The following is a 57,671-nucleotide window of genomic DNA, read 5'->3' on the forward strand; positions in this document are numbered from 1 at the left end:
GGGCATTCTCCACGAGCGTCCGCTCCACCGCAGTTGTCTCCCCTTCTGTTCCTGAGCGGCTGCTCGTGGTCCCAGTAACCGGTCCTTAATCCTCTCACTCACCCAACGAAATCTTCGACACTTTAAGCGTCCCCCTCCTCACTTCTCTTTCTTTCGTCAGAGCAAAGATTACCGGCGTAACGAGAAGCACGTGGGCTGCAGACGTAAGGAGCCCCCCCAGCAAAGGCGCTGCGATCGGCTTCATGACGTCCGCGCCGGTTCCGGTCGCCCACATCACGGGCACGAGGCCGAGAAGCGTGGTCGCAACGGTCATTAGCTTCGGCCTCAGCCTCAAGACGGAACCTTCTCTAATCGCGTCATATAGCTCCGGTATGCCGATTTGTTCCGATCCCGCCGGCCTCTGGCGTAGCCTTCGTTCCAGTGCCTCATGCAAATACACCGTCATCACCACGCCGGTTTCCACCGCGACACCGAAAAGAGCGATGAAACCCACCCACACTGCGACGGACCAGTTGTATCCGAGAAGTTTCATGAACACTACACCACCCGTGAGCGCAAACGGCACTGACAGCATCACGATGGCGGCCTCTGATGCCGAGTGATAGACGAAGTAAAGCAGGATGAATATCATCACTAAGACCAGCGGCATCATTATGAGAAGACTTCTCTTCGCGCGTATCTGGTTTTCCCACTGCCCAGACCATTCGATGTAGTAGCCCGGGGGCAGTTTGAGTTTCTTGTCCAACGCTGCCTTCGCCTCCTCGACAAAGCTGCCCATGTCTCTACCCCTCACGTTGAGAAAAACGATCGACCGGGGAAGACTGTGTTCCGTGGCTATCATGGCCGGGCCTGGCCGCTCCATCACTCTCGCAACTTGTTCGAGCGGAATCTGAGCTCCGCTCGGGGTCATGACGAGAATCCGCTTCAGCTTCTCGGGTGAATCGCGGAACTCGCGCGCGTACCGCACGCGGACCGGAAAGCGTTCTTTCCCTTCCACGGTCGTAGTCACATTCATTCCGCCGGAAGCCATTTCAATGACGTCGGTGACGTCCTGTACCCTCAGGCCGTAGCGGGCGATGGCTTCTCTATCAACGTCTATGTCGATGTAGTTTCCTCCCAGATTTCGCTCGGCGAAGAGATCGGCCGCGCCGCGGACGTTGCGGAGAATCTCTTCCGACGTGACGGCGAGATGCTCGAGCATTCCGAGGTCTTCGCCGTAGATTTTCACACCCAGATCGGTTCGCACACCCGTGGCAAGCATGTTTATTCTATTGATGATTGGCTGCGTCCAGCCGTTGGTCACGCCGGGTATTTGGAGCTTTCTGTCAAGCTCCGCAATTATGTCCTCTCTCGTCATCCCCTTCCGCCACTGAGACTTGGGCTTGAGCAAGATAATTGTCTCGATCATGGAAACCGGAGCGGGATCGGTCGCCGTCTCGGCCCTGCCTACCTTTCCGAGGACGAGTTTCACCTCGGGGAGACTCTTTATGATCTTGTCCTGGACCTGAACGATGCGCTTCACCTCGGTTATGGAAGCGTTCGGCAGTGTCGTCGGCATGAAAAGAAGCGAGCCCTCATCCAGTGCGGGCATGAATTCCCGGCCGATGCTCATAGCCAGAAGGCCGGTACCGACAAGAATCAGCGCGCTGGCCACGAGTACCGCTCGCTTGTGGTTGAGCGCGAAATTGAGAAGAGGTCTGTACGCTCGTATCAAGAAAGTCGAAATCGGATTCTGTGATTCGGGGCGAAGCTTCCCTCTGAGGAAGAACGTCGCGAGAACGGGAACGATGGTTATGGCGAGTATTGCGCCCGCGGCCATTGCGCCCGTCTTTGTCATCGCAAGCGGGAAGAAGAGCTTTCCTTCCTGACCCGTCAAGAGAAACACGGGCAAGAAGGAAAGAACAATTATCAGGACCGAGAAGAAGATGGGCCTGCCGACCGTCTTACAGGCTCTGTAGACCGTCTCGACTATGTTTTTCCTGTCTTCGTCCGTTCCCTCGGAAAGGTGACGGTACGCGTTTTCCACGACCACGATTCCGGCGTCCACAAGCGCCCCTATCGCGATTGCAATTCCGCCGAGACTCATTATGTTCGACGTCACTCGGAAGTGATACATGATGATGAACGAAATGAGGACGGCCAGAGGAAGAGTCAGGATGACCACGAGAGAGCTTCTAAAGTGAAGAAGGAAGAGAAAGATCACAATGCTGACGATGAGCATTTCTTCCTTGAGTGCCTTCTCCAGCGTGTGGACGGCGGCCTTTATGAGGTCAGACCTGTCGTACGCCATCTTGACTTCGACGCCCGGCGGAAGCCCACGCGAGAGCTCTTTGATCTTTTCTTTCACCCTGCCTATCACGGCCTTGGCGTTCTCGCCGTAGCGCATCACGATTATGCCGCCGACGACTTCGCCTTCACCGTTCTTGTCCAGAAGCCCGCGCCTGATTTCTCCGCCCATCTGGAGATTGGCAACGTCCTTGAGGTAGACGGGGATGCCCGTTTCCGAGGCTCTGATGACTACGTTTTCCAGGTCCCCCCTGGTCTTGACGTAACCGAGGCCTCTTATCAGGTATTCCATGGAGCCGCGCTCGATCAGACCGCCCCCGACGTCTACGTTAGAACGTTTGACCGCTTCCATTACGTCCATCGTGGAAACGTTGAGCGAAGCCATCCTCGTGGGGTCGAGTTCGATTTGGTATTGCTTCACGAATCCGCCGATTGATGCGACTTCCGCAACTCCGGGCACGGTGTTGAGCGCATATCGGAGGTACCAATCCTGAACGGCGCGCAGCTCTCCGAGATCGTAGCCACGACCCTCGACCGTGTACCAGTACACGTGACCCACGCCCGTGCCGTCCGGGCCGAGCACAACCTTTGCATCCGAAGGAAGACCGCTCACGGTTGCGAGTTTTTCGAGAACGCGAGAACGGGCCCAATAGACATCAACGTCGTCTTTGAAGATGATGTAGATCATCGAAAGACCAAACATGGTCTGCGATCTCACCGCCTTCACGTGCGGCAACCCCTGGAACGTCGTAGTGAGCGGATATGTGATCTGGTCTTGCACGATCTGAGGGGCGCGGCCCATCCAGTCCACCATGACGATGACCTGGTTGTCCGACAGGTCGGGTATCGCGTCCACTGGAGTCCTGGACAATGCCCACACGCCCCACACCGCCACCAAAAGGAAAAAGACGATGACGATGAGACGGTTGTCGAGGCTATATCTGATGATCTTCTCTACCATTGACGTTCTCTACCCTTAGCTCTCTCTACCGGTTAGCGCTCGCGTGGCCGGCATGCGCCGCTTGCCCGACGGATTTTATCTTCGCGTCTGAATCAATGAGGTAGCCGCCGGAGACGACCACCATCTCACCGGGATTAATGCCGGAGTAGATGGGCACTCGCCCCCCCTCTGCAGCTCCGGCAATGACGTTACGCGCCGCGAAACGGCCTGGCGCCACTTCCACGTAAACAACCTGACTTTCACCCAGATGAAGCACGGCGTCTTCGGGAAGAAGCACTACTTGTTTCTCCTGGCTTTGAACCAACCGCACTTCGACGTACATCTCCGGCCTCAACTTCATGGCTGGATTTGGAATTGTCATCCTGAAAGGAAGGCTCCGCGTCGCCGTGTCAAGAACGGGGGAAATCCAACTTATCGTCCCCACGAGTTTCTCGCCTGGATAAGCGGGAGTGGTCGCCTCAACGTCGTCGCCCAGATGGAGTCGTCCGATGTCTGTCTCATACGCGACCCCCTCAACCCATACGCTGGAAAGATCCACGACATCGTAGGCGTCCATCCCGGGCATCATCCACTGGCCCTGTTTTGCCATCTTCTCTACGACAACACCGGATATGGGACTCGTTACGGTTACGAGATCCGAAGGAACGGTTCCAAGTTTGATGCCGTCTATTTGACTCTCGGAGAGACCAAGGGACTTGAGTTTTGACTTGGCCGCGCCCACCAGCACGTCTCGATCTTGACCCAGAGATTCGTGGGCGAGCAGCAGTTCTCTCTTCGCAGCGCCGATGTCGGGGCTATAGTATTCAAAAAGAGGTTCCCCCTTTCGCACCCTCTCTCCGGTTGTTGAGACGTAGAGCTTCTCAACCCTTCCCATGGCCTTGAGCGCCACCCTCACGTCGTTACCTTCAACGGCAACAACGCGGCCAGGCAGCGCGAGCACGTTCTTGTGGTCACCAATCTCAGCAGGAGCCACTGCCACGTTTGCCATGATTTCCTGCGAAGGGCTCAACGAAACCGTGCCGGCAAGACTGTCCGCAGAACCGTTCGCCCCCGTCTCGCCGGCACCACCCGGTATCTCTGAGCGATCTTCTCCATGACCTGCCGCCATTGAGCGGTCCTCGCCCTGGCTGGGCTCAACGGTTCTCTTCACGAGCTTCATGCCGCAGATCGGACAATCGCCTGGATGATCCTGGACTACCTGCGGATGCATGGGGCACACGTAGAGTTCTTGCGATTTGGCGTCTGAAGTCCGCATGCTGGCAAGGGCGAACCAAAAGCAGATTGCCACGATCGCAACCACTGCTATCCCCATGATTACCTGAGTCTTTCTTGAGAAGCGTCTCATGTTTTTCTCACTCCTTGTGGAAGAACCCTTCAAGGAAAAACCTTTCCAATCGCGCCCTCGATCTCCGCCTTCTTCATGAGATAGTCCGCCGCCTCCATTGCCGCCTCCATGCGGAGCATTGACACGGACATGCGAACGTTATTTAGATTCATCCAGGGCAATCTGCCCGCCCGGTAATCAATAATCGCCGCTCTGTACGCCATCCTCGCGGGAACGAGAAGAGAATCTCTGGTGATCTTGAATTGTTGCGCCAGAGACTGCGCCTCCAGATACATTTGTTGAAGATCGGAAAGGAGCTCGATTCTTTCGTTCGCCAGGTTTGCTTTCGTTCTTTCGAGATGAGCCGTTCGCTCCGCAATCTGAGCGTTTTGATTTCCACCTGCCCACAAAGGAATCGGAAAACTGAGTTCAATCGAAACCCTGCCTTCCCTGTTCATCCATCCGAAAGTCCCAGGCTCACCCGGCACCTCATCGAGCATTCGGCCGCCAAAGCCATAGCGCGCGCCGACCGTAATGTCTGGGAAATAGGCAAGCCTTGCCTGTTTGCGTTCGAGATAGGCAACGATAGAGTCGGCCCTCATGGCTTTGAGTGTCGGTCCGTTTTGAGCCTGGGCGATCAGGCCATCGACTTCGGGCAGTGAACCCAGGTCAGAGGGAAGCTCGGGGTCCGCGAGGCCCTGAGCAGTAGTTCTTCCAATTGCCTGTGCGAGTTCGACTCTCGTCTGGTCGATCTGGCTCTGGAGAGACACCAGCTCGCGAGCCGATCTGGTCCGCTCTACCCTGGCCTGCACAAAATTGGCCTGGCTTTCCATGCCAGACGATAGTGCAATCCCTGTTGCCGTGAGTGCCTCATCGGCAAGGGCCAGTGTCTCTTCCAGAGCCTCTTTTTCTTGAAGCAAGCCGGCAAGCCTGAAATAGGCCATCGCCACCATCGTCCTTGTTCTCCAACGAGCCGCGTCGAGATTCTCGCGTGCTCCCTCCACTTCCTGCCGTGCCGCCTTTTTTCCGAGGGAGAACTTTCCGGGCCACGGGAGCGTTTGCATCAAGCCGACTTGCTTCTCAGTCATCGGATTTTTGTTGAGATCGAAGCTCGGTGCTGCGTCCATCACACCCAGCACAACCATCGGATTCATCCACGAGGATGCCATCCTTTCTCGCGCTCGAGCTTCCTTCACCATTGCTTCTTCCCCCAGGACTTCGGGGTGACCAGCGAGCGCCTCTGATATGTATGCAGAAAGAAGGCTGTCGCCGGGCCACGCGTAGGGTTCCTGGCGAGCCTCGGACTCAACGAGTCCTGAAGCTACAGGACTTAACGTCATCCCTGACAACGCGTTCCCCGATAACGCCATCCCTAGTAACGCCATTAGAAAGAATCCTAGTGTCACTGACTTCTTCATCTCACCAGAAAGGTGTTAACAACTTTCGTGCCAAACATTAGAGGTCCGTAATGCGTTGTCTATCAAAAGGTTACGGAACGAACGGGGTCGGCGGGTCAGTCTGACTGTACAATAGTACACAATCGCGTACAATGGTGTGTACTATTGTACAATACCGAGACAACTGGAGAATTTGCCTTGAAATTCCAATAGACAAGTGTACAATATTACGCATGGATCTCAGTGCGACGCCCAGATTCTCATCCAACTCATCGTCCGGCTCGTCTTCCAAGATAGTGATTCTCGCTGCCATAGTCTCGCTTACGCTCGCCGTCCACTATGGTTGGCTCGGCGGGCACACGCACGCCGGCCACAGTCCATTGCTGAAGGCCATACACGGCAGGTTGTGTTACATACCGATTGTCATTTCCGCAATCTGGTTCGGGCTTCGCGGCGGAATAACGTGCGCTCTCGTCATATCAACGGCAGTAATTCCCTACATTGTCCGCACGGCAACTCCTATGGGGGAACTCTCCGGCGAGCTGATCGAGATCGTCTTCTATTTTGCGATCGGCTCTCTCTCCGGAGCGCTCGTAGAACGCGAGAGGCTTCAGCGCAAGAGGATGCAGGTGGCCCAAGCCAGGCTTGAGCAATCGCAGAGGCTGTCGATGATGGGCCAGATGGCTGCGGGAGTGGCACACGAGATCAAGAACCCGCTTGCGTCAATCAAGGGCGCGGCGGGCATCCTCGCTGAGGGATTGGCGCCCGACTCTCCAAGACAGGAGTTCGCCGAAATAATAGGCAGGGAGGTGGGAAGGCTTAACGGCACCGTGCAGAATTTCCTCGATTTCGCACGGCCGCAGCCGTGTCAATTCTCTTTGGAGAGGCTGGGCGACATTCTTGCATCCACTCTGAGACAGATGGAACCTCAGATTGCCTCGGCGTCACTTACGCTCCAGTCAAACATTCCAAGCTTCGACGATCGTGTTTGGGCCGACCCGCAGAAGTTACGCCAGGTGTTCATCAACCTGATTCTTAACGCGATTGCTGCTACACCGCCAGGCGGCAAGATCATTGTTGAGCTTGGACAGACGACGAAAAATCGCGAGAGGTTTTGGGAAATACGGTTTTCTGACACGGGAAGCGGCATTGCGCCAGACAATATGGACAGAATCTTTGAGCCGTTTTTTACGCAGAAGACTACGGGGAGCGGTCTTGGGCTCGCCATAGTCAGGTCAATTATCGAAGAGCACAAAGGTCGAGTCGAAGCCGTGAGCGACCTCGGCCGGGGGGCGACGTTTACGATCCTGTTGCCTCTGCCGGCGGGATAGATACGGCGTAGTGTTGAGAGCGGGGACCGGCGTTTACGTTCGCGGAGGGAGATCAAGTGTCCTTCAGAATACTCGTAGCTGATGATGACGCGAGTCTGCGTCGCGTCATAGAATTCCGATTGCGACAGGAGGGCTACGAAATCGAAGCCGTGCCGGACGGAGCTCGGGCTCTGGAGCTTCTGAGGAACGAGCGTTTCGATTTGCTTCTCTCAGACATGAAGATGCCGGGACTCGACGGTCTTGAGCTCTTGACGCGGGCGTTGGAATTGGATCGAGGAATCAAGGTCATCCTGATAACGGCCTACGCGACCGTGCAGCAGGCCGTAGAGGCAGTGAAACTGGGCGCGTTCGATTACATCACGAAGCCATTCGAACAAGAAGAGCTCAGCTTGACCATCCAGAAGGCGCTCCGATTCAAACGTCTCGAGACTGAAAACCTCGAACTGAGAAGCCGCCTCGACGGCGTAGATTACTCCAAGGGAATCATTGGCGCTTCCGTTGCCATCAAGGAAGTACTGAATTTGGTGAGCAAGGTTGCTCCGACGGACGCCACCGTCCTCATAACGGGCGAGTCCGGCACCGGAAAGGAGCTGATTGCCAGAGCGATACACAAGACGAGCGCGAGGAGTACGAGTGAGTTTGTTCCCGTGAATTGCGCCGCGATTCCAAAGGAGCTCGTCGAGTCTGAGCTCTTTGGCCACGTCAGGGGGGCCTTTTCCGGCGCGATCAGGGACAAGAGGGGCAAGTTCCAGATCGCCGACGGCGGAACTGTCTTCCTTGATGAGATAGGCGAGCTCGGGCTGGGACTTCAGGCCAAGATACTCAGGGCATTGCAGGAACGGGTAATAGAGCCGGTCGGTTCGGAGAAGGCGGTCGCAGTGGACGTGCGCATAGTCGCAGCTACAAACACAAATCTCGAGCGAAAAGTCGCAGACGGAACATTCAGAGAGGATCTTTTCTACAGGCTCAACGTAATTCCGATATTCATCCCTCCTCTTCGTGAGAGGAAGGAGGACATACCGCTCTTTCTGAGGCACTTTGTTGAGAAGCTTGCCCCGGGGCAGAACATTCAATCCTCACCTGAACTTGTCGAGAGGCTCGCTGGCTACGATTGGCCCGGCAACGTACGAGAGCTCGAGAATCTTGTGGAGCGAATGATTGTAATGCGGCGTTCGCAGCTTCTGGACGAGAACGATTTACCCGACGATTTCGGAAGAACGATGCTCAGAAGAGACTCACCCCAGTTGCAGGAGCCCGTCTCATTGCACGAGGCCGAGAAAGAAGTCATACTCCGGGCGCTTCAGAGAAGCCGGTGGAACAAGTCCGAAACGGCGAGAATTCTGAAGGTTCCCAGGCACGTGCTTCTCTACAGAATGAAGACACACGGAATAGTGCGAAAACCGGACGCGAGCGAATAGCCCCTGCTCGGTGCGCGCCAGAGCCTCGGATACTTCTGCCGCCTTCCGCCTCGCCTCAAGGTTCAGACTCGTATTCCCTGAACTCCTGCCCCGCCAGCCAGTTTGCCAAGTCGGACGCGAAGGTCCAGTTGCCTCTGTTCAGCAAGTGCTGGCTCGAGAGAATATGAAGATCTGCCAGGGCCATCGCGTTTCGGGACAGAATTGCCGCTACTGGCGGCACGGCCGCTCCTTTCTTGTAATCGTACTTGCCCGGCTTAGCCAGATTTTCGCCCGACCTCACACCCATCCCTCCTTCCAGGCCCCACGCAGAGTCTGAAGCGAGAAGTATGGGCCTGGCGTTCTCGGCTTCGACGATTCCACACTTGAAGGCGTAGCACTTCTCGTTCCCGAGATTCAGGATGGGGAACGTGGGATGTCTGCCGGCGGTTCTGGATGGAATGGGTTCATAAATCACAAAGGGAAGGAACGTGATGCCGAATGCTCTCGCCAGGGCCGCAATGGGAGCCTCCCTGTCGGGGAATTGCCCCTCTCTAAACCACTCGCCCACTTCGTTATGTACACCGATGCTCGATGTAGGATCGCCAATGAGGAGCCATCTCAGTCTCTGGTTCTTGAGCTCCCCCGCATAGAGAAGAGGATCGTTCCTGAGCGGATTTACCACGACAACCGCATAGAGGCTCGAAACGTCGACGACCCCCTCTTCAATTGCCCACACCCAGAATCCCTTGTCCCTGAGCAAGACGGCAAAGTCTAGAAGGCCATTCACTGGAGCTGCCATGTCCGGGCCGTAGCAACGCGTGTCAAAAAGAAGGTACGCCCCGATGCCGCCACTGGGAGGTTTTAGGAAGACAACTGTCTTCCGGGAGCCGTCGTCACCTACGAACTCAACAAATCCACTCTCTTTGACGCTGATTGCGAAAGTGAGCTCTCCCGAAGCATCTCTGACTGTGTCCGGTTCGATAGTGCCACCCTGGATATGCGCCGCGAGGTCCGTGGTTCCCTCGACCTTGACCTTCAGAACAATGTAGTCGGCAGTCACAAGAGTGTACTGCGGCACAATGCGGGACGTCGGTCTCCTTTCCTTGCCGGCAAGCCAGGAGAAGAGGGCCAGAGCAAACTCCTTGTTCTGAGCGCACTCGATTCCGAGCTCCTTCTTCCCGCCGTTTGTTAGAAACTGGCTGTCGCCCACGCAGGCAACGCGACCCTTGCCGAACTTCACGGCGGCCCCGACTATGGCCTGAGCGGGAGTGGAGGTCTTTCCCGTAGAGAGCACGCTGACGGCCGACCCGGTCGTGATCAACTGCACTGATCTGGCCAGGGACACGCTCCCAACGCCGAAGAAGTCTGATCCGGCAAGGATCCATTGGCCGGCCGTGCCTCTGATGCTATTCGCGGTGTCAACAACGGTTACGTTCCGAAATCTGATTCCGAACATTGAGGCCAAAGTGTTTTGAAAATTGTCGGTGCCCGGCGCCGCTTCTTCACCAAGGATGAGGAGCCCGCCGCCATTTTTCACGTACTCTACGATGGCGTTGATTTCCTTCGTCGTATATCTCTGGCCGACAGCGGGTCCCATGACAAGGACGCTTCCGCGAGGTTCAAACGCAAGGGAATATGTGACCGGTATATTCGATTCCGTGACGACAAATCCTGCGTCGCGCAATGAGACAGTAAGCTCCGAGTATCCGAAAAAGCCGGCATCGAAAGGCGTCCAGAACTGCTCCCTGCTGTTATCAAACACGACGACGTCGCCAGTGGGAAAACCTTGAATCCTCTGCTGGGCCGAGCACGCCGGCAGGAACAGAACTTGCGCGCAACAGATCAGCACCACGGCGACGACCCAACCGTGGGTCGAAAGACGAGCGATGCGATTCGCCGGCCCGCGATGCAACGGATGAACGTGTCGTGTGCCTTTCGGAAACTTCGTCGATGTCCTTGACACTTGTCCTCCTCGGTTCCGAGCAAGAACTCCGGCAATCGCCTCCTTCGGAGGCGCGCTACCTAACATGATCAGGCAAACAAGGCCGGGCGCGATTGCGCCCCCATGCTGCTTGATTTGATAGTAGGCGGATCGGGAAAGAGTGTCAACCCTTGAGCGGCTCGATGGAAACGTTCGACGCTTGAGTGGGGGCCGCGGCTTTTCCCGTCGCAATCCGCCGTAAAGTCACAGTTGTCAAACATTAATCACAATTTGAATGGCAATTTGCCTTGTCAAAGATACGGCTTCACGCTCTAATGGGTTCAGGCATGAGTCTTGCCCCCACAACCGGTGGCTCAAGACTGACGGAGGTTACAATCCCACATGATACCGAGTAGGGCGTCGGTTCTTGCCGTGCAAAAATCGAGGCGGCGGGCCAGGGTGTTTCTCAGGCGAGTTTGCCTTTTTGGGCTCGAACCCTCAACGGTGAGAGCCCTCGGGCAACTTCTCGGAAAACACTTCTGTTTTCTCTTGGCAAGGGGTGACGATGAGCTTTTCTCGACGATCCGCTCGACGGATCGCCTTGACGGACTGGTTCTCGGCGCCAGGCCCTCTCACCCTGACGCTGCCGAAGTGTGTCGGGCGAAACGCTGGGTAGGAACCGCGGATCCCAAAGAGACTGTCCTCCCCATCTTTGTCTTCGTGTCGTCTGATGACGCATCTACTCGCGGCGAGATGGAGAGTCTCGGCGCGAAATGGTTCTTTCAAAACCCGGGAGACATTTGGAAGTTGGCGGAGGCCATCCACAAGGAACTCGGTCCGGTAGACGATGGAACCAATACTGCGACGTTCGGAGCGGGCCCGGAAGCAATCATCATCGGAACCATGACGTACATAGATCAAAATCTAGTGAGCATAAGAAGCTCGACGGAGATAAGCAACCATCTCGGGGTAACGCGCGAGCATCTATCCAGACAGTTTACGAGATACACGGGGCAAACCCTCTGGGATTTCATCGCAACGCGCAGGGTTCACAAGGCAATGGAGCTACTGGGGGGAAGGGAACTGTTGGTCAAACAGATAAGCCGCGAAGTCGGCTTCAACTGTGAATCCAGTTTCTTCAGAGCCTTCACCAAGAAAACGGGGCTCACCCCGGAAGGCTTCAGAAAAGCGCGGCTAGGCTGAGGCGATTCCCGCGCCGGAGGCTTTACGTACAGAATCTCTCCAGCACGCGGAAGAGAATAAGCGCGCCGTTGACCAAACTCTCCGTGGAAATCCTCTCGTCAATCCCGTGTACCGTGTCCCACTCTTCCCATGTCGCAAACGCAGGATCGAAGCCGTAACAGATTATTCCCTTTTCCCTGAGGAAGCCCGAATCCGTCCCGCCGGGAGAAAGGTAGGGCAAGAACGCCGCCTTCGGATCGACATCGTGCAGGCTACTCTCGAGAGTCTTCCACAGCTCTGTATCCATTGTTGACTCGGTTCCGGGTTTATTCTGCAATATCTCGTACTGAACGTCAGGTGAATCCACGAGGGCTTGCACGGCCTTGAATATCTCTCCCGGGTCAACGCCCGGCATCACCCTGCAGTCCACCGAGAGCTCCGTTTCCATGGGAATGACGTTGACTTTGGTGCCGCCCTTGACGAGCGTAGGCGTCGCGGTGTTTCTTATCCAGGCATTCAATCTCTTGTCGAAAGTAGATACGCCGGTAGAAAGATTCTCGCCGCTACCAAATACGTCAACCGCTCGCATTCCCTTGGAGAGGAACCCGAGCTTCTCGAGGCCCGCGATGAGTTTCTCTGTGACTGGTGTCTTCAGAACCGGAAAAACGTGCTTCCCGATTCGGGAGATTATTTCGCCGGTAAGCAAGACGGGGTTATTCCGCGTTGGAAGAGAGCCGTGCCCCCCCTCGCCCTTGATGTTGATTCTGATCCAGCAAATTCCCTTTTCGGCACATTGGCAGAAAAGCACTTTCCGGCCGTTCTGGTTAAGACCCAGACCACCTTCGTTGATGACGTACTCGGCCTTGATTTCATCAAAGTGGTTCTGTATGAGCCACTTCACTCCGTATGTGCCGCCGGCCTCTTCGTCGGCAGTCGCGGCAAGTATGACGTCCCTCTTGAGCTTGAGCCCCGCCCTCTTGGCAAGAAGCAAGGCCATGAGTTCCATGGAGGTGAGGTCCTTTATGTCGAGCGCGCCCCTTCCCCAGACATAGTCGTTCTTCATTTCTGCGGCAAAGGGATCGACTTTCCACTTTTGAGCTTCTACGGGCACGACGTCCAGGTGAGCCAGCAAGAGAAGCGGAGCCTTGTCACCGTTGCCTTTTATCCTGCCAACCACGCTACCTCTCGTTGGCGTTGATGCGAGAACCTTCGCCGGGATTTTTTCGTTCTCCAGGATGCCCTTGACGAATTCCGCGGCGCGGATCTCGTTTCCCGGGGGATTCGACGTGTCAATCCGTATGAGCCCCTTGAGGATACTCAGTAACTCAGCCTCAAAGTCTTCTCCAGCAAACATCGCGACCTCCTGGTGACGGCCGACTCACGCGCCACCCATCTTTAGCCCACGTTCTTCACACTGCCTCTCGAGCTCAACCTTAAAAACATCAAAGGCTCTGGAACCGTAGAGCGCAAACATGACCTTCTTGAGAAAGCTCGTGCCCTCTTCCAGATAGTCTAGCACTACTGTGAGCATTATCCTGGCAGATTCTTCGACCTTCATCCCGCCGACCCCGGTTCCTATGGCGGGGAAGGCGATCGTTCTGACCTTCTTGTCCTCGGCGCACAAAAGGGTGTTCCGAGTGACCGTGGTGATTATGCCGCCACCTGTTCTCCTGTTAGGCCCCATGCCCGCTGCGTGGATGACATACTTTGCCCTCAACTCCCCCGCTCCTGTCGCAACTGCCTGCCCCAACCCGATGGGGGCGACCGCGTCGCACTCTTCCTGAATACTCGGGCCTCCCTTTGTTCGGATGGCGCCCGCGACACCTGTTCCAAGGACCAGGTCGGTGTTGGCCGCATTCACGATTGCGTCCACCTCGAGCTCGGTTATGTCGCCCTCAAGAAGCTCTACCGTGCTATCCCCTGCTCTTACCTGTACAATTTCCATCAATCTCACCCCGAAGGCGGGCTCGACTCGCCCGCGCAAACGAAACGCTCTAGCATCGTCGCTCGGACCGCCATGTCCGCTGTCAAAGCCGCGCGAGAACTGCGCCGTCCCGGCCTTGCTCGTCAAGCGGTTTCGGCCACACTGCCGAAACCTCGCCTCCCTATGTTGATCGGTAGCACTTTGAACAATCTCACTGACGCGAAAGCCGCAGCCAGACAAGCAATCTCAATTCCGAACGTGCATCGCGGAAGGACTGCAAGACCAACGTAGTCTGCAATCGCACCACCCACCAGTGTACCAGCCGCGAGCGCAAACGCAAGAACGCCCGCTAAGACGCCCAAGCCCCCGGCCCTGGTACTTTTCCCACTCAGTTCCGAAGTAAGCGTTATGGCGCTCACGTTGAACAGGGGGTAGATCGGAACGCAGAAGCAGATGGTTATGAAAATGGGATCCTTTGTCAGCGATACGAGGCCGTAGACGATGGCATAGGATGCGACTGCCAGAGTCAAGACCCTGATGGGACCCACCCTATCGACAAACCTCCCGGACGGCCCGAACGTGAACATTCCCAAGAGAGTGGACAACGCCATCGCCCATCCGAGGAGCGTCGTCGACGCCTTGGCATATTCCGTCAGGAAAACAGAGAAGTTGCCGAAGAAGACCCAGACCCCTCCGGAGCAGAGCCCCGCAAGAATGCAGGTGGCGACAAGAGCCCTGGAGCCGTAGAGCGCCCTGAGGTCGGCGGTCATACCGTGAAGCCATGAGCCGGTCTCTTGATGGGGCACCTGGTTCACAGCCAGGGGCTTGAGCAGAACCGCCACCAGAATCAACACAAATGCGCCAAACAGTGCCCCGCCCACGAGTATGCTTTTGACGGGCACACCGGTCATCGGCTCGAACAGATAGCCGCCGGCGATGCCGCCGATGAGCCAACCCAGGCTCTGGAAGGCCATGAGGTCACCGATCGCGCGACCCTTTTCACCTTCGCGCAGGAGCGTCACGTAACACTGAGAGATTGGCCGAAGAGCCGCGAAAAACAACGAGGATATGGTTGCAGCGAGCACCACGGAGGTGGTCGTGTGTGAGGCGCTCAGCGCATAGAGGCAGCCTCCGTAGCCGGCAAGCCCGACGAGAAGATAGGGCTTGAGCTTTCTGGTGTAATCTGCAAGCGCCCCCCAGAAGTTGCTCGCGACAAACATGGCACCCGATGGTATGGCCACTATTGACGCTATGGCGAGAAGGCTCGTGTGGGCGAAGGTTCTTCTCACGTACAGAGGGATGAAGAACATCGTGACCGTGAGACACATCCCCTCGGCAACGCTGGAAAGATAGAGCGGAACGAGAAAGCGCCAGCGAAGAGTTTTCTTATCTATTTGCACGGCGTTGCTTCTACCCGAGCTGATTATGGACCTGAGCACAAACGGGAAGCGGGGAACCGGAGAAACCGGATCGAATCGGGACCCGCGGATCGGAACCCGCAACTCCGAAACTCACAAGAGGCTCATTCTATTGCTGATTTGGGCGATTGTCAATGAGGGTGGGCGAGGGACGGCATGTTGTACCTCGCCAGCCCCGCGAGGGCCTACGTACTCCCCCCCACTCGCGCCCATGTTCCTTTACTTTGCCGCATCTTCAGTATAGGCTGTCACTCTTAGACCGCGAGGGGCCGAGACAAGAGGGAGATGAGAATGGCCGGCAACGCTCTATCAATCACGATCAGAAGAGCCCGCGCTTCCGACAAAAAAGTCGTGCTGGGTTTCTGCCGCCGCACCTGGGGAGACTGGGGAGATTACATCGACAAGGTGTGGGATGAGTGGGTGAAGGATAAGAGGGGATTCTTCGCAATCGCCGCTATTGGGAAAAGGCCGGTCGGCACGGCGAAGCTCACGGTTCTCAACAAGCGAGAGATGTGGTTTGAGGGCCTGAGGGTTGATCCCTCGTTCAGGGGAGCGGGCATCTCGCATCTTCTCACGGGGTTTCTGGCGAAGGAGGCTTTGAGGAGGGGGGCGGAGACAGTGCGCTACGCAACCGGGGCCGGAAATCGAGCCTCGCTGCACATCGGGAAGAGCTGGGGACTGAGGCTCGTGGGGAAGTATTCCATCCTGACGGCCTCCTCCGACGGGAGACGGTGCAGTGTGTTTGAGCGAACGTCGGACCCCGTGACGGCGCTTGCAGCGGTCGCGAACGCGGGTGTGCATTGCGCGGCCGGACTTGCGTCGGAGGGATGGACGTTCTTCGAGGTGAACAGAGATTTTCTCGCCGCGTCCTTCAAGAAGCGAGAAGTCTTCCTTGGCCTGCTGCCGCCCCAGGGGGCGGACTTGCCGCAGAGGCGGTCTATCGCCAGGCGGCCTCCGGATTCCGGCGTCGCTTCCCCGCTCGGTATTCTCATCGCTTCGCCGCAGCGAAAGAAGGGCAGACTCCTGGTGAAGCTGGTGGCAGAATTGAGAGAGAATGCGCTCGGCTTGCTACTCTCCGGCACAAGAAAACTCGCCCACGAATTGGCCCTGCCCCGAGTCAGGCTGATCGTCCCCGCCAAACGCGCGATTCTGGCTTGCGCAAAAGGAGCGGGCTTCAGAGAGGAGGACGAGGGGTTCTATCACGTGGTGATGGAAGCCCATCTCGGGGACAAGAGAACCAGGGCGCGCGTGGAACGACTGGTTAATAGATATGTGTGAGGTCGCCTCAGTATGGCGGCCCCGAAGCGTGCATGAGACCTGCATGAAGAAGAGACGAAAGGGCTGAGGGCAAAGGGAGAATGAATACCTCGGGGAAACCCAGAAAGCTCCGCCTTTGCTACGTCGCGGATTTGCGAAGCTTGCATACACAGAGATGGGTGACCTATTTTGCGAAGCGCGGCCACTCGGTTACGGTTCTGAGCCCCACCAAGATGGAGCTACCCGGTGTTAGGGTCCATCGTATTCTCTGGAAGTCTGGCCTGCCCAAGCTCCTGCTGCTCGTGAATATTCTGCCGATTATCATTGTTCTTCGGACTGCCAGACCCGACGTGCTACACGCGCACTACGTTCGTGTCTATGGCTGGCTTGCCGCCCTCAGTTTCTTCAAGCCCCTCATCATAACGGTCTGGGGCGGCGACGTATTGGAAGACCAGGGGGCGTTCTCCGATTTCTTGGGAAGGAAGCTGACACCGTTTGCGCTCAGAAGGGCGAGCATCGTAACTGCGCAGTCGCGCTTCCTCGAGCAACGAGTCATTGACTTGGGCAAGCCGGAAGGTAACGTGCACATGGTGGGCCACGGCGTGGACCGAAAACAGTTCAGATCGGGCCTCAACTCTGATTCTTTGAGAAACGAATTGGGGCTGGGAGAGGTTCCGGTTGTCCTCTGTACGCGCCTCATAACCAGGCTTTACAACACGGAAACGATTATCAGGGCCATCCCGCTTGTTATAAATGAAATCCCTGCAGCAAAGTTCATCTTCTCAGAGCTTGCGGGCGAGGAGCCTTACATCCAGGAGATGAAAGCCCTCGCGAAGGAACTTGGCGTCGAGGGCTCCGTCGTATTTCTCAGGGAGATCCCTCCCGGTCGCATGCCACTCTTTCTGAATCTCGCTCGGGTGCTTGTCTCGATTCCGGACTCCGACTCTGGAATGCCCCAGACCGTTCTCGAGGCAATGTCGTGCGGAACTGTGCCAATAGTATCAAGTCTCCCACAGTATAGCGAGCTCATCAAGAGCGAGACCAACGCCCTCGTAGTGCCGCCGAAAGATGTTCGTGCCCTGGCAGTTGCTATTCTTAGACTTCTCAAGGATCATGCGCTCAGAGAAAAGCTCTCCAGGGCCTGCTTAGATACAGTAATGGAAGGCATGGATTACGAAGCTGAGATGGCCAAGATGGAAGGGCTCTACCATGAGCTAAGCAGGACTTGAAATTCCGTTCGTTGTCCAGGATGGAGATCAGAATGGGAGGGTGGCAGAAATTGTCCGACTTTAGGAACTTCAGTAACTGAGGGGAGGTCATGATGAATGTCGCTTTCTATCAAAGTTGTCCCATTTACGGCGACGTTGACTACAATCTTTTCACGGCGCTGGGCACCCTCGGTTCCACCAAGTCAGACTTGTACGTACTCCCCGAACTTTTTTCAACCGGCTACCTCTTCGGTTCGAGAAAAGAACTTGGCGACCTCGCAGAGCCAATTCCGTCCGGACCCACTACTCGCGAGCTCATCCAGTTCTGTCGCTCAGAGAGATGCGCAATAGTTGCGGGGGTCGCGGAAAAGGAAGGCAAAAAGTTCTACAATTCCGCCATCCTGGTAGGTCCAAGAGGACTCATAGGAAAATACAGAAAGACCCATCTTTTCAACCAGGAGAAACTATGGTTTCACCCCGGCAACACGGGTTTCCAGGTGTGGCGATACAAGAACGCAAGAATAGGCCTGATGATCTGCTTCGACTGGATATATCCTGAAGCTGCAAGGGCACTTGCTCTCAAGGGCGCGGACATAATATGCCATCCGTCCAACCTGGTTCTACCATACTGCCAGGCTGCGATGAAGACGCGCTCCATCGAGAATAGGGTCTTCACCATTACTGCCAATAGGGTGGGGAAAGAAATAAAGGGAAAGGTGGAACTAACATTCTCCGGTAGCAGTCAGATAACGGACCCGCTCGGCGGCGTTCTGGCAAGAGCTTCCGAGGCGACGGAGAGAATAATGGCAGTGAAAATTCGACCTGAACAGGCAAGGAACAAGAAGGCAACGCCGGGAAATCAAATTTTCAGAGACAGAAGGCCAGTTTATTACAAGGATCTTACGAAGCGCGTCTAAACGTCCGCCAAGATACAACAGGAAGAATACACCCTCTCTCTTTACCCTCAAACCCATTTGACACAAACAACCGTACTCTACCCCGAGGCCACATTTCGATTGAAAAAGCACCTTGTTTGTGATAGGCTATCCCTTGGGCAGACTTAAGATTAGTTGCGATTGAATTAGTCCTTCTTGAATAACATAGACCTACATTTCGGCTCCAATAGCCCAGTTGCTCTGGTCCTTCTGGCCAGGCAGTTCTTGAGAATAGTCTGTGCCAGATCGCCCGCACTAATGGTGTCACGAGGAGGCATACCATGTCTATCGTCACAACATTCCGTTTGCGGTTCCTGCCCGCTCTGAGAAGGCGCACGCCCGCCATTCTGGCCATGGCAGTAACAGTCTTTCTGCTCTATTCTCCAGACTCTACTCTGGCACATGAACGTTGGGGAGAGTCGCATCAGCCTGATAGTTTGGGCGCCGCGTTCTCTGACATTGGAACTCGCCCCGGTGATGCAGGATCTCCTCCGCGTATTGACCCCATGGGAGTTGTACGTATGGTGGACGGCAACAGGTCTGCGATGGCCAAAGAATCCCCGCTTGTTGCAGGTGATGCCGGTACAGGTGAGGTCGGACCGCCTTTTCTAATTGGAGCCGAGACCGTTTACGGGCCAGTGAGGCTGGACCAGCGGAGTGTTGCCGTTGCGTCTGACGGTTCCAACTATCTCGTGGTCTGGTCTGACGCGCGCAACAGCTACGACGCGATTTATGGTGACATTTATGCCGCACGAGTGACCGCCTCGGGAGAGGTGCTTGATCCCTGCGGAATACCCGTTTCGACGGCCCTCGGAAGCCAAAGATGGCCTTCCGTCTCATTCGACGGGACCAACTACCTTGTCGTCTGGGAAGATGAGCGAAACTACGAGTGGGATATCTACGGTACTCGAGTGAGTGTTTCGGGTGATGTTCTTGACCCGGACGGGGTCCCAATTTACGACGCCTCTGGTGACCAGTTTCGACCCACTATCGCCTTTGACGGGATGAACTACATGGTAGCGTGGCAAGACTGGCGTTCGGGATCTCCCGACATTTATGGGGCACGGGTTGAAAAATCTCTGCACGTTCTTGATCCTACCGGAATACCTTTTTGCGTATCCGTTGGAGATCAGTATTATCCTGAGATAGCGTTCGGCGCCGGCAGCTACCTCGTGGTCTGGCAGGATCGTCGCAGCGGTTCGAACTGGGATATCTACGGAACGCGAGTCAGCACATCCGGAACTGTGCTGGATCCCTCCGGTATAGCTGTCCTCACAGGCTTACTCGATGAGTACACTCCCGATGTTGCATCTGACGGCACCGGTTACATGGTCGTATGGGCAGACGGCCGCAAGGGCGGTGGCGATGTCGAGTGTGATATCTATGGCACGAGGATAAACACATCGGGGAATGTACTCGACCCCGGCGGCATAGCGATCTCTACTGCGTCGTACATGCAGCACTGGCCGGCGATTGCATATGACGGGGCAAACTACGTTGTGGTCTGGGAGGATAAACGAAACGGATTGTGTGACATATATGCGACAAGGGTAAGTGCATCCGGCAGTGTAATCGACCCAAGCGGCTTACTGGTTTCATCCGCGGTGAATGAGCAGTATTTCCCTGCGCTTGCGTTCAACGGAACCAGCTATCTCGTAGTTTGGGATGACTACCGCACTTCAAAAGAGTGGAATACGTTTGGGGCTCGACTGACTACTTCCGGAGATGTCCTCGATACTCTGGGTATAATAATTTCCTCAGTTGTAAATGAGCTGTACTGGCCTGCTGTGGCGTTTGACGGAAAAAACTACCTCGTGGTGTGGTATGACACTCGGACTGGATCAATGGACATTTACGGGGCTAGAGTGGATACTTCCGGCAATGTTCTCGACCCCGACGCAATCTCTATCTCGACAGCACAGGGCGATCAGGCCCTTCCAAGCGTAGCCTTTGACGGCACAAACTACATGGTGGTCTGGGAAGACTACCGCAGTTTGACGGGGTGGAACATCTACGGGGCCCGCGTAGACACTGCCGGCAGTGTGCTCGACCCTTCAGGAATACCGATTTCTACTGCCTCGGGCGATCAGTATGCTCCCTCGTTGGCTTTTGACGGTACGAACTATCTGGTTACTTGGGCGGACGCTCGCTCCAGCGGAGTCGAGGTCTATTGTGATATCTATGGAGCGCGCGTGAGCACATCCGGCACCGTTCTGGACACGAACGGTTTTGCGATTTCTGCAGAAATGAACATGCAACACTGGCCGGCGGTGGCCTTTGACGGCACAAACTACATGGTGGTATGGCAGGACACGCGCGATGAAGGGGACAGCCACATATACGCCACGCGAGTTACTCCGTCTGCCGAAGTTCTGGAACCGCAAGGAATTCTAGTATCGGCGGCGGCGACGGAGGAGTATCTGCCGGCAATAGAGTTTGATGGAACCAACTATTTCGCAGTGTGGGAAGACAATCGGAGTGGTACTGATTTTGACGTCTGTGGGGCAAGGCTGACACCGGCTGGCGTTGTACTGGACCCCGGTGGAATCGTAATCTCAATGGCGCCCTTCCATCAACTATACCCTTGCCTAGTCTTCGACGGCACCACCTACGTAGTGGCTTGGCAGGACTTGCGTAGCGGCATTTACTTTGACGTGTACGCCGCGCGCGTAAAACCCTCGGGGGTCGTTCTCGATCCTGCGGGCGTGCCTATTTCCAGTGGGGCAGAGCACGAACTATATCCTGCAGCATGTACGTCACGCCCCGGGAGCTTCTTCATCGCATACTCCTCCTATGTTCCGGTCATCGGGTCTTGCTCCTCGTACCGGATTACGGGAAATATGTGGAGTGGAGTTTCCCTTGTTCCGCAGTGTATTGGATACTGGGCGTTCGACGAAGGAGAGGGCGGCGTTGCGACAGACAGCGCGTTGGCGAACCATGGGGTCGTGTACGACGCAGCCTGGACGGAGGGAATAAGGGGCAGCGCGCTTTCTTTCAACGGAGTTAACTCATATGTGCGAATTCCGAATATCTCGGCATACAATCTCGCCAATGAGGTGTCGGTAGAGGCCTGGGTTCAGATGACCCCATCGCAGACGTCATCGATGCCTCATATCTTTGACAAATCGCACAGGGGTGGAGTTGAACCTCCTTACTATTCCGGGTACGCACTATGTGGCTCTGTAGATGAAGACTATTCACTCGCCTTCGCAGCGTGCAACAGTAGTTCATGCTTTGAGTCTAATTCTGTGGTCGCTCTTAACGACGGTAAATGGCATTTCATAGCTGGAACGGTCTCTTCTCGGGACAGCGTCATCTGTTTCTATCTTGACGGCGAGCTAACAATGGAACGGCCGTTTGAGGGTTCTCTTGGTGTAAACGACGGAGATGTCTTTGTGGGACGCTGGTGGTATGGAGGCAACTGCTTCTCAGGCATAATAGATGAAGTAAAGATCTATGGCAGTGTGCTTGGTCCAGATGAGATATGGCAACACTACGAAGATACCTATGTTGGCGTGGATGATGACTTCGTTGCCCCGAGAACACCCAGGGAAAGGGTATTCCTGGCACAGAATTTTCCCAATCCATTCAATCCCGCTACTTTACTTTCTTTCTACTTGGTAGAGGCCGCGCACGTCAAGTTGTCAGTTTTTGACATCGGCGGCAGCGAGGTTTCGGTACTGTGGCAGGGGCCGATGTCTTCGGGTTGGCACACTCTCAATTGGAACGCACCCGAGCTGGCGAGCGGAGTCTATTTCGTGAGGCTGGACGCGGGAGAGATTGTCAAGACCCGCAAGGCGGTGCTCCTCAAATAATATGGAATCGACACGACCAGATGGGCCACCTTGTGACTAGTTCCGGAGGACTAAGTCGCATCGCAGCTAGACCGCCAGACGAAGGCATAGGCCAGATCTTATTGTTCCCTGCAATCTCCCAATTCCCACGATACGTTACACTATCTAACACCTTCGGAGTGTTTGACATGGAGGTTCATTCGCGCTACCATTCGTCAATCAATCCAGAAACCCTTATGAAATGGTGAACAACAGCTGAATTGCTGCACAGGAGAAGGTGATAGCCGTTCGGCAAAGTCGGCTGAGTTGGCTCACAAGAGTCATTACTAGCAAACATCTTTGAAAGGCGAATAGACCCGAGAAGGAACTCCAGAGGAGTAGATCAAGATATGGAGATTAAGGTAATAAAGGGGCCGCTTGACGCAGAAACGCTGGGGGCGGTTGCAAGACTATATGGGACATACGACAAGAAGTATAGCTCGATAGACTTTTGCAGAACAATATTCAATGAGAATCCCTCGGGCTATTCCTTTCACTCGTTTGCTTACGTAGAAGGTAAGGCTGTTGGTCATTGTGCGACAATCCCAATGGAAATATATGTTAACGGCAAGACAGAATTGTCGGCAAAGGCAGAAGCTTTGTTCTTGGAAGGAGAGCACCGGTCCAAACTCATCAAAGAGGGCAACCTTGAAGTGCCCGCAGTGGTTTCTATCGCTGCCCACCTCTACAAGTCCACCCTGGAGGAGCCCAGCATAAAGGTAATCCACGGTATCTGTGACGACGTTATCGGGCTCATTCATAGAATGGCGGGTTGCAAGAGAAGAACCGCGAGGCAGACAAAGTACATGTTCATATCTTCCCCGAAGTTCATTTCGGATTCAGGCAGTTCTCTCCGAAAGAAGCTAGCTTTGGGAACCGTTTTCGTACTCCAGCAAATACTGTTGAATTTCTTCTACGTGGTCCTCTTGATCTCTCTCAAGTTATCCTCTTATAGACACATAGTCGGTGATTCCAATCAGCCCATACAGTTCATGACTATCCCTCCTGGCGCCCTGACCAATGAGAACACGTGGACCCTCGCGAGAAATGCGGCCAACTTTTCGTGGTTCTTCAAAACGGGGCTCCTTGAAACGGTGACAACAAAGGACCCTATAAGGCAGTGTGCGGTCATAAGGAGAAACTTGAAGGATGGCCATGATCTAGAAATAGTCGCCTATAACTCCGTAGGTGGTGGTGGATTTGAAGCGCTCGGCTTGCTCTACTGCATCATAAAGAGGGCCAAAGAAACTAAGGCGGGACGCGTTGTGTTCTATGACTCAGCACTGCACGAGAAGAAGGCCGGAGTACAATTGGCCAGTAGGCTGCTTGGCTTTGTTAGCCGAAACGAAGAGGCTCTGATTTTTCTAAAGTCTAATGATAGCTTCTTCCTGAGAAGAGACAGCGTATTGTTTACCCCGCTGCTTCACGGCGTCTTCTGAAGCGATTCCAGGAGAATTCTCCAAAATCAAACTCCTAACGGCTACTTGACGGAAGCTAGCGGGCAATGGCGCGATGTTCATCAAGTCCTCCACAAGATTCCCATCAAGGCAACCGTAGTTGAGAGAACGAGCTTTACTAACAAGTTAAGGATAAGCAGGAGTAAGAGTGACACATATTGAGCTCAATAGTGGACCCGTAAATGCTTATCTTAGGAAAACGATTCGCCTCTGGCTTGGCTTGAAGAATACTCAGGCGATCGAGATACCCGAGATGCCAGACAGTCTTAGGAGGCTTTTTCTTCGCGTTGAGGAGTATGACAAGAAGCACCGCGACCAATGGGGCGAATGGGAACATTCTTTCTCCTTGAACTATCAAGAAGGCAGGCTCTGGATTCCCGAGGTGGATTACTGGGTCTCCGGTATTCGAGAGGGGTTAAGGCAGGGAAAGGTTCCGCTTGAGCGGCTGTGGCCGGACAATTACGATTTCGCTGTTTGCCTGACACATGATGTGGATTTGATTAGCGAACAGGCCACCTTCGGACAGAAGATTCGAGAGATACGGAAACACCTGTCTGACAAGAGCGATGTCACTCCGGGTGCGCCGTCAAGAAGGCTCTCGAACCTAGCTAGGCCACTCGTAAGAAGCGCCATAACAAAGACCTATAGTCATCCGAGCACAGAAAGAACGATAGAAGTAGCGTTAGAAATCGAGAGGGAATTTGGGGTAGTTTCATCGTTTTTCTTTGCAGTGTGTCCGTTGAGGAAGTATAGCAAATACGATTGCGTTTACTCTCTGTATGATCCCTGCAAATTCAGGGGGAAGAATATTCGAGTTCTTCAGATGATGAGAATCATGTCTGAGGAAGGGTTTGATATAGGACTCCACGGAAGTTATTACTCGGCAACTGACGCTGAAATGCTAAAAGAGCAGAGGAAAATGATTGAGGATGCTATCGGAAAAGAAGTAATAACTACGCGCCAGCATTGGTTGAATTGGGACATAAATACTACGCCTAGAAACCAGTATAATGCGGGACTGCTGGTTGACAGTTCACTGGGATTCAACAGAAACATCGGTTTTAGAAGTGGGACTGCGCTTCCATATCACTTCTTCGACGTTCTGAACCAAGAAGTAATCCCTCTTCTAGAGGTTCCTGTAATTATCCACGAAGGTGCTCTGTTCGGCAGTAATGCCCTCGAGTATGATTTGGAAATGTCTCTAGACGTTGTGCGAAAACTAATTGACAGAATAGCAGAGACCAATGCTTGTTTGGCTATTGTGCTTCATCCTCACAGTTTTCTTGATAAGACGTGCGAGGAACTGTACAGATGGGTCCTGCACTATTGCGTCGAGAGAAACGGATGGCTGACTTCCTTGAAGGGTATCAATGAGTGGTGGAAAAAGAGGGAGAGAGTATTGGAGGAATAGTCTGAAACGTGGGCCATCGAGGGCCTTGAGGCCCCGCCGGGCTCGGGGCTCTCAAGGCTCGTGTGTCCTGTGTCACAACTATCGGCGGGCCGCTACGGGCTGCTCCAACAGCCACGGCCTCTTCTCGCGTCTGCGGCCGCCGCTGTTATCGGGTGCCGCCTACCTCTTTCCCCTCATCATCGCCTTCATCTGCGCCACTCTCGCTGGGTCCGCCATCATCATGCCCACGGCCTGATCCGCCATTGTGGTGTTGGCCATGAGCTTCTCCATCATCTTACTGGCGAGCGCATTGTCGCCAGCGATCTTGTCCATGATCTTCGCAGTCGAGACAGTGTCGGCGCACATGGAGCTAATCATGCTGTCCACTGCCTTGGGGTTTGCCATCATGCCCTTCACAAGCTGGTCAACTGCCGCCGGATCCTGCATGAGCTTGTCCATCATCTTCTGCCGGTCACAGCTTAGCCCGGCGACGAGCACTAAAGCCACGCACAAACCGATCACGAAATATGCTCTTTTCAACTGAAACACCTCCTGTCAAACAATCGGCCCGGTCTCCTACTCTTCCTCGCTTCCCACCACTACCCTCGCAACGTCCACGACTTTGTCGCCCTCGTCAAGTTGAATCAGCTTCACTCCCTGAGTGTTACGGCCCATCACGGACACCCCGCGTATGGGAAGACGGATTATCACGCCCTTGGCGGTGATTATCATGAGCTCGTCGTCGTCTCCCACTTGCTTCAGGCACTTGACCGGGCCGTTTCGAGGCGTATTCTTCACGGTGATTATTCCCTTCCCGCCGCGCCCGGTGAGACGATACTCGTCAATCGGACTCCTCTTACCGTATCCGTTTTCTGTGACAACGAGAAGCGTGCCCTCGCCGGTCACGGATAGCATCGAGACGACCCCGTCATTCTTATCAAGCCAGACGCCTCTAACGCCGCCAGCGGTTCTTCCCATGGATCTCACTTGCTTCTCGTGAAATCTGATCGCCTTCCCCTGCCTCTTCGCGAGAATCATGTCCTGACTGCCGTCCGTAATCCGGGCGTCAATCACGCTGTCTTCTTCGTCGAGGCCGATGGCGATGATGCCGTCCCTCCGAGGATTCCCGTAGGCTGAAAGAACGGTCTTCTTAATCATGCCCTTTCGCGTCGCGATGACAAGATGGTGAGTGTCGTCGAATTCTTTGGTCCAGACAAAAGCCGCCATTCGCTCTTCCTTCCCAAGCTGAATCATGTTCACGATGGGCTTGCCCCTCGAAAGCCGGCCGGCCTGAGGTATTTCGTGAACCTTGATCCAGTAGCAGCGTCCCTTGTCGGTGAGAAATAGAATGTAGGTGTGCGTGGAGGCAATGAAGAGGTGTTCGATAAAATCTTCCTCTTTCGTGGCCGCGCCCGTGATTCCCCTGCCTCCGCGTTTCTGTCGCCTGTAAGTACTTACTGGCAGCCTCTTGATATACCCGGAATGGGAAATGGTGATGACCATGTCTTCTTCGGCGATCAGGTCTTCGACGTCGAACTCGTCGACCGCCGCCATGATTTCCGTGCGTCTTTCATCCGCATGATTCTTCCTGAGCTCGAGGACCTCGTTCTTGATTATTTCCATTATCTTCCTCGCGCTCCCCAGGATGCCCCTGAGCTTCTCGATCAGCTTGATGACTTCTATGTACTCGTCCTCGATCTTTTTCCTCTCGAGACCCGTCAGTCTCTGGAGTCTCATGTCGAGAATGGCCTGGGCCTGTATCTCGGAGAGCTTGAATTTCTGCATCAGGCCCTGCCGCGCAGTATCAACGTCGGGGGATTTCTTGATGAGCGCGATTATCTCGTCGATGTGATCGAGCGCTATCTTGAGGCCCTCCAGAATGTGGGCCCGCTTCTCGGCCTCGTCCAAGTCAAACTGGGTCCTTCGTTTCACGACTTCCTGGCGGTGCTCGATGTAGAGGCCTATCATCTCGCGCAACGTGAGAACCCTGGGCCGGTTCTTGACAAGCGCAATCATGTTCGCGCCAAACGTGCTCTGTAGCTGGGTGTGCTTGAAGAGTTGGTTCAACACGACGTGAGGCTGCGCGTCTTTCTTGAGCTCGATCAGGATTCTCATTCCGTCCCTGTCCGACTCGTCCCTCACGTCCGAGATTCCCGTTATCTTGCCCTCTCGCACGAGCTCGGCGACCTTCTCCAGAACGGCGGACTTATTTACCTGGTAAGGTATCTCGTTTATGATGATGAATTCCCTGCCGCTCTTCTCCTGCGTCTCGATCTTAGCCCTGGCCCTCACTATGATGAGGCCCTTACCGTTGAGGTAGCAGTCCCTGATCCCCTGCCGGCCGTAGATTATCCCGCCCGTCGGGAAGTCGGGCCCTTCCACGATAGCGAGAAGCTCTTCAGGGGGCACATCGGGTTCTTCAATGACTTTCACGATCGCGTCGCATATTTCCCCGAGATTGTGCGGAGGGATATTCGTGGCCATTCCGACGGCGATGCCGGACGCGCCGTTCACGAGGAGATTGGGAACGAGAGCAGGGAGAACCACGGGCTCTTGCCTGGTCTCGTCGTAGTTCGGCTTGAAATCGACCGTGTTCTTTTCTATGTCGCGCAGCATCTCCTCGGCGACCAGCGTGAGTCGCGCCTCGGTGTAACGCTCTGCCGCTGCGGCGTCGCCGTCCACGGAACCGAAGTTGCCCTGGCCGTTCACGAGGGGATAACGCATCGAGAAATCCTGAGCCAGCCTTACCATGGTCTCGTATACGGCCACCGTGCCGTGCGGGTGATAGTTGCCGGTCACGTCGCCGGTGATCTTTGCGGACTTCCTGTAAGCGTGATCGTGGAGAAGGTTCAGGTCCCTCATGGCTACGAGCACGCGCCTCTGAACCGGCTTCAGCCCGTCTCTCATGTCCGGAAGCGCCCTCGAAACGATGACGCTCATCGCATAGTCGATGTACGAGCTTTTCATCTCGTCTTCAATGTAGACGGCTCTTACTCTTTCCTTATGAGGGTTCATGTCGCATTCCCCCGTCCCCCTATCTTCCACTTCGTGCGCCGGCGCCCCCGTCTTTCCCGAAGGACGGCGCGCGTCCGAGCCCTCTCCCTAAATGTCAAGGTTTCGTACGAGGAGGGCATTCTCTTCTATGAACTTCCTGCGTGGCTCTACGGCGTCGCTCATCAGAATCGTGAAGATTCTGTCGGCTTCTACGGCGTCTTCGAGCGTCACTTTCAAGAACACACGGGATTCCGGGTCCATCGTCGTGCGCCAGAGCTGCTCGGGGTTCATCTCGCCGAGCCCCTTGTAGCGCTGGAGACTTATGCCCTTCCTCCCGATTTTGTTCAAAACGGAATCTCTCTCTTTGTCGTCGTACGCATAGAGCTCCTGCTTCCCCTTCTTGATTCTGTACAGGGGAGGCTGGGCTATGTAGATGTAGCCCCTCGTGATCAACTCCTTCATGTATCTGTAAAAGAAGGTCAAGAGAAGCGTGCGGATGTGAGCGCCGTCAACGTCCGCATCGGTCATTATGACGATCTTGTGATAGCGCGTCTTGTCCCCGTTGAACTCCTCACCGATTCCCGTGCCCAGAGCCGTGATGAGTGTGCGGATCTCCTCGTTTGAGAGTATCTTGTCCAGGCGCGCTTTCTCCACGTTGAGGATCTTCCCCTTGAGCGGGAGTATCGCCTGGAATCGCCTGTCCCTACCCTGCTTGGCCGAACCGCCGGCGGAGTCCCCTTCCACGAGGTAGAGTTCACAGATTGATGGGTCCCTGGCAGAACAATCGGCCAGCTTTCCCGGGAGCGAACCGCTGTCGAGCACGCTCTTTCGTCTTGCGAGCTCTCTGGCCTTTCTTGCAGCTTCGCGAGCCCTGGAGGCGGCAATGCATTTCTCGATCATTTTTCGCGCCACCGAGGGGTTTTCTTCAAAGACCTCGGTGAGGCCGTCTCCCACTATCGACTCGACCACACCCTTGACTTCGCTGTTGCCGAGCTTGCTCTTCGTCTGCCCCTCGAACTGCGGATCTCGAAGCTTCACGCTCAGCACCGCCGTGAGTCCCTCGCGCACGTCTTCGCCCGAGAGTGAGACGTCCGAATTCTTTGCGAGGCCCTCTTTCTGGACGTAGTTGTTGATTGTTCTTGTCAGTGCCGCCTTGAACCCGATGAGATGAGTTCCGCCCTCGACCGTGTTTATGTTGTTCACGTAGGTGAATATGTTTTCAAGATAAGAGTCGTTGTACTGGAGGGCGATTTCGACCTCGACGCCTTCCCGCGTCTTGCAGAAATAGACCGGCTTTGGATGAAGCACGTTCTTGTTTTCGTTGAGGAATTTCACGAACGAAACCACTCCGCCGTCGTACTTGAAGACGTGGCTCTTGCCGGTATTCTCGTCGTTGAGATCGATCTTGACGCCCTTGTTCAGAAACGCCAGCTCCCTGAGCCTCTGGGAGAGCGTGTCAAAGCTGAATTCGATCGATTCGAATATCTGTTTGTCGGGCTTGAAGGTTATGGTCGTACCGTTGGTCTTGGACTTGCCTGTCTCTTTGAGCTTGCTCACGGTCTTGCCGCGCTCGTAGCGCTGGTGGTAGATCTTGCCGTCTCGCGCAACCTCCACTTCCAGCCACTCGGAGAGGGCGTTGACAACGGACACGCCCACGCCGTGCAGTCCGCCAGACACTCTGTACGACTCCGCATCGAACTTGCCGCCCGAGTGAAGCGTCGTCATCACGACTTCAACGGCCGGGAGTTTTTGCGCTTGGTGAAGGTCGACAGGGATGCCGCGGCCGTTGTCCACGACCGTGACGCTGTTGTCCTTCTTCACGATAACCGAGATGGCGGTGCAGAACCCGGCGAGCACCTCGTCAATGCTGTTGTCCACGACCTCGTACACCAGGTGATGAAGTCCGGGGGCGCCGGTACTGCCTATGTACATACTGGGCCTCTTTCTTACACCATCGAGACCCTTCAAAACCTGTATTTTTTTCGCGTCGTAGCTATGTTCCTTTTGCACCACTTCCACTTCCTCTTCTGAATCGGTCCGCAAGCTCTCAGCCCCCTCTCAGCGTGCGAGGGAAAAGACAATGTCTTCTATGACCCTCTCCCCTAGCCTTGCATTGAGCCTTCTAAGAATCTCCTCCTTCATGAAAGAAAGCTCGTGCATCCAGATGGTAGTAGCAACCTGGACGAAGAGCTTTGAATCCCGATAGGTCACCGGCCTTGTATTCGCGGCTATGCGCGGTCCCACAACCTCCCCCCACACATCTAGAACGCTCCACCCTAAAACCCTTCTGTCAAGCTCGAGCTTCTTCAGAAGTCCTTCGAGAGACTGCGCAATGTGCTCCATCCGGGATCTACTCCGTTAATCTCAACGGCATGATCAGACAGAGCAAATCCTCTCCTTCCTCTTTCTGGGCCGGCTCAACGAGACCGGCCGTAAGAGGCGTGTTGAGGGAGAAGTTGACCTCATCACAATCCATACTCTTGAGAATGTCAAGAATGTAGTTGGCATTGTAACCGACGTCCAGCTCCTCGCCCTCAAGCGTCGCGGGCACGGTCTCCTGGGCTTCGCCAATGTCTGCCGTGCTCACGCTGAGATTCACCCTGTCCCTGCGGAGGGAAAACTTGATCTGGTGAGTGACGTTATCTGAAAGTATGGAGACTCTCTTTATTGCGGCCATGAGCTCTTCCCTGTTCACTGTGAGCTTCTTGTTCGTCTCTTTCGGAATCACCTGTTCGTAATTGGGAAACGGACCTTCGAGCACCCTGGAACATATCACCGTTTCCCCGATCTCAGCCATGATGTAGCTCTTGCTTAGAGCAATCTCTATGTCCCCGCCTTCCTCCGGAATCAGTCTCACAATTTGTCTGACGGCCTTGGGGGGAAGAACCACCTCAGATTTCTCTTTGACAAAGCTTCCCGAGAAGGACGCCTTGGCAAGTCTGTGGCCGTCGGTCGCCACCATCCGGAGCTCGTTCGTCAGCAGTTGAAGAAAAACGCCGTTGAGAACGGGTCTGCTCTCGTCAGTGGACGCCGCGTAAAGACACCGTCTGTCACCCGTTCTGAGGATTTTGGACGGAAGGGTGAATCTCAGTTCCGACTTGAAGGCCGGCATCTTTGGAAAATCAACCGACTCCATGCCCATTATGCCGAATTTTCCACGCTTGCACTCCAGCTTCACCCGAAAATCTTCCACTGCCACTCTGACTTCATCCGTTGGCAATTCCTTGACTATGTCGGCAAAACGTTTGGCCGGAATGCAGACGGAACCCTCCTGGGAGACTTCGCACGCGACCCTCGCGGAAATGGACATGTCCAAATCAGTCGAGGTCGCCATCAGGAGGTTTTCTTTGGTTTCAAGCAGCACGGTCGACAGTACGGGAAGAGTGCTCTTGGGAGGAACCACGCTTATCACCCTGTTCATGAGCAGCGCAAGTTCCGGCCTCATGATCGTGAATCTCATCTTACCCCTCCATAAGAACTAACCCAAACAAAGACAGACTCAGCTACATCTGCAGGGTGGTCGTTTGTCCTCAGTAGTGTTTGAAAAAGAGTCCTTCAAAAGCCGAGAAGCAGACCCCCAGGATTGGCCCAATTAAGAGTGGTTTAGTGTGTTGCAAAAACAACAGTTTTCTTGGGTTGAGTATATGAAAGACAACGTTCCTTTTCAAGGCAAAAAGTGACGTTCTCTGGTTACGACGAACATCAGACCGGAGGTTTAATGTTACTGCAACACCCCAAAAACCAAGTATCCAAAGAATGCCAAAAAAACCAATTTGTAAGAGTCCCAAAAACCCAAAATTCTGAAAGAACAAAAACCAAAATGTTAGAGACCGGCCGAGACGTTTATATACATCTTTTTATACTTCTACATACTTTATATCTAAAGATAGTTGAATATGTAGGGGACGTAAAATGTGTTAATCAACGATACATTCTCTCCTAATTGTTTATAAGACAATTGGTTATCAATTGATGTGTTGTTGGTTTGTTTCTGAATAATCCCGGGGTTTTGTCTGTTTTCTGCACATGTTAGACACTGGTTTCCTTTTTCCCCAGGATGCCCACAGCCAGTTCACTGGTTTCTTCACAAGAGACACAATCGGGCGGCAAGGTCTCAAACCTTCACGGGGGAGCACAGAAAAGAGGATACGAGGGCAATGATTCTATCGATCGTTTCTCTAACAGTTTTGTCAGAGTCCAACAGCTTTTCAATCTTATCGCACGCGTAGAGCACCGTTGTGTGGTCCCTGTTGCCAAACCTTGTGCCAATGTCGGCGAGAGAAAAATCCGTCATCTTGCGGCAGACATACATCGCAATCTGCCTAGGAAACACAATGGAGCTTGTCCGCCTTTTTCCCTTTATGGCCTCAACAGGCAATCTGAAATAATCCGCCACCGTCTTCTGAATGTCATCGATCCGCAGGCTTCTTTCGGGAGTCTTTATGAGTTCCTTGAGAACTTCCTTTGCAAAGGCGCACGTGAGTTCCGACGACGGGATGGAGGCGAGCGATGCAAACGCCAGCAGCCTGAGGAGCGATCCCTCCAACTCACGAATGTTTGATTTGATGTGCGAGGCGATGAGAAGAGCCACGTCGTCCGGCAACCGTACGTGTTCTACCTCTCCCTTTTTCTGAAGGATGGCGATTCTTGTCTCCAGGTCGGGCGGCTGAATGTCTGTAACGAGTCCGCCATTGAAACGCGAGATCAACCGCTCTTCCAGCATGTGGATTTCCTTCGGGGGCCTATCGCTCGTTACGACTATTTGTTTCTGGGCATCGTAAAGCGAGTTAAAAGTGTGGAAGAACTCTTCCTGGGTGCTCTCTTTGCCGGCCAGGAATTGCACGTCGTCTATCAAGAGCATGTCCGCACTGCGGTATTTTCTCTTGAACTCCATGGTGCGTCCGTGCTGGATCGCGTCGATCATCTCGTTCATGAATTTCTCTGATGAAACGTAGTACACCCTGCTGGTCGGCCTTTCGCCCCTTATGTAATGACCTATGGCCTGCATTATGTGCGTCTTTCCAAGCCCCACGCCGCCGTAGATGAACATTGGGTTGTACACGACGGCAGGTTTTTCGGCAACCGCCAAACAGGCAGCGTGCGTCATCTGATTACTGCTGCCGACTACGAACGTGGCAAAAGTGAAGCGAGGATTGAGTTGGCTCTCATCAAACGCGACCGAGGAGCGTTTGTGTGCGGGGGCTCCAATGCGTTCAGCTTTTCTGAGCGCGCGGTTCTCTTCCTCGGGTGCTATGCAGAAAGAGATGCGCAGGGGCGACCCGGCGACCGCTCTTGCAGCCTCCTCGATGGCGGACAAGTAGTGCTGCTCAATCCAGTCGGCGCAGAAGGAATTGGGTACCTGGATGAGCATTCGCCCATCAGTCATTGACTTGGGCTGCACGGGCTTAAGCCAGGTCTGAAAGCTCTGCTCGTTTATCTTGCCGTGGAGCAATTCACAGACTTTGCCCCAAAAGTGCTGGACCTCGGGAGTTTCCAACGGAAATTATCCTCAGCAATCAACAACTAATTCACAAGGCATTCCACATAGGCACGCCAAGTTAAATATCGAATTCACACCAAATGCGGAAGAGGCGCCCAAGTTGTCCACATTCATCCACAGGTCAATTTGCCTGATTTTGGGCACACTAATAGCACGCTTCGCGCAAATGGTAAACTCTCGACCTGCCAGGCAGGAATCTGAAGTCACGCAAAGAAGCAAAAGCTGTGCGAGAAACCCGGCATCGCAGAGGAAAGCCGAGAGAAAGAAGAGCATCGGCACTGAGAACAACGAATCTCTGTCTGATGCGTGGGGATGTTAGCACAACGCACAAGTGCGCGCAAGAGAAAACCTTCACGACACAAAAGACTGTTTTGAGCGCGCGGCGAGCGGTCCCACACTGAAAAGTTGGCGCCCGGCGCGGCATCAATTCCGCGCATGCGAGATCGCACTCCATTCGTGCTGAGTACTAGTTTGACAAGAGCGGTCCGAGAACGTATGCTCTCGGCGATTTCGTTTCCTTGGCGAGGGCGCTCCGGGGTACCCCGAGGGCCCGTGTCGAGACTTCCGAGTCAACGTTTCCGGTTTCGCGGGAGATGACAAAAATGCAACTCAACTCCTTCTTGCTCTCGAACAAGAATCTCCGGTTTCGGATCGTCATCCTTGCTTTGGGCCTCGCGCTGGGCCTCGCGCTTTCTCTGTCGGGAGCACAAGCGGCCCCGTCAGGGGCCGAGCGCGACACCTGCGACACGCGCCTCACCATTCTCTCTATCACGGACTTACATGGAGCACTTCTTTCCGAAGACAAAGACTTCGCTACGGGGAAACCCGTTGGCGGAGCAGCCGTGGTGGGCGCCTACATAGAGGCCGAGAGAGACAGCTCGACGGGGCCGGTACTTGTTCTCGCGAGCGGTGACATGATGCAGGGTTCGGCGATTTCGAACCTGAGCATGGGGGAGGCGGTGATCGAGTTCATGAACCGGCTCGGTTTCGAAGCCTGCGCGGTCGGCAATCACGAATTCGATTGGGGTGTGGATGTGCTCAAGGAGCGGATCAAACAGGCGAAGTTTCCTTTTCTGGTCGCGAACATTTTCTCCGGCTCCGGGTCAAAGAGACCGAATTGGGCCGTCCCCTACACCGTGGTTCAAAAAGGGAATCTCAAGATCGGAATCATCGGCGTGATTACCGAAGACGCCCCGGTCGTCATCAATCCGAAGAGTATCGAGGGCCTCAGGTTCGATCGCCCCGACTCGCTGGTAAACAAGCTCGCGGCGCAGCTTCGACATGAAGGAGTAAACGTCATAATAGTCCTGGCGCACACCGGGGGGACCCAAGAGGAAAACGGCACGGTCACGGGTCCCATTGCAGGCTTTGCCTCGAAACTCGAGGGCGTTGACGCGGTTTTGGGTGGACACAGCCACACCGTTGTCTCGGGCACAGTGAATTCGATTCCCGTAGTCATCGCCGGCGCGAACGGCGTGCGGCTTGGGATTGTGCGGCTTCGGGTCGACGTGTGCGAGGGAGGGAGCTCTCTCCTCGAGGAGACGGTCAAGCCCACCTTTGCCGAGGATGTGGAGCCGGACCAAGCGGTCGCGTGTATGATCGAATCTTACCGGGAGAAGCTTGCGAGTCAATTGGACAGGGTGGTCGCCATCGCGTCCGGCCCGATCGTGAGGGGCCGCCAGGAAAGCGCCCTGGGGGACCTCGTCTGCGATATCATGCGGAGTGCGGTTGGAGCGGCAGTGGCCTACCAAAACTCGGGCGGAGTCAGGGCCGACCTGGATGAAGGGCCCATCACGGGAGGGGAAATATACAGAATCATGCCCTTCGACAATACGATTGTTACGATGTATCTTACCGGCGCACAAGTGAAAGAGGCGCTCGAGCAGGGCACGACAGAAAGAGGAGTAGTGCAGGTTTCGGGAATACACTACACCTACAAGCCGGGCAATCCTTCCGGCCAGAGGATACAATCCGTGACGCTGGAAGACGGAAAGCCTATCTCTCCCAAGAAGCTTTATCTGGTTGCCACCAATGACTTCATGGCAAACGGCGGCGATAGATTCACGGTTTTCAAGGCAGGAAAGAAGATACGTAACACCCAGCTTCTGGTACGGGACGCCGTAATATCCTGGATGGAGGCGCGCAACAAGGCTGGCGAGAAGATCGCGTCTCCCAAGTTGGGAAGAGCTGAGATGGTTCAGTAGAACGTGTGAGTGCAGTGGGTGGCAGAGCAAAGACAGTCGCTGCTGCGGCGAGAGCTGGACTTCTTCACCAGGGAGTGACTTCGGAGGTACAATGAACGAGAAGGCAACCACTCACGAGAGAATCAAGGTGTTTGTCAACGGGAAGCAGTTGTCTATTTCGCCGACGTTCTCCGTGAGGCACGCCCTGCTTGCCTATGACGAAGATGCCCTCGCTGATGTCATAGGGGGCGAAGCCTACGTCGCCGACGCCAGGGGCAACGAGGTGGGCCTGGACGGTGCCCTCTTCGACGGGATGCGGCTGTACGTCAAGAGCGTCGAAGTGGAGTAACGGGCGCGACGACCCTAGAGAAGCGGGAGGCATGCCAACACACGTATCTTAACCCTTCCACATCACAAAATCAACTACTTCTTGCTCGCTATTGTCTTGACAATTCTGGAAGATTTCGGGTAATATAATCACAACAGGCTAACAGCAACAGGCACTCACTCTGCATCTACTCTGGCTCGGCTTAGGGGGGTTGTCATGACCCGGCGATTGGCTTTTTTCGCGCTGACAGGTGTTTGCGTCGCGTTCCTTTTTTTGGCGGGCTGTTCGGAATCAACGAAACCTCGAACGCGAGAGCGTGAGAGCCTCGTTGCCCGAAACACTCCTGAAAATGTTCTGAAGGATCTGAGGATAATCTACAGCGTCATGGACGATGACGTGAGCACTCCCGAGGACGCTCATTCCCTTGCCCTCAAGTACAGAGAGCTCTTTCATCCCGATTTCAAGTTTTACTTTGTGCCTGGCGACACCCCACCCGGCTTCCCCATGGGCTGGTGGGGCAGGTTTGATGAAACGGCCGCTTTCGACAGCATGATGGTTTACAGGGCGGCCGGGCAACTAACCGACGTGAAACTCAGTTGGAGCCCCGCGGCCCCCGACTCCGACAACAGGGTAGACCCAGATACTCAGCTTCCTCTTCACCCCGACTGGATGTACATAAACGTAGCCTCTGTCCTTCTCGATCTCGTTGCAGGCCAGTTTACCTATAGAGTCTCTAACGGCATGGCTGATTTCTGGTTTGCACCCGATCCCGCAGACACCACTTTGTGGGTAATTGCGGAATGGCAGGACCGGCAGGCCCCATAGAGACCGGCGCTCGGCGCGAGTAGCGCTTAAGTGCCGACCGGATTACCTGCGCCGCGCCGCCCCGCCCCAGACGTCCCCTTCCCCGACACTTTCGCTCCGGAGAGAGCCCGTTGTCATTAAAGTCTTGACTCTGACTCCCCGCGTTCCATAGAATCCTCCTGGCTTGGGCTGCGTAACTTGCCGGCGTTGTGAGCGGGTCACTCGCAGCCTCCGACTTAGCACCGGCTAGGCTCGTGTGCGGCATCGCGCGCAAGATCGCTTCACTGCCCGGCCAAATCTTTTTTCAGAATATTGCTTGCCGTTCCTGCTCGACGGCAGACGCTACCGGAGGTTTCTCTTGAAAAGAACGTTTCAACCCCACAACAAACCGAGAAAGAAGACGCACGGCTTTCGCAAGAGAATGAGTACGTCTCAGGGGAGGAAGGTGCTCAACAGGCGACGGGCGAAAGGCCGAAAGCGCGTCTCCGTCTAGCCGTGTCTCCGCCCTGTCTCTAACGAAAAGCCCCGATGAATAAAGTCAATGAGAGCTTTCCGCGCAAAGAAGGCCTTCGAGGCAAGAAGACCTTTGAGAGGGTTTACAGAAACGGCAAGGTTTATCAAACGCGGAGCATAGTGCTGTTTTGCCTAAGAGAAGACGTGGAGGGAAGGAAAGCGGCATTCGTCACAAGCAAGAAGCTGGGCAAGGCGGTCGCTCGGAATCGAATACGCAGACGATTTCGCGAGGCGTACAGAAGAATGAAGGTCGGCCTACCGGACAACGTATATCTTATCTTTGTGGGCCGCAAGGGAATAGGAGAGTTGGAATGGGATAACCTGTTGGCCGAAATGGCAGCCATCCTTGGGAAAGCCGGCCTCAGGTCATCGTAGATTGGTGACTCGAAGCTCTCTGTCTGGGGAATCGTGAAACAAAGTATCTTGTTGCTTCTTAGAGGATATAGGGTCCTTATCTCGCCAATCTTTCCTCCTAGTTGCAGGTTCTATCCTAGCTGTTCAGATTACACGTCTCAAGCCGTGAGCAAGTACGGCGCCGGCAAGGGAGTCTGGTTGGGACTCAAGCGACTCCTGAGGTGTCACCCATTTGACCCGGGCGGCATCGACGAACTAAACTAGCCCGCATCTTACGAGAAAGAAGAGGTTCATCGGATGGACAGAAGAACACTTCTCGCGCTGGCTCTCACAGCAATGGCAGTCATGATATTTCAGGTACTGTACTTTGCGCCAGCCGAGAAAGCGGCCTACGCAAAGAAGCAAAAGGCGCTTCTGGCCCAGCGAGCTGCAGACTCGCTCGGAATGGGAGCGAGTGAAGTTTCGGATACGACTGCGATTGGGATCTCGAGTTCGATTGGTGCCGGCGCAGGAATTCCCAACGGTAACATCGCCGCGGAGGCACAGGGCCAAGTGCCGGTATCCGGCGCCCTTCCCGCCGGTGGCTTCGTGAACGTAGCGGGCGCGACCCTGCAAGACATAACGGTTGAAACGGATCTCTACGAGGCCACGTTTAGCTCGCGAGGCGGCACGCTTACTGCGATGAAGCTCAAGCGATTCGTCGCCGGGAAGGATGGCGAACCGGTCAACCTCGTGCGCGACCCCGAGAAGGGTGAAATCGGGCTCGTGCTTAAGTCTCAGAAGGGACAGCTCGATCTCAGTTCGACGGTTTTCTCGGTGAGCGACAGCCTGGATGCCAAGACCGGCAGGATAAGAAGACTTACTTTTCTTGCGGTTGACGACGCAGGGGCGTCGGTCAGAAAGACGTTCATTTTCAAGGATGGCAGCTACGTAGTGGGTCTCGAAATAGAGCTGCGCGGAATCTCCTCTCAGCAAGAGAAACTCGAGTGCCTGGTCGGCTGGCGCGGAGGACTTTCTCTCACGGAAACAAACATGAAAGAGGAGCTTCGTAGCCTTGCCACGGTCTCTCTCCTCGGTACCGAGATGTTCCGGGACGACATCGGTTCCTTCAAGAAAGTCGCGCTCAAGGAGCACTCCGGCAGCGTCAGATGGACCGCCGTCAGAAGCAGGTATTTCATTGCCGCGTTCATACCCCCGGAGGGGACGGTCTCCACGGTCCTGAGTTTTGGCGATCCACAGAAGGATCTCTCCGGTGCGTTACTTGCGATTCCCCTCTCTGCAAGCGGAGTGACGCAGACCGCTCTCACGCTTTACCTTGGACCACTTGATTTGTGGAAAGTCAAGGCGCTGGGCGTGGGGCTTGACCGCACCGTCAACTTGGGCTGGAACTGGATAAGACCCGTCAGCCAGAGCATTCTCTGGTTCCTCGTCGAGTCTCACAAATTGCTTCCCAACTACGGCCTGGTTATTATCCTCCTCTCGGCGTTGACGAAGATTCTTTTCTATCCGCTCACGAGAAGCAGCACGAAGTCGATGCGAGAAATGCAGAAGCTACAGCCTGAAATCCAGAAGCTGCGGGAGAAGTTAAAGAAGGATCCCCAGAAGCTCAACAAGGAGGTGATGGGGCTTTACAAGAAGCACAAGGTCAATCCATTGGGCGGGTGCCTTCCCCTTCTATTGCAGATGCCGGTTTTCATCGCACTCTACAACGTGTTGATGAGCTCGATCGAGATGAGAAGAGCGAATTTTGTGTGGTGGATTACCGATCTTTCGTCGGCCGACACCGTAGCAGTCGTAAGTGGAGTGGCAATACACGTGTTGCCACTCATCATGGGCGCGAGCATGTTCTGGCAGCAGAAGATGACGCCCACGGACCCGCGGCAGGCGGCGATGACCTATTTCATGCCTGTTTTGATGATCGTTTTCTTTTACAGCCTTCCTTCGGGCCTTGTTCTCTACTGGACAGCGAACAACTTCATGACGATCGCGCAACAATATATGATGCAAAGAGGTGAAAAGAACAAGCAAGCGCTGGAACTTGTCGCCGATGAGCACGGGGCGCCGGCAGTCCAGCCCGCCAGTTGAGGGTCTGTTATCCGAGGATTGGAAGTCAATCGAATCTCAATCACGATGGCTGGTTCAACCAGATCCCAATCAGGTGTGTGACGGCCACATCTGACTCAATACTTTCCCGCTGCCGCCAAGAAAGGGAGTGGATTTTCATGGACGAACATCTGGCCAATTGCATCGAGACAGAAGGCAAGACAGTGGATGACGCAGTAAAGAACGCAATTTCGAGATTGGGCGTGCAAGACAACGACGTCGAGATAGAAGTGTTGGACGAAGGGAGCCGCGGTGTTTTCAACATACTGGGCACCAGGCAGGCTCGCGTGCGCGTTCGGCTCAAGACTCCACCCGCGCTGCCCATGGAGCCCGCGGAGGTCGTCAAGGGCCTCATTTCAATAATGGGGTTCGACGCACCCGTGCATTCCTCCGAGGCTGAGGATGCGACCGTCGTCACGATCGGTTCGACGGGCGCGGACGGTCTTCTTATCGGCAAGAGGGGCGAGACGCTGGAGTGCCTTCAACACATCGTGAGCAAGATGCTGAACCGTGGCGCCACGGAGGACTGGAAACACGTGGTGGTGGACGTCGGTGACTACAGGAAGCGCAGAGAGTCCCAGCTTGTCAAGCTCGCGCGTTCGATGGCCGAGCGCGTGCAGGCAACAAGAGAAGAGTTTGTCACGGAACCCCTTAAAGCCTCCGAGAGGCGCGTTATCCACGTCACCCTGAAGGACAGCCCGACCGTCAAGTCCTTTGCAGTCGGCGAGGGCCTTGTGAAGCGAGTGGTGATTGCAGTGAAGGAAGCCGGCCAAACCTGATTCACACACTCGATCGCTCCGCCGGAGCGAACCCCCAGATCGCTGACTTCGACCGACGGGTGATGGGTCTCTCTTTTGTGTCGCCTACTTGATTCTCAACGACCTTTCATTAGGGTGTGTCCCGTCTTGCGTTCGGAGGGCCTGCCAGGTTTCCCGGCGAGCGTTACAGGAGGATATGGGTTGGCCTCGGACACCATTGCCGCAATCTCGACTGCTCCGGGGCGAGGGGCCATTGCCGTAGTGCGCTTGAGCGGCCCGGAATCGGTGGAAATCGTAGACAACCTGTTCCGGGGAAAAGAAACGCTCGCCCGAACGCGGTCACATTCTGTGAGACACGGCAGACTGATTGATCGCGGCGGAAGGCCGCTTGACGACGTTCTCATCACCGTCATGAGGGCGCCGGACACCTACACCGGCGAGGACGTGGTTGAGATCAATTGCCACGGCGGGATGCTCGTGAGCCAGCTCGTGCTTCAGGCTCTCGTCGAGGCCGGGTGCAGGCTGGCCGAGCCAGGGGAATTCACTAGAAGAGCTTTTCTCAACGACAGAATCGATCTTGCTCAGGCCGAAGCCGTGGCCGAGATCGTCGCAGCCAAGACCAGAAAGGCGGCGGAGCGAGCGCTGAGGCAGCTTGAGGGAGGGCTTTCGGAGCGCATACGCGCCGTCAAGACCTCAGTCGTGGGAGTTCTTGCAGAGCTGGAAGCAAGGATAGATTTTCCGGAGGACGTTACCGAGAGTCTGGAACTCGATGTTCTCTGTGCGACACTGAATGAATGCGCGCGTTCGCTCGAAGAGATCGTCTCGGAAAGAGCTAGTCATACTCTCCTAAGCGAGGGCGTCAGAATACCAATTGTCGGCAAATCAAACGTGGGTAAGTCCAGTCTGTTCAATGCAATAGTGGGTCGCCCGAGAGTAATAGTTTCGTCTCTCCCAGGCACCACACGTGACACCGTCGAAGAAGAAATAGAACTTGAGGGCGTACCAGTCAGGCTTGTCGACACCGCCGGCCTGAGAAGCGCCTCGGAGGTAATCGAGGAAGAAGGGGTGCGAAGAACCATGGAAGAGCTTCGCCTCGCCGATCTTGTCATTCTTGTCGTCGATGCCTCTGCCGGACCCAACGTGCCTTGCGCATACTCGGACGACGTCGAGATCCTGACATTGATCGGCGAAACACCTTGCTTGATTGTCGTGAACAAGATCGATCTGGCTTCTCCCGCAGCAGCTCACTCCGCTCTCGAAGCTCATGCGCGCGAAGCGCGTTCACGCCTCGCTTCCCCGAGCGAAACCTCTCCGCGGATACAACGGTCCGAGGTCGTCGACGTGTCAGCTATTGAAGGGACAGGAATTTCTCGGCTCAGAGACACTCTTGCGTCACGACTCACTGCGACCGGTGTTGATTTTAGTGATGCTGCATGCGCAAGCCAGCGACACGTCGATTTGCTGCGGTCAGCGATGGAGAACATACAGCGTGCAAGGCGCGCGCTTGAGCCCGAGACGTCCGATGAGCTTGTAGCGTTTGAACTCAGAGAAGCCGCCCAGGAATTGGGCTCGATCACGGGCGAGCGGATCGGCCCGGACATACTCGACAGCATCTTTTCGAGGTTCTGCGTAGGAAAATAGTGAGGAGCCGCTCGAACGCGCGTTTGGAAACCTGAACGCCCGCCCGGAGAATGGATAGCCATGTCTTGTCCCGCCGGCGCAATGAGATACGACGTTGTTGTTGTGGGTGCCGGCCACGCTGGATGCGAGGCCGCTCTTGCAGCATCGCGCATGGGATTCAGCACCCTTCTTTTGACTCTGAATCTCGACAGCGTCGCGCAAATGTCTTGTAACCCTGCGATCGGCGGCCTGGCGAAAGGTCACCTCGTGAGAGAGATCGATGCCATGGGCGGCGAGATGGGCAAGGTCATCGACCTCACAGGAATCCAATTTCGCATGCTCAACACGGGGAGGGGGCGAGCCGTCCAGGCCATCCGGGCACAGGCCGACAAGAAGGCCTATCAGCATGTCATGCGACGCACGATCGAATCCCAGGAGCGACTCAGGCTCATGCAGGGGAACGTGGTGCGCTTGACACCGTTGGCTCCGCGTGACGGCCAGAAGAACATTGAGTGTCGCGGGGCCGGAAGAACAACGCCGGCTGACAGAATCGCGGAGCAGTGTTCGTGGCAGCTTGAGACCGAGGCCGGCCTTGCCTTTCTCGCGAGGTGTCTCATACTCTCACCAGGCACTTTTCTCAACGGCAGGATTCATGTAGGAACGAGCGCGTTTGAGGGAGGTAGGGCCGGAGAGCTCTCTGCGCCGCACCTATCCCGGTGCCTGGCGGACCTTGGATTCGAACTCGGTCGCCTCAAGACCGGCACGTCGCCCAGGTTGGCGCGCAGAAGCATTGATTTCTCTAGGCTTACGCCTCAGCTCGGCGATGTCCCCCCACCCTTCTTTTCATACTCTACCGTGGGGCACAGGGTGGAGCAGGTGCCCTGCCACATCGCTTGGACGAATCCCAAGACTCACCTGATCCTCCGTGAAAACCTGGATCGTTCGCCTCTGTTCACTGGCAGAATCAAAGGCGTAGGTCCGAGGTACTGTCCGTCTATTGAAGACAAGGTGGTCAGATTTCCTGCGCGCGAATCGCACCAACTCTTCCTCGAGCCCGAAGGCGTGGATTCGGAGGAGATCTACGCGAGCGGCATTTCTACGAGCATGCCGGCCGATGTCCAGGAAGAGTTCGTGCACTCGATCGAGGGTCTTGAGAGAGCGGAGATAATGCGGCCCGGCTACGCAGTGGAATACGACTTCGTTCCGCCAACATATCTCAAGGCATCGCTTCAGACTCGATCCTACCCCACCCTCTTTCTTGCCGGTCAGATCAATGGGACTTCGGGCTACGAGGAAGCTGCGGCGCAGGGATTGATGGCGGGCATAAACGCAGCGCTCCTACTTCGCGGTGAAGAGCCAATCGTGCTGGATCGCGCCGAAGCCTACGTCGGAGTGCTGATAGACGATCTTGTAACTCGTGGAACGAGCGAACCCTATAGAATGTTTACGTCTCAGGCGGAGTATAGATTGCTTCTCCGACATGACAACGCCGACGAGCGGCTCATGCAGTACGGTCACCGGCTGGGCCTCATCAATCAGGCCCAATACTCGAGTTCCTGTGCGAGGATGGAAGAAGTGAAGTCGGAGCTTGAACGGCTCGAGAAATCCTTTGTCAGTCCTGAGGATGCAGATCGACTTCTGGCATCCGCGAGCGCGCTGCCCGGGGCGGTCGCTGGCACGAGTGGCACAGTGTCGATAGGGTCGCTCCTCAGGAGGCCCGAGGTGAACTATGGCCTCTTGGTCAAGCATGGTATGGCGTCTGAGCGGCCAGAGATTGGAGAGTTGGTCGAGATACGAATCAAGTACGCTGGTTACATCCGTAGGCAGGAAAGAAGCATAGAGCAGTTCAGGAAGCTGGAAAACGTAATGATACCGCAGGAGCTCTTTTCGGAGGATCTTCGCTCGGTGTCCAAAGAGGCGCGGGAGAGACTTTGCGAGGTCAGGCCCCGCTCTATCGGCCAGGCGTCGCGGCTCCCAGGGGTTTCCCCGTCCGACATTTCCGCACTGCTGATTTATCTCAAGAGGGCTTCGGCCCGGAATTCTGGCAAGACATGATGAGTGGTCGCGTGTTGCGTGCTGGCGATTTTCGTTGTGAGGACTGCAATTAGTGCGTGAGCCCGGAGTAAGGAATTGAGCAGGAATCCGTCAGTTTTTGGAGATGACGAGCTGAGAATGCTGAGGGAGATCTCGAGAGTCATCGACGTTCCCGTGCCTCCCTCTTTCAGGCACTCGTCCGAGACTTTTCTTGCTGAACTCGTCAAGTGGAATAGGAGGATCAATCTAATTTCTGCCCGAGACGAAGACCGAGTCGTCGAACGACACCTGCTGGATAGCCTCTGTCTACTCTCCGTTGAGCGAGACCTGTCAGGAAAGAAGCTGCTGGATGTCGGATCCGGAGCCGGGTTCCCCGGCGTTGTACTGGCTATGTGGGAGCCGAATTGCCAGGCCGTGCTAGTTGAGAGCAAGAGCAAGAAGGTCGCCTTCCTCAATGCGGTCCGACGGCGACTCGCGCTAGACAATGTCCGGGTAGTCCATTCAAGGGTCGAGAGATTATGCGAGGGCAAGGAGATTCCGTGGCCGGTCGATCTGGTTGTATCCAGGGGGGTTGGGGGCGTTGTTGCCCTGGCGGCTTCGTTGGGTGACATACTGGCCGAGCGTGGCTCCTTCGTTCTATACAAGGGGGCTGGGGCCGCGGATGAACTGAGGACGAGCAAGACCGACGTAGAACTTAACGACCTTGGATTTGAGGTGGAAACCGTGAAGCCCGCCTGGCAGAAGCTTACCACTCTTGTTGTCTTGAAGAAAACACGCCACCAGTAAGCAGTCGACCTTTGTGCCCCACATTTCAAACGTTTCACGTGAAACATTCAGGATGCTTCGAGTCTCCGAATCGGGTGCACGACTAATACCGGCAATTTCCGGTGCTTGGATGTTTCACGTGAAACACTCGGGGCCAAGCGCCGCGCTCCTCGAACCCTGGCGAGCCACGTGCCAGGAGAGCAATCGGACTGGCGTCGAATGTTCCACGTGAAACAATGCCGCGCAGTCGGGATCGCGCACCCTAGATGCGCGTCTGCGACCCAGGGGGTACAACGCGATTCAAAGCGAGAACTCGAGCCGTACGCACTGGGTTCGACCATCCGCATGGCTTCCCCGATGCTGTGTGGGGTGAGGGGCGATTCGAGGCGGCAAGCCGAGCTGCAACGTATTGCCCCGGTCGCAAGTCCTGGCCACAAGGCCAGTGGACAATCCGCAGCCCTGGCATCCTTTTCCGTTGACACGCGTCTGGTTCATGATATTCTTAACCCAACTCGTTTCCGCGCTTGGCGTCCGTCCCTGGCGACGGAGTGCGGCTTGAGTCTTTCTATCTTGATGTCGTGTTCCAGGTTGAATGGGTCGGTGAGGATGGTTGAGAGAGAGCGTCGCGGTTACGGCTGTACGGGGCTGACGGAGGCGAGGCTTAGAAGAGATTCTCAAGTGACTCTCTAGAATCGTGCTGGCACAAAAAGGGATGTTTCACGTGAAACAATCGGGATGTTCTGAGATCGCGGCCAGGAGGCGGAACTCTCGTAGGAGCTCCCGGAGGTCCGAATGTTCCACGTGAAACGTTTCAATAGACTCAGAATCTCTGGCCCCGCGAAGAAGTCGCCATGGATAGCGCGATGCGCGCTCGATGGCAGTACATCGTTGGATGGTGTGATAGGGTGCCCGGGAGCAGCCGGTCTAGCGTGAAGCCATTGAATCAGAGTGTCTGGAGGAAGGGAAATGGGTAGGGTCATAGCTGTAGCTAATCAGAAGGGTGGAGTTGGGAAGACCACAACCGCCGTGAACCTGTCTGCCTGCTTGGCGTACTTGGGCCGGAAGGTGCTTCTGCTGGACGTGGATCCACAGGGGAACGCCTCAAGTGGGCTGGGAATCGACGGAGACAATGCGGAGACTTCCATCTACGACGTCTTGGTCAGCGGCGTCCCGCTCGAGAAGGCCGTCGTCCCCGGTCCGTTGCCCACGCTGGAAGTCGTCCCTTCGTGCCAAAAACTCATCGGCGCGGAGATAGAACTTGTTGGAATGCTCGCCCGCGAGAGCAGGCTCCGCAGCAGTATGAAGGAGGTCAGAGACAAGTACGATTTTTGCGTCCTTGACTGTCCTCCCTCGTTGGGATTGCTTACCGTCAACACTCTGACGGCTGCCGACTCGGTCCTGATTCCCGTGCAATGCGAGTACTACGCCCTGGAAGGAATTGGGCAACTTCTGGCTGCAATAAGACTTGTGCAGCAAAACCTAAACCCTACCCTCAGAATCGAGGGGGTTCTGCTTACCATGTATGACTCACGGCTGAACCTGTGTCAGCAGGTGGCAGACGAGACGAAGAATTTCTTCGCCGAGAGAGTGTATAGAACTGTGATACCAAGAAACGTTAGGCTCAGCGAGGCACCGGGGTTCGGCAAGCCGATCTTACTCTACGACTCCAAGTGCCCGGGTGCGCAGAGTTACATGGAACTGGCAAAGGAAGTGATCGAAAATGGCTAGAAAAGTTCTTGGTCGAGGCATTAAGACATTATTACCAGAGGACATAGGGCTCACCACAATGAGACCGAGCGCCGGACTTCTGGAAATCCCCGTGGATGAAATAAAGCGCAATCCCAGGCAACCCAGAAGCTCGATGAACGAGCGGGCACTTGCCGAGCTGTCAGAGTCAATCAGACTGCGAGGAGTAATCCAGCCAGTGGTGGTCAGAAGAACCGACACCGGATACGAACTTGTGGCGGGGGAGCGACGATTTCTTGCGTGTAAGAAGGCTGGCTTCAATAAGATACCTGCGATCGTGAAGGAGGCCGGAGAAGAAGATTCGATGGAGCTCGCGCTGATCGAGAACATCCAGAGGGAAGACCTCAACTCGGTAGATGAGGCTCGAGCCTACCGGACTCTCATGTCTGAGTTCTCTCTCACGCAGGATGAGCTGGCGATGAAGGTTGGAAGGGAACGCTCGTCTGTGGCTAATTGCTTGCGTATATTGAAGTTACCGGATACGATCCTGGACATGATTGCGTCCGGGGCGATAAGCTCCGGCCACGGGAGAGCGCTTCTTTCTTTGGAAGAGACCGGCGAACAAATCTCCATCGCACGGAAAGCGGCGGCAAAAGGGATGAGCGTGCGGGAGACCGAAGCTCTGGTTAACCGGCTCATAAGAAGACGAAAGAGGCCGGGCCACGGAAGGGCACGCCCCTCGGAGATAGTCGATCTTGAGGACAAGCTGAGGAGTTTCCTGGCGACCAGCGTGCGCATAAGTTGGAGGGGGCGAAAAGGGAAGATCGAGATTGAGTACTACAGCAACGAAGAACTCGAGCGCATCCTGGAACAGATCGGCGTGCTGGCTCATGAGTGAGAGACCCTCCGGGACGCGAGCGCGGGAGTTGCGCTCGAATTCCTCGGATCAGTCACGATTATAGAGCACGGCTACGGAGGTCACACTTCCAGAAGCACGGCTTGTCAGACCGTCACACTTTGCCAGGTCATGAAGATGGGGCGACACAATCGAGTCTTCAGCATCATACTGGTCCCGCCCGGCGGAGGAAAGCCGCGGAGTCTCAGGTTCGGCAAGAAGCAAATGCTTTTTGCCGCGACTGCGGCCGGCATCTTGGTGGTCTTGCTCGTGGTTTCCCTCACTGTCTTGGGGAGGATGGGGCGTTTCTCCATCGCAATAGCGCGGCTCAAGAGTGAAAACACAAAACTAAGAGAGGAGAGGCAAAAGCTCGCACTACTTGAGGACGAGCTCGGTCGTCTCAGGGTGCTCGAGGGCAAGCTTGCGGCCCTCCTCGGGGTGGAAAAGAAGAACGTCCGGGGGCTCACGGTGAGTCCCGCGAGCGTGTTCACGCAGGAGTTGACGGAACAGCGCGCTTCTGGGGGGAACGCGCCTACGCTGTGGCCCGTGCGAGGGAGGGTGTCGCGAGGTTTTTCGAATGAGCCGGGGGGACACAAGGGGATTGACATAGCAGTTCGGGGAGAAACACCCGTGAGGGCGGCAGGGAATGGATTGGTTGAGGTTGCGGGCCAGGATGCAGTCTTTGGCAACATGGTAATAGTCAACCACGGCTCGGGAATCAGCACTCTCTACGGACACAACTCAAAGCTGAGCGTAACGAGAGGTGACAGCGTCAAGAAGGGCCAGACAATCGCGTATTCGGGAAGCAGTGGCAACAGCACGGCACCGCACCTGCACTTTGAGATAACTCGCAACGGTAAACAGGTGGATCCGCTCACCTTCTTGAGCGAACAGTAGGCAACCGAGAGGAGGCCATCATGTTCGGGTTTAGCTTTCGAAAGGAAGGGGTTATTGAGGGGAAGCTCAACTGCATCGTGGGGGAGGAATCAACGTTCAAAGGCGACATCAACGTGAGTGGAAGCGTGAGGATCGACGGCGAATTCGAAGGGCACATTGCCGCAACGCAATCCCTGCTGATTGGGAAGACGGGCATCGTCAAGGCCGACGTGGAGGTGAGAGACTTGATGGTAGCCGGTGTGATTGTAGGAAACCTGAAGGCCGTAGATAGGGTAGAACTACATACGGGGGCCAGGGTTGACGGCGATATAGAGACCGGTAGCCTTGTGGTGGACGATGGGGTCGTCTTTAACGGCAGATGTTTCATGCACGAAGCACCGCAGGAGGTGTCCACCCAGCCCGTTGGGTAGGGACAAGTTGGGGTATTGAATGATGCCGGCGCGAAGAGCGCTGCCGACCGGCGTGAATTGCTTCTCAAACGTGGATAATTGTGGAAATGTGGAAAACCACCCCAAAAAGCTCAAATAGCCCTAACATCTTTAATATGAATGAATTACGCGAGCACTCCGCATGAGGGAGCCAAGAGTTATGCACACGGAGGCGGAGTCCGTTGAGGCGAGCGGCTTCCGGGCTTCATAGGGTACGAAAGGCTAGGGTATGGAGAAGAACCAGCTACAACATATTGAGGACTTGAGAAACGCACGGCAGAGAGTTGCATCGGAACTTCACAAGGTCATCATAGACCAAGAGCGCGTAGTGGAAGAGTTGCTCGTAGCTCTGTTTGCCGGCGGGCACTGTCTGATCGTTGGTGTCCCGGGCCTCGCAAAGACTCTTCTGGTAAGCAGCATCGCCAAGGTGCTGGACCTCAAGTTCGCGAGGATTCAGTTCACGCCCGACCTCATGCCCTCCGATATTACCGGAGCCGACATCCTGCACGAGGATCCGGTTACGAAGTCGCGCGTCTTCAAGTTTGTCAAAGGCCCCATCTTCTCGAACATCGTTCTTGCGGACGAGATCAACCGTACCCCACCCAAGACACAGTCCGCCTTGCTCCAGGCAATGCAGGAGTACGAGGTGACTGCCGCCGGAGAAACCTACAAGCTGGACATGCCTTTCTTTGTCCTGGCCACGCAGAACCCAATTGAGCTCGAGGGAACCTACCCTCTTCCGGAGGCTCAGCTAGACAGGTTCATGTTCAACGTCTACATCGATTACCCCTCCGGAGCCGACGAGAAGCTCATAGTGACTTCGACGACCGGCACAGCCGCGCCCACGCTTGAACACGTGCTGAGCGCCGCTGACGTGCTTGGGCTGCAGAGGACTGTCAGGAGTGTACCCGTGAGCGACTACGTCGTGGACTACGCCGTTCGCTTGGTCAGGGCCACGAGGCCGACGCAGGACGGCGCTCCAGATTTCGTTAAGTCGTGGGTCAACTGGGGAGCAGGACCTCGGGCTTCTCAATACTTGATACTCGGGGCGAAGGCAAGGGCCGTTCTCCGCGGAGAGTTGACTCCTTCGTGTGAAGACGTTAGGCAAGTGGCTACGAGCGTCCTGAGGCACAGAGTCCTGACAAACTTTAGCGCCGAGGCCGAAGGAGTCACGGCGACAGACTTGATAACAAAACTACTCGGAACAGTTCCCGAAGAGGGGCGAAAGGCCTAATTCGGGCGTGGGACGACGGAACGTAACAATGGCCGATCAAAACGAACGAAACTTCCTCGATCCGCTCGTCGTATCAAAGCTCTCCAATCTTGAACTGAGGGCGAGACTGGTCGTCGAGGGATTCATCGCGGGTCTGCACAAGAGTCCATACAAAGGCTTCAGCGTCGAGTTCGCCGAACACCGGCAGTACATGCCGGGCGACCCCATAAAGAATATCGACTGGAAGGTCTATGCACGGAGAGATCGCTTCTACGTAAAGGAATTTGAAGAGGAGACTAACCTCAGGGCCTATCTTCTTCTGGACTGCAGCGCCTCCATGGGATACAGCTCCGGCGCCAGCGTCAGTAAGCTGAACTATGCCTGTTCGCTTGCAGCCGCGCTCTCGTACCTGATGCTTCGCCAGCAGGACTCGGTGGGCCTCCTGACTTTCACGAGCCAGATAAGGAAGTACGTTCCTCCGCGCTCAGCGAAGGGGCATCTCAAGGTAATACTGGCAGAACTCAACGGGTTGTCCGCCGGAGACACCACGAACGTTTCAAGGAGTTTGGAGCTTCTGGCGCGCAGAATAAGGCGCAGAGGTCTGATAATTCTCTTTTCTGACCTGATGGACGATCAGCGCGCTGTCCTGAGCGGGCTGAAGCACTTCAGACACAGAAAGCACGAGGTGATAGTCTTTCATCTGCTGGACCAGAGCGAAATAGGCTTCCCGTTTGATGAAGAGCTTGCATTCGTGGACATGGAAACGCACGAAGAAGTCATTGCTAATGCAAGGCAAATAGGAGCTCGCTACAAGCGCAGCATAGAGCGCTGGACGGCCGAGTACAGGAGACAGTGTCACGAACATCTAGTGGAATATGCGCTCCTCTGCACCTCTACCCCTTATGATGTTGCCCTCACGCGCTACCTGGAAAAGAGGGCAAGGTTACATTAGAGAATAATCCTATGCCCACCTTCCTCTTCCTGAATAAACCGTTTCTCCTGGGGCTGTTCGCGGTCGCGATCCCGCTCCTCATTCATCTTTTTACGAGGAGGAAGGCCAGGAGGCTGGACTTCAGCACCGTGAATTTCATCAGAGACGTCGCAAAGAGGGAGACAAAGAGACTGCGCGTGCGGAATCTCGTTCTGATGGCCCTGAGGATGGCGGCGATCGCCACTTTTGTCCTGGCAATGGCAAGGCCGGCTTTCGTCGGGCCCTTTGCCGGTGGCAAGGGGAGCGCGGCTGTTGTCGTGGTTCTGGACAACTCTGCGAGCATGGGCCGGCTCAAGGAAGGAAAGAGTCTTTTCGACTATGCCCGTGACGCCGCACGTCAACTGCTTGGAAGCCTCGGAGACGAAGACGAAGGGAGCGTGGTGCCCGTCTGCGGCGCTCTCGAGGGTGTTGGCGAGGGCGTCACCGAAAGTGCCGCTCTGGTGGCGGGTCCCGCGAGGCTCGTTGGAATGGTCGGGCTCGTGAATCTGTCGAACGGAAGTAATTCGCCCAAAGAAGCCCTTGCCGTGGCGAATTCTCTTCTGGAAGGTTCCAAGAATATCAACAAGGAACTGTACGTTGTCTCGGACTTCCAGCGAACCAGATGGCAACTTTCAGAGGTCTCGCAGCCACTGGGCGGACCGCCGCAGCGAGACCGGAAGGAAACAGACAAGAAGCAAAGAGGGCAGCGGGGGATAAGGACGATCCTGGTTCCGATTCCACCGTCTCCATCGGATTCTCCCGCCGGAAATCTCTCGATTGAAAAGGCCGGGATAGTTCCCCGGGCATCGACTCAGGAGCAGACGCTCGAATTCGCCGTCGTCAATCATGGCCGCTCAGTCGCGAGGGGCGTGCCCGTACGGGTCATGAGCGGAGGAAAGGAGATTGCCGCGAAGTATCTCGACGTGGAGCCCGGCAGCTCTGCCAAAGTGAGTCTCAGACTTGCGGCCGGCCACAACGAAACGAGCGCGAGGGAAATCGACATAGTCCTTCCGCCCGACGCTTTTCCTCTCGACAACACGTACTTTCTGGCGTTAGAACCGGCGAGACAAACAGACGTGCTAATAGTGGGGGACGGGGAATTGACTCCCGAAGGGAAAGCCTCCGGCGAGGGAGCTTCACGCGTGGATTTTGTCTCTCTGGCGCTCAGGCCGGTCGCCGCAGGAGCGCCAGGCAATCTCTGGGGATTCGTGCCCCACAGAATCGCCAGCGCTGAATTGGACGAGGCAGAGCTCAGGAGAGCGAAATGCGTGATTCTCGAAAACGTGAGCAGGTTGTCGGGTCGGGGGATCGATTTGTTGCGAGAATTCAGAGACTCGGGCGGGAAACTGCTGATAGTCCTCGGAGACAGAGTCGACATACGCCACTACAACGAGAAACTTCTCCCCTCGCTTTTCCCCGCGAGGCTTGTGGGAGTGGAAGCAGCACTGGATGGGCAAGACAGTTTCTTTTCGCTCGTTGCAACAATTGCATCGCATCCGATTCTAAAGGGCTTCGACGTTTCGAGGGGCGAGGCGGTGTCCAGTGCAAGGTTCTATCGCTTCATCAGGACCGAGGGACTGGAAGGAAGCAGGGTCGTCGCCGAGTTCTCGCACGGACTTCCCGCCATCCTGGAGGCAAAGGGAGTTCTCCTTTTCACCGGTTCATTTGAACCCGAATGGAACGACCTGGTCGTGAGCGGCGCCTTTCTTCCGATGCTCCATGAAATGCTCAGATACCTCTGCGGAGTAGGGTCGTCTTCCGCGCGAGAGTTTCATCCGGGAGACGCGCTGGAGGAAGAGCTTCCCGCGGGACAAGAATCATCCCTCTCGTTGGTCGCTCCGAGCGGCAGGGAGCCACGAATATCGAAAATCAAACTCGGCACGTCGCTCGTTCTCAGGTCGGAGCCCATGAACGAGCTGGGTATCTACAGGCTTTTCGCCGGCAATGAGGAGATTGGCACTTTCAGCGTCAACCTTGATCCCGTCGAGTCGCAGGCCGATCCGCTTGGCAAGAGAGAGCTCATCAGTAGGTTCCCGGGCGCAAGTATGGCCGGCGAAGGTGTTCGCGGCGAACTCGCCGGCATCGCACGGTCGGGCCAGGAGCTGTGGCCCTTCTTTCTTCTTCTGTGTCTCGGCTTCTTGGTTGCCGAGGTGCTTGTGGCGAGATCGATAGCTCCGTCGGATCGCAGTGTCCATTCATGACCTGTGAGCTTTTGAGATTATGTCGAGGCTAGGCGAGAGATTCATTTCTAGGCTAAGGGACTGCGACGCGGCTGGCGAAGTCGTACGCGCGTTGCGGACCGAGGCCAAACCCAGAATCACTGTCAGCGGGCTCACCGGCTCGTCGCGTGCACTTTTTGCGGCTCTGGTTAAGACGGACACGCAGCGGCCAGTGGTCGTCGTCTTGCCTGACGAACGGCCGGCCGAGGATAGAAAGGAAGACCTCGAATTCTTCCTCTCCACCGAGCCTTCCTCCGGGGAAGTCGTGTTCTTTCCGCAGGAAGACGTTCCTCCGTACAGGGAGAGCAGAACGCTTTCTTCCGTTTCTGACGCCAGGATGAGTGCTCTTGACTCCTTGAGTCGAAAACCTCCGGGTGTGCTTATCACGACAGTGCGGGCATTGATGGAGAAGGTGCCTTCAAGAAAACTCTTTTCTTCTTTTTCCTTACCAGTCAAGAGAGGACAGGAAGTTCACCTCCAAGACCTGGCACGCAGACTCGTTCTCATGGGCTTCGCGCCGCAACCTACCGTCACTCAGGTAGGAGAGATGAGCATGAGGGGCGGCATCGTGGACGTGTTCTCATTCGGGAGCGGCAGCCCATGGAGAATAGAGCTTGATGGCGACACGGTGAGTTCAATAAGACTTTTCGATCCCGACACGCAACGCTCCATTTCCGAAGAAAAAGAAGCCCGCATCTTGCCACTCTACGAACTCGTGCTGTCAGAAGAAATCCTTGGCCGACTCGAACAGACATCGCAGGAAGACTCCGTGTCGCGGGTCTCCCCGGAGACCGAGCTTTTCTTGAGGATACACGATGGGATTTCTCTGGCTTCCCTGCTTAGCTCGAGAGGGTTCTTGATGCAGGATCTCACGAGCGTGCTCGAGTACCTGCCTCGAGATAGTGTGATTTTCTTCGAAGACGAGAAGAAGGTTCTCGATAAGGCCACGTACTTCGAAAAGGAGGTACTTCAAGCGTGGCAAGAGATTCCGAAGAAAGACACGCCTCTCTCGTCTCCCCACGAGCTCTATCTGACCGGCGACGAACTCAAGCGGCGCGTCCACGACTTCGCTGGAGTGTCCGTGGCCGGCGTCGTGGAGGCGCGAGAGGAAGGCAGCACGAAGTTTGAGATAATCTCGAGAGAGCCAGACTCTATTGGCAGAGACATCCGGCTTCTCCATCGCTATCTGGACGAACTCTGTTCCTACGGCACGGAAAGCTACATTCTCTGTGACAATGCCAGCCAGCAGGAAAGGCTTCGCGAGCTTGTCGGCGACCGTAACGTGACAATCGAGGTAGGCCGGCTGAACTTCGGCTTCATCATGCCGGATATCAAACTTGCGGTTCTCACGGACAGGGAGCTTTTCTCGAGATATCGATGGAAAAGGTTCAGGCGCAGACTAAGTCTAGGCATCACGGTGAGGGACATATCTGCTCTCAGGCTGGGGGACTACGTCGTACATGACGAATACGGGATAGGCATCTACCGGGGCTTGAAGCGGCTCTCGGTTGACGGACACGAGACGGATTGCTTGCAGATGGACTACGCAGGTGGTGACAAGCTCTTCATTCCGGTCGATCAACTGAATCTCATACAGAAGTACGAGTCGGAAGAGGGGCACGTGCCGTCCATCCACAGGATAGGCGGCACCCTCTGGAAGCGCACCAAGGTGCGAGCAAAGAAAGCCATAAAGGACATGGCGAAGGAACTGCTAGAGATTCAGGCCGCGAGAAGGGCTCTCAGCGGACACAGCTTTTCTCCCGACACCGTCTGGCAGAAGGAGCTGGAAAGCTCATTCAAGTACGAGGAGACTCCCGATCAGCTTCGGGCTTGCGAGGACGTGAAGGGGGACATGGAAAAGAGTTCGCCCATGGAGCGCTTGGTCTGCGGAGACGTCGGCTACGGCAAGACCGAGGTGGCCGTCAGAGGAAGCTTCAAGGCACTGATGGACGGTAAGCAGGTTGCGATCCTGGTGCCGACGACCGTCCTCGCTCAACAGCACTACAACACGTTTTCGGAACGACTGGCAGATTACCCCGCAAGAATTGAGATGTTGAGCCGTTTCAAGAACAAGGCCGAACAAAAGAAGGTAGTCCAGGGGCTCAAGGCGGGGGTGGTGGACGTCGTTATCGGCACGCACAGGCTTCTTCAAAGGGACGTCGAGTTTAGAGACTTGGGCCTGCTCGTGATTGACGAGGAACAACGTTTCGGCGTTGCCCACAAGGAGGCGCTCAGGAAAAGAAAGAAGCTTGTAGATGTTCTAACGATGACCGCAACTCCCATTCCGAGAACGCTACACATGTCCCTCGTGGGAGCCAGGGACATGTCGCTGGTCAACACGCCTCCTCGAGACAGGATACCCATCAAGACGGAGATCGTGGAATTCAACGAAGAGCTCATCCGAGAGGCCCTGTTGAGGGAACCCGACAGAGGCGGGCAGTCCTTCTTTGTTCATAACAGAATCTACTCCATTGATTCGATGGCGTGTTTCCTCAAAGCACTTGTGCCGGAACTCACGTTCGCGGTTGCTCACGGCCAGATGCGCGAGAGAGATCTCGAGGAAGTGATGCTACGGTTCATCAACAAGGAATTCGATGTCTTGGTCTGCACGATGATCATAGAGTCTGGAATCGACATGCCCAACGTGAACACGATGATTGTGAACAGGGCCGACTGCTTCGGACTTGCTCAGCTCTATCAGTTGCGGGGCAGGGTGGGTAGATCGAAGGAGCAGGCGTACGCTTACCTGCTCGTGCCGCCGGGAAAGGCTCTGACCGAGGCTGCCGAGAAGAGACTGAGAGTCATCGAAGAATGCGACGAGCTTGGTGCAGGATTCAAGATAGCCATGAGAGACCTTGAGATACGTGGCGCGGGCAATATACTCGGTCCCGAGCAACACGGCTTCATCCTGAGCATCGGATTCGATCTCTATTGCCGGTTGCTTGAGGAAGCCAGTCGAGAGTTGAAGGGGGAAGTTACCGTTGAAGACAAATTGGCGCGTCTCAAGGCCGAGACGAGCGCCTACATCCCGGAGGACTACGTCGAAGACGACGTTGAGAGGATGTCTCTGTATAGGAGGCTTGCAGACACGCGTTCAGTCGAGGCAGTCGACGGGATAGAACAAGAGATGGTGGACCGCTTCGGGAAAGCGCCTTTCCCCGCTCTTTCTCTTCTCGACATCAGGCGCATAAGGCTACTCAGCAAGGGGCTCCCGCTGGAGTCCATCTCGGTCGGGCGAACTCACAGCCAGTTCATCTTATCCAGACGCCTTTCAAAAAAAGAAGCAACTTGTCTTGTGCGGTCACTCAAGTTCCAGATCGGATTCGCCGTCGGCCATGCTATGCAGATCAAGCTAGAACATGGTGGCGCACACGCGTTTCAAAGGACCAAAAATCTATTGAAAGCACTCCACTCGTGTGTTAGCGTAAGGTAGATTGAAGGTTGGCTCTGACGGGGGATTCAACTTCCCCATTTTCTTTGGGACAGAATCGGCCTGGTACTGCCGGCCGTAGGGAGAACTGAGAGCATGAAAAGACTTTTCTATCTGCTTGCCATTGCGTTGATTGCGTTTACTTCCTGCGCCAGGGATGATTCGAACAAGGTGTTGGCAAGGGTCGGGAGCAGAAAGATAACAGTGGGAGAATTCCGCGAAGCTTACGCCCAGATACCACCCGCATACCTGCCCAAGGAAGGCGGCATGGCCGCAAAGAAGCAGGTCTTGGACGACCTTATAAGCAAGGACCTTCTGACGCTCCAAGCGTACGAGCTGGGCCTGGATAAAGACAAGGGCCTGCTCGACAACGTGGAAAAGATGAAAGAGCAGGTCCTGCTGAAAGAGCTATACAATCGCGAAGTGGCTGCAAAAGCAAAGGCCACGGAGAAAGAGCTCAAGGAACGTTACGAACGGATGGCCCGCGAAGAGGAGATCCACGCCAGGCATATAGTTGTTGGCACGCCCGAGAAGGCACAGGAGGTGCTGAAAAAGGCCAGGGCCGGCGAGGACTTTGCCAAGCTTGCCGAGACGTACTCCGAGGATCCGTCCACCGCTTCAAATGGGGGAGACCTCGGATTTCTTGAGAAGGGCGCCATGTTGCCCCCCGAGTTTCAAGACGCCCTGTTCAAGCTGGAGGTCGGCCAGGTGAGCGACGTCGTCCAAACCAACTTCGGTTATCACATCATCAAGGCC

The 57,671-nt window shown here is 55.5% G+C and carries 43 protein-coding genes (1 of these 43 only partly in view); 30 read left to right on the forward strand and 13 right to left on the reverse strand.

Going from position 1 to position 57,671, the window contains the following annotated elements; genetic code table 11:
• Positions 1–94: 94 nt before the first annotated feature.
• Genes NTX17_08060 through NTX17_08070 form a run of 3 tightly spaced genes read right to left on the reverse strand, consistent with a single transcriptional unit; the run spans position 95 to position 5,989 of the window.
• The gene (locus NTX17_08060; protein MCX5801323.1) at positions 95–3,247 is read right to left on the reverse strand and encodes a CusA/CzcA family heavy metal efflux RND transporter; all 3,153 of its coding nucleotides are present in this window, start codon (positions 3,245–3,247) and stop codon (positions 95–97) included.
• A gap of 25 nt (positions 3,248–3,272) precedes the next feature.
• A complete protein-coding gene (locus NTX17_08065) occupies positions 3,273–4,592 on the reverse strand; it encodes an efflux RND transporter periplasmic adaptor subunit (protein ID MCX5801324.1) in 1,320 nt (439 codons plus the stop codon).
• A gap of 29 nt (positions 4,593–4,621) precedes the next feature.
• A complete protein-coding gene (locus tag NTX17_08070) occupies positions 4,622–5,989 on the reverse strand; it encodes a TolC family protein (protein ID MCX5801325.1) in 1,368 nt (455 codons plus the stop codon).
• Between the two features lie 212 nt (positions 5,990–6,201).
• Between NTX17_08070 and NTX17_08075 the strand changes: the two genes are divergently transcribed.
• Both NTX17_08075 and NTX17_08080 read left to right on the forward strand, forming a co-directional pair.
• Positions 6,202–7,299: an ATP-binding protein gene (locus tag NTX17_08075; protein ID MCX5801326.1), complete on the forward strand. Its 1,098-nt coding sequence runs from the start codon at positions 6,202–6,204 to the stop codon at positions 7,297–7,299.
• A 56-nt stretch (positions 7,300–7,355) separates the two neighbouring features.
• The gene (locus NTX17_08080; GenBank protein ID MCX5801327.1) at positions 7,356–8,717 is read left to right on the forward strand and encodes a sigma-54 dependent transcriptional regulator; all 1,362 of its coding nucleotides are present in this window, start codon (positions 7,356–7,358) and stop codon (positions 8,715–8,717) included.
• 55 nt (positions 8,718–8,772) lie between these two features.
• Here NTX17_08080 and NTX17_08085 read toward each other — a convergent pair whose 3' ends face one another.
• Entirely contained in the window at positions 8,773–10,659 is a 1,887-nt protein-coding gene (locus NTX17_08085; protein ID MCX5801328.1) for a hypothetical protein, read from the reverse strand.
• Positions 10,660–11,019: 360 nt separating this feature from the next.
• Between NTX17_08085 and NTX17_08090 the strand changes: the two genes are divergently transcribed.
• Complete coding sequence (locus NTX17_08090; protein MCX5801329.1) at positions 11,020–11,820, forward strand: AraC family transcriptional regulator; 801 nt, start codon at positions 11,020–11,022, stop codon at positions 11,818–11,820.
• Positions 11,821–11,842: 22 nt separating this feature from the next.
• Here the strand turns inward: NTX17_08090 and NTX17_08095 are convergent, their stop codons facing one another.
• From NTX17_08095 to NTX17_08105, 3 genes are all read right to left on the reverse strand, one after another.
• Positions 11,843–13,153, reverse strand: a complete 1,311-nt coding sequence (locus NTX17_08095) for a M20/M25/M40 family metallo-hydrolase (GenBank protein ID MCX5801330.1) — start codon at positions 13,151–13,153, stop codon at positions 11,843–11,845.
• A gap of 24 nt (positions 13,154–13,177) precedes the next feature.
• Positions 13,178–13,744 (reverse strand): macro domain-containing protein, encoded by a 567-nt coding sequence (locus NTX17_08100; GenBank protein MCX5801331.1) that lies wholly within the window; start codon positions 13,742–13,744, stop codon positions 13,178–13,180.
• Positions 13,745–13,866: 122 nt separating this feature from the next.
• Positions 13,867–15,123 carry an MFS transporter gene (locus NTX17_08105; GenBank protein MCX5801332.1) on the reverse strand — a complete coding sequence of 419 codons (1,257 nt, stop codon included), beginning with the start codon at positions 15,121–15,123 and terminating at the stop codon, positions 13,867–13,869.
• 309 nt (positions 15,124–15,432) lie between these two features.
• On the opposite strand from NTX17_08105, the gene NTX17_08110 reads away from it, so the two are divergent.
• The 6 genes from NTX17_08110 to NTX17_08135 all read left to right on the forward strand — a co-directional run bounded on the left by NTX17_08110 (position 15,433) and on the right by NTX17_08135 (position 25,242).
• The gene (locus NTX17_08110) at positions 15,433–16,419 is read left to right on the forward strand and encodes a GNAT family N-acetyltransferase (protein ID MCX5801333.1); all 987 of its coding nucleotides are present in this window, start codon (positions 15,433–15,435) and stop codon (positions 16,417–16,419) included.
• Between the two features lie 80 nt (positions 16,420–16,499).
• The gene (locus tag NTX17_08115) at positions 16,500–17,627 is read left to right on the forward strand and encodes a glycosyltransferase family 4 protein (GenBank protein ID MCX5801334.1); all 1,128 of its coding nucleotides are present in this window, start codon (positions 16,500–16,502) and stop codon (positions 17,625–17,627) included.
• Between the two features lie 92 nt (positions 17,628–17,719).
• The gene (locus tag NTX17_08120; protein ID MCX5801335.1) at positions 17,720–18,523 is read left to right on the forward strand and encodes an acyltransferase; all 804 of its coding nucleotides are present in this window, start codon (positions 17,720–17,722) and stop codon (positions 18,521–18,523) included.
• A 299-nt stretch (positions 18,524–18,822) separates the two neighbouring features.
• Positions 18,823–22,356: a T9SS type A sorting domain-containing protein gene (locus NTX17_08125; GenBank protein ID MCX5801336.1), complete on the forward strand. Its 3,534-nt coding sequence runs from the start codon at positions 18,823–18,825 to the stop codon at positions 22,354–22,356.
• A gap of 368 nt (positions 22,357–22,724) precedes the next feature.
• Positions 22,725–23,813: a hypothetical protein gene (locus tag NTX17_08130; protein ID MCX5801337.1), complete on the forward strand. Its 1,089-nt coding sequence runs from the start codon at positions 22,725–22,727 to the stop codon at positions 23,811–23,813.
• Positions 23,814–23,979: 166 nt separating this feature from the next.
• Entirely contained in the window at positions 23,980–25,242 is a 1,263-nt protein-coding gene (locus tag NTX17_08135; GenBank protein ID MCX5801338.1) for a polysaccharide deacetylase family protein, read from the forward strand.
• A 159-nt stretch (positions 25,243–25,401) separates the two neighbouring features.
• Here NTX17_08135 and NTX17_08140 read toward each other — a convergent pair whose 3' ends face one another.
• The 6 genes from NTX17_08140 to dnaA form a co-directional block, all read right to left on the reverse strand.
• Entirely contained in the window at positions 25,402–25,761 is a 360-nt protein-coding gene (locus NTX17_08140) for a hypothetical protein (protein ID MCX5801339.1), read from the reverse strand.
• A gap of 36 nt (positions 25,762–25,797) precedes the next feature.
• Entirely contained in the window at positions 25,798–28,236 is a 2,439-nt protein-coding gene (gyrA, locus tag NTX17_08145; protein ID MCX5801340.1) for a DNA gyrase subunit A, read from the reverse strand.
• 87 nt (positions 28,237–28,323) lie between these two features.
• A complete protein-coding gene (gyrB, locus tag NTX17_08150; protein MCX5801341.1) occupies positions 28,324–30,228 on the reverse strand; it encodes a DNA topoisomerase (ATP-hydrolyzing) subunit B in 1,905 nt (634 codons plus the stop codon).
• A gap of 45 nt (positions 30,229–30,273) precedes the next feature.
• Complete coding sequence (locus tag NTX17_08155; GenBank protein ID MCX5801342.1) at positions 30,274–30,558, reverse strand: DUF721 domain-containing protein; 285 nt, start codon at positions 30,556–30,558, stop codon at positions 30,274–30,276.
• Between the two features lie 7 nt (positions 30,559–30,565).
• A complete protein-coding gene (dnaN, locus tag NTX17_08160) occupies positions 30,566–31,675 on the reverse strand; it encodes a DNA polymerase III subunit beta (GenBank protein MCX5801343.1) in 1,110 nt (369 codons plus the stop codon).
• A 654-nt stretch (positions 31,676–32,329) separates the two neighbouring features.
• Entirely contained in the window at positions 32,330–33,712 is a 1,383-nt protein-coding gene (dnaA, locus tag NTX17_08165; protein ID MCX5801344.1) for a chromosomal replication initiator protein DnaA, read from the reverse strand.
• Between the two features lie 605 nt (positions 33,713–34,317).
• Between dnaA and NTX17_08170 the strand changes: the two genes are divergently transcribed.
• The 21 genes from NTX17_08170 to NTX17_08270 form a co-directional block, all read left to right on the forward strand.
• Positions 34,318–35,919, forward strand: a complete 1,602-nt coding sequence (locus NTX17_08170; GenBank protein ID MCX5801345.1) for a 5'-nucleotidase C-terminal domain-containing protein — start codon at positions 34,318–34,320, stop codon at positions 35,917–35,919.
• A 91-nt stretch (positions 35,920–36,010) separates the two neighbouring features.
• A complete protein-coding gene (locus NTX17_08175; GenBank protein ID MCX5801346.1) occupies positions 36,011–36,247 on the forward strand; it encodes a hypothetical protein in 237 nt (78 codons plus the stop codon).
• A 195-nt stretch (positions 36,248–36,442) separates the two neighbouring features.
• Positions 36,443–37,051, forward strand: coding sequence for a hypothetical protein (locus NTX17_08180; GenBank protein MCX5801347.1), 609 nt, complete (start codon positions 36,443–36,445; stop codon positions 37,049–37,051).
• Positions 37,052–37,388: 337 nt separating this feature from the next.
• Positions 37,389–37,523 (forward strand): 50S ribosomal protein L34, encoded by a 135-nt coding sequence (rpmH, locus tag NTX17_08185; GenBank protein MCX5801348.1) that lies wholly within the window; start codon positions 37,389–37,391, stop codon positions 37,521–37,523.
• Positions 37,524–37,558: 35 nt separating this feature from the next.
• Positions 37,559–37,918, forward strand: coding sequence for a ribonuclease P protein component (gene rnpA / locus NTX17_08190; GenBank protein MCX5801349.1), 360 nt, complete (start codon positions 37,559–37,561; stop codon positions 37,916–37,918).
• Between the two features lie 33 nt (positions 37,919–37,951).
• Complete coding sequence (gene yidD, locus NTX17_08195) at positions 37,952–38,161, forward strand: membrane protein insertion efficiency factor YidD (GenBank protein ID MCX5801350.1); 210 nt, start codon at positions 37,952–37,954, stop codon at positions 38,159–38,161.
• A 33-nt stretch (positions 38,162–38,194) separates the two neighbouring features.
• Entirely contained in the window at positions 38,195–39,982 is a 1,788-nt protein-coding gene (yidC, locus tag NTX17_08200) for a membrane protein insertase YidC (GenBank protein ID MCX5801351.1), read from the forward strand.
• Between the two features lie 137 nt (positions 39,983–40,119).
• On the forward strand, positions 40,120–40,779 hold the full coding sequence (locus NTX17_08205; GenBank protein ID MCX5801352.1) for a protein jag: 660 nt from the start codon (positions 40,120–40,122) through the stop codon (positions 40,777–40,779).
• A 180-nt stretch (positions 40,780–40,959) separates the two neighbouring features.
• Positions 40,960–42,399, forward strand: a complete 1,440-nt coding sequence (mnmE, locus tag NTX17_08210; GenBank protein ID MCX5801353.1) for a tRNA uridine-5-carboxymethylaminomethyl(34) synthesis GTPase MnmE — start codon at positions 40,960–40,962, stop codon at positions 42,397–42,399.
• 60 nt (positions 42,400–42,459) lie between these two features.
• Positions 42,460–44,433: a tRNA uridine-5-carboxymethylaminomethyl(34) synthesis enzyme MnmG gene (gene mnmG / locus NTX17_08215; GenBank protein ID MCX5801354.1), complete on the forward strand. Its 1,974-nt coding sequence runs from the start codon at positions 42,460–42,462 to the stop codon at positions 44,431–44,433.
• Positions 44,434–44,508: 75 nt separating this feature from the next.
• Complete coding sequence (rsmG, locus tag NTX17_08220; GenBank protein MCX5801355.1) at positions 44,509–45,198, forward strand: 16S rRNA (guanine(527)-N(7))-methyltransferase RsmG; 690 nt, start codon at positions 44,509–44,511, stop codon at positions 45,196–45,198.
• Between the two features lie 534 nt (positions 45,199–45,732).
• A complete protein-coding gene (locus NTX17_08225) occupies positions 45,733–45,867 on the forward strand; it encodes a hypothetical protein (GenBank protein MCX5801356.1) in 135 nt (44 codons plus the stop codon).
• A 276-nt stretch (positions 45,868–46,143) separates the two neighbouring features.
• A complete protein-coding gene (locus NTX17_08230; protein ID MCX5801357.1) occupies positions 46,144–46,905 on the forward strand; it encodes an AAA family ATPase in 762 nt (253 codons plus the stop codon).
• A complete protein-coding gene (locus tag NTX17_08235) occupies positions 46,898–47,761 on the forward strand; it encodes a ParB/RepB/Spo0J family partition protein (protein ID MCX5801358.1) in 864 nt (287 codons plus the stop codon). The genes NTX17_08230 and NTX17_08235 overlap by 8 nt, the downstream gene beginning before the upstream one ends.
• A gap of 294 nt (positions 47,762–48,055) precedes the next feature.
• Positions 48,056–48,655 (forward strand): M23 family metallopeptidase, encoded by a 600-nt coding sequence (locus tag NTX17_08240; protein MCX5801359.1) that lies wholly within the window; start codon positions 48,056–48,058, stop codon positions 48,653–48,655.
• Positions 48,656–48,675: 20 nt separating this feature from the next.
• Entirely contained in the window at positions 48,676–49,065 is a 390-nt protein-coding gene (locus tag NTX17_08245; GenBank protein ID MCX5801360.1) for a polymer-forming cytoskeletal protein, read from the forward strand.
• A 247-nt stretch (positions 49,066–49,312) separates the two neighbouring features.
• Positions 49,313–50,317 (forward strand): MoxR family ATPase, encoded by a 1,005-nt coding sequence (locus NTX17_08250; protein ID MCX5801361.1) that lies wholly within the window; start codon positions 49,313–49,315, stop codon positions 50,315–50,317.
• Between the two features lie 28 nt (positions 50,318–50,345).
• The gene (locus NTX17_08255) at positions 50,346–51,248 is read left to right on the forward strand and encodes a DUF58 domain-containing protein (GenBank protein ID MCX5801362.1); all 903 of its coding nucleotides are present in this window, start codon (positions 50,346–50,348) and stop codon (positions 51,246–51,248) included.
• An 11-nt stretch (positions 51,249–51,259) separates the two neighbouring features.
• Positions 51,260–53,467, forward strand: a complete 2,208-nt coding sequence (locus tag NTX17_08260) for a BatA domain-containing protein (protein MCX5801363.1) — start codon at positions 51,260–51,262, stop codon at positions 53,465–53,467.
• Between the two features lie 19 nt (positions 53,468–53,486).
• Entirely contained in the window at positions 53,487–56,918 is a 3,432-nt protein-coding gene (gene mfd, locus NTX17_08265; protein ID MCX5801364.1) for a transcription-repair coupling factor, read from the forward strand.
• A 93-nt stretch (positions 56,919–57,011) separates the two neighbouring features.
• Positions 57,012–57,671, forward strand: the 5' end (the start) of a protein-coding gene (locus NTX17_08270; protein ID MCX5801365.1) for a peptidylprolyl isomerase. The gene runs 1,050 nt beyond the window's last position; the window shows 660 of its 1,710 coding nt (coding positions 1–660); it begins with the start codon at positions 57,012–57,014; its stop codon lies beyond the right edge, outside the window.

The sequence above is a fragment of the Candidatus Eisenbacteria bacterium genome, assembly GCA_026388185.1.
Taxonomy (GTDB): Bacteria; Eisenbacteria; RBG-16-71-46; order JAFGJU01; family JAFGJU01; genus JAPLKG01.

What these genes read in the sequence shown, in the direction of transcription:
- NTX17_08060 (MCX5801323.1), bottom strand. Translation starts at nt 3,247, where the DNA reads ATGGTAGAGAAGATCATCAGATATAGCCTCGACAACCGTCTCATCGTC.
- NTX17_08065 (MCX5801324.1), bottom strand. Translation starts at nt 4,592, where the DNA reads ATGAGACGCTTCTCAAGAAAGACTCAGGTAATCATGGGGATAGCAGTG.
- NTX17_08070 (MCX5801325.1), bottom strand. Translation starts at nt 5,989, where the DNA reads ATGAAGAAGTCAGTGACACTAGGATTCTTTCTAATGGCGTTACTAGGG.
- NTX17_08075 (MCX5801326.1), top strand. Translation starts at nt 6,202, where the DNA reads ATGGATCTCAGTGCGACGCCCAGATTCTCATCCAACTCATCGTCCGGC.
- NTX17_08090 (MCX5801329.1), top strand. Translation starts at nt 11,020, where the DNA reads ATGATACCGAGTAGGGCGTCGGTTCTTGCCGTGCAAAAATCGAGGCGG.
- NTX17_08095 (MCX5801330.1), bottom strand. Translation starts at nt 13,153, where the DNA reads ATGTTTGCTGGAGAAGACTTTGAGGCTGAGTTACTGAGTATCCTCAAG.
- NTX17_08100 (MCX5801331.1), bottom strand. Translation starts at nt 13,744, where the DNA reads ATGGAAATTGTACAGGTAAGAGCAGGGGATAGCACGGTAGAGCTTCTT.
- NTX17_08110 (MCX5801333.1), top strand. Translation starts at nt 15,433, where the DNA reads ATGGCCGGCAACGCTCTATCAATCACGATCAGAAGAGCCCGCGCTTCC.
- NTX17_08115 (MCX5801334.1), top strand. Translation starts at nt 16,500, where the DNA reads ATGAATACCTCGGGGAAACCCAGAAAGCTCCGCCTTTGCTACGTCGCG.
- NTX17_08120 (MCX5801335.1), top strand. Translation starts at nt 17,720, where the DNA reads ATGAATGTCGCTTTCTATCAAAGTTGTCCCATTTACGGCGACGTTGAC.
- NTX17_08125 (MCX5801336.1), top strand. Translation starts at nt 18,823, where the DNA reads ATGTCTATCGTCACAACATTCCGTTTGCGGTTCCTGCCCGCTCTGAGA.
- NTX17_08130 (MCX5801337.1), top strand. Translation starts at nt 22,725, where the DNA reads ATGGAGATTAAGGTAATAAAGGGGCCGCTTGACGCAGAAACGCTGGGG.
- gyrA (MCX5801340.1), bottom strand. Translation starts at nt 28,236, where the DNA reads ATGAACCCTCATAAGGAAAGAGTAAGAGCCGTCTACATTGAAGACGAG.
- NTX17_08155 (MCX5801342.1), bottom strand. Translation starts at nt 30,558, where the DNA reads ATGGAGCACATTGCGCAGTCTCTCGAAGGACTTCTGAAGAAGCTCGAG.
- dnaN (MCX5801343.1), bottom strand. Translation starts at nt 31,675, where the DNA reads ATGAGATTCACGATCATGAGGCCGGAACTTGCGCTGCTCATGAACAGG.
- NTX17_08170 (MCX5801345.1), top strand. Translation starts at nt 34,318, where the DNA reads ATGCAACTCAACTCCTTCTTGCTCTCGAACAAGAATCTCCGGTTTCGG.
- NTX17_08175 (MCX5801346.1), top strand. Translation starts at nt 36,011, where the DNA reads ATGAACGAGAAGGCAACCACTCACGAGAGAATCAAGGTGTTTGTCAAC.
- NTX17_08180 (MCX5801347.1), top strand. Translation starts at nt 36,443, where the DNA reads ATGACCCGGCGATTGGCTTTTTTCGCGCTGACAGGTGTTTGCGTCGCG.
- rnpA (MCX5801349.1), top strand. Translation starts at nt 37,559, where the DNA reads ATGAATAAAGTCAATGAGAGCTTTCCGCGCAAAGAAGGCCTTCGAGGC.
- yidC (MCX5801351.1), top strand. Translation starts at nt 38,195, where the DNA reads ATGGACAGAAGAACACTTCTCGCGCTGGCTCTCACAGCAATGGCAGTC.
- NTX17_08205 (MCX5801352.1), top strand. Translation starts at nt 40,120, where the DNA reads ATGGACGAACATCTGGCCAATTGCATCGAGACAGAAGGCAAGACAGTG.
- mnmG (MCX5801354.1), top strand. Translation starts at nt 42,460, where the DNA reads ATGTCTTGTCCCGCCGGCGCAATGAGATACGACGTTGTTGTTGTGGGT.
- NTX17_08230 (MCX5801357.1), top strand. Translation starts at nt 46,144, where the DNA reads ATGGGTAGGGTCATAGCTGTAGCTAATCAGAAGGGTGGAGTTGGGAAG.
- NTX17_08235 (MCX5801358.1), top strand. Translation starts at nt 46,898, where the DNA reads ATGGCTAGAAAAGTTCTTGGTCGAGGCATTAAGACATTATTACCAGAG.
- NTX17_08240 (MCX5801359.1), top strand. Translation starts at nt 48,056, where the DNA reads ATGGGGCGTTTCTCCATCGCAATAGCGCGGCTCAAGAGTGAAAACACA.
- NTX17_08245 (MCX5801360.1), top strand. Translation starts at nt 48,676, where the DNA reads ATGTTCGGGTTTAGCTTTCGAAAGGAAGGGGTTATTGAGGGGAAGCTC.
- NTX17_08250 (MCX5801361.1), top strand. Translation starts at nt 49,313, where the DNA reads ATGGAGAAGAACCAGCTACAACATATTGAGGACTTGAGAAACGCACGG.
- NTX17_08255 (MCX5801362.1), top strand. Translation starts at nt 50,346, where the DNA reads ATGGCCGATCAAAACGAACGAAACTTCCTCGATCCGCTCGTCGTATCA.
- NTX17_08260 (MCX5801363.1), top strand. Translation starts at nt 51,260, where the DNA reads ATGCCCACCTTCCTCTTCCTGAATAAACCGTTTCTCCTGGGGCTGTTC.
- mfd (MCX5801364.1), top strand. Translation starts at nt 53,487, where the DNA reads ATGTCGAGGCTAGGCGAGAGATTCATTTCTAGGCTAAGGGACTGCGAC.